The organism is Frigoribacterium sp. PvP054 (assembly GCF_040547465.1).
Classification (GTDB): domain Bacteria; phylum Actinomycetota; class Actinomycetes; order Actinomycetales; family Microbacteriaceae; genus Frigoribacterium.
Genome location: NZ_JBEPPU010000014.1, coordinates 1 through 55,285 on the forward strand (window position 1 = coordinate 1; position 55,285 = coordinate 55,285).

A 55,285-nucleotide genomic window follows, 5' to 3' on the forward strand; every position below is an offset into this window, starting at 1 on the left:
AACGGCGGGACGGGGGCGGTTGGGGGGGGGGGGGGGGGGGTTGGGGGGGGGGGCGGGGGGGCCGCCGGGGGGGGGGGGGGGGGGGGGGGGGGCCCCCCCCCCGGGGGGGGGGGGGCCCACCGCGGGGTGGGTCAGGCGGCGTCGAGTCGCTGGATCTCGTCGGCCGAGAGCTTGATCGACGTGGCGGTCGCGGAGTTCATGATCGTCTGCGGCCGGGTCGACCCCGGGATGGGGATCACGAGTTCGGACTTCGCCAGCTCCCAGGCGAGGGTCAGCACCTGCGGGGTCACCCGCCGGGCGTTGGCGATCTCGGCGAAGACCGCGTGCTTGGCGCCCAGCTCACCGGCGTTCGTGATGCCGCCGAGCGGACTCCACGGCAAGAACGCGATGCCCATCTCGTCGCACAGCACGAGCTCGGCCTCGCTCGTCCGGAAGGCCGGCGAGTACTGGTTCTGCACCGAGACGAGCCGGTCGTCGAGGACGTCGTTCGCCTCGCGGATCTGGTCGGGCGTCGCGTTCGAGATGCCCGCCATGCGGATCACGCCTTCGTCGAGCAGCTCGGCGAGTGCGCCGATCGAGTCGGCGTAGGGGACGGCGGGGTCCGGTCGGTGGAACTGGTACAGCCCGATCGTCTCGACGCCGAGGCGCTTGGCCGAGGCCTTCGCGGCCTCCTTGAGGTACGACGGGTCGCCGTTCTGGGCCCATGCTCCGGCCTCGGGGCGCAGGTGACCGCCCTTGGTCGCCACGAGCACCTGGTCGGTGTCGGCGTGGTAGCTCTTGAGCGCCTTCGCGATGAGCAACTCGTTGTGCCCGATCTCGTCCTTGCCGGCCTGATGGTAGGCGTCGGCCGTGTCGATCAGGGTGATGCCCTGTTCGAGAGCGGCGTGGATCGTCGCGATGCCCTGTTTCTCGTCGGGTCGGCCCTCGATCGACAGGGGCATGCCGCCCAGGCCGATGGCACTGACCGTCACGTCTCCGATTGTCCTGGTCTTCATGTCGTCCTCCGGTTCACCACGCGTAGTCCTCGGGCGACGTGTCGTGCCCGGGGAAGATCTCGTCCAGCCGCGCCAGCGCGGCCTCGTCCAGCTCGACGTCGACGGCGGCAACCGCCGACTCCAGTTGTGCCATGGTCCGCGGGCCGGTGATCGGCCCGGTGACGCCCGGCTGGTGCAGCAGCCACGCGAGGGCGACCTCGCCCGGAGCGTGCCCGAGTTCGCGGGCGAAGCCCTCGTAGGCCTCGAGCTGGTCCCGGTGGGCGGCCACGTAGTCCGCGCTGCGGCCCTCGAGACGACGCGAGCCCTCCTCGGTCTTCTCGATGACTCCACCCAGCAGTCCGCCGTTGAGCGGCGACCACGGGATCATGCCCAGTCCGTAGTGACGGGCGGCGGGAAGGGTCTCCCGCTCGACGTCGCGCACGATGAGGTTGTAGATCGACTGTTCGCTCACCAGGCCCGTGAAGTGTCGGGCCTTCGCGGCCTCCTGGGCCTGGGCGATGTGCCACCCGGCGAAGTTGCTGCTGCCGACGTACAAGACCTTGCCCTGCTGCACGGCGACCTCCATCGCCTGCCAGATCTCGTCCCACGGCGTCTCACGGTCGACGTGGTGGAACTGGTAGAGGTCGACGTGGTCCGTCTGCAGGCGCGAGAGGCTCGCGTCGAGGGCGCGACGGATGTTCAGCGCGCTGAGCTTGCCGTCGTTCGGCCAGTCGCCCATGTCGCCGTAGAGCTTGGTGGCGAGGACGGTCTTCTCGCGTCGCCCACCGCCGCGGGCGAACCACCGGCCGATGATCTGCTCGGTGATGCCTTCGCCCTTCTCCCAGCCGTAGACGTTCGCCGTGTCGAAGAAGTTGACGCCGAGCTCGTGGGCTCGGTCCATGATCGCGTGGGAGTCGTCCTCCGTCGTCTGCGGCCCGAAGTTCATCGTGCCGAGCACGGCCCGTGAGACGGACAACCCTGTGCGTCCGAGGTGTGTGTAGTCCATGTTCCCTGGCTACCCCCTCCACCGCCGTGCTGCTCACAGGAACGCCCCCTAGCGTCGCCGTCATGACCGAGCAGCCCGAGAGCCCGGACGGCGTCCCACCGGTGACCCCGCACGACCACGCCCCGCGTCGGGGACGACGGCGGCAGGCCTGGCGCGACGGCCACGCCCGCATGCGCCTGCGACTCGACTCGCGGCCTCGGCTCCGCCTGCTCTACAAGGTCGGGGTCGGGGTGGTCGGGGGCCTCGTGGTCGTGGCGGGGCTGATCCTCGTGCCGCTGCCCGGGCCGGGCTGGCTCGTCGTCTTCCTCGGGGTCGCCCTGCTGGGCACCGAGTTCCCGGCGGCGCACCGCATCACGCAGTGGGTCCGACGCCTCGTCCGACGGGCGCGCCTGCGGTGGCGCGCCTGGCGGGTCGCCCGGTCCGTCCGCCGGGCCACCTCCGCGCGACCGGCGGCCAGCCCGACGCGGTGAACCACCGGTCCGTCCGGCGCCCGGGCGTCGACCGGTCGTCCAGCGGGCGTTCGGTAAGGTCGCCGTCGTGACGCCCAGCCCCGCCTCCGCCACGCCCTACGAGGTGCTCGGCGTGCCGTCGACGGCGTCGACCGACGACCTGCGCCGGGCCTACCGGCGCCTGGCCCGCCAGACCCACCCCGACCTCGGCGGCACGGCCCAGGCGTTCCGAGACCTGCAGCACGCCTGGCAACAGGTCGGTACGCCCGAGGCCCGAGCCGCCTACGACCGGGGGTCGGGCTCGCGCAGCACCTCGGCGACGGGCAGCGCGCGCTCGGCGGGGTCGAGCGCCCCCGGGTGGTCGCCGCCACCCCGCGAGACGGCCCGCACCGACTCCAAGCCCAGGGCCCGGGTCCACGGGCACCCGGGTGGGGCGAACCGCGAGCGGTACCTCGGCCTCATGCGCGAGTGGGTCGGTCGTGGCGTGCCCCTCGACGACCCGTACGACGAGCGCCTCGTCCGCAGCGCGCCTCCCGAGATCCGTCACGTCCTGGCCGACGCGATGGCCGAGGAGGCTACCGTGGCCGCCGTCACCGAGCTCGGCATCGGGTTCACCATCTGGAGCGACGTCGACGCGGGCGCCGAGGGCAAGCTCGACCACGTCGTGCTCGGCCCGTCGGGGCTGTTCGCGATCCAGTCCTCCGACTGGGGCAGCGAGGTGCAGGTGTCCCGGGGCGAGCTCGTCGGACGGGGCATCCCCGACGACGAGGAGCCCGTCCGCGACCTCACCCGTCAGGCGCGTGCCGTCCGCCGGGAGACCCGCGTCTCGTTCACGGCGCAGTTGATCGTCGTGCCCGACGACGACTTCGGGCCCGCCCTCGAGAAGGTCGGACGCCGGGCCGGGGGCACCTGGGTGCTCCGCCGCTCGTTGCTGCCGCAGGTGCTCCGCCACGGTCCGGAGCTCGGCGACCGGACGAGCATCTCCGACGTCTTCGAGGTCCGGGCCCGGCTGCAGCAGGCCATCCGCTTCGTCTGACGGGGGCTGGTGTGCGAGCCGCGCAGGGTGCACGCTGGGCGTGACGTCGGCGTCGGTCGGCCGTCCCCGTCCGAGAGAGGGGCACCCGTGTTCCGTCCGCAGTCCGGCTACTCCGGCTTCAGCGTCGACGACGTGGCCGCGGCCGTCTCGTTCTACCGTGACGTCCTCGGTCTCGAGACCGAGACCGTCGTCGAGGATCAGATGGTCCGCCTCCGTCTGCCGGGAGGCGCGGCGTGGGTGTTCGTCTACGGCAAGCCGGATCACGTGCCCGCGTCGTACACCGTGCTGAACCTCGTCGTCGACGACCTCGACGCGGCCCTCGACGACCTGGCCGGGCTCGGCCTCGAGCCCGAGCACCACGGTGGCCACTCCGACGAACGGGGCGTGATGCGTGGGCGGAACGTCGGCATGGGGCCCGACATCGCCTGGTTCACCGACCCGGCCGGCAACGTCTTCTCCGTCCAGCAGCCCTAGGTCCCGTCGGGGCGGACCCGGGAGGCGCGGTGTCGGTCACGGACGGGTCCCCGGCCCCGGAGAGGTGCAGGACCGGCCCGGCATCGGGTTCCGGGCCGGTCCCAGGTGTTCCTTCGGAGCGCGCCGGTGCATCGGTTGGGTCGGGTCACGCCCGTCGGACCGCCCGACGGGACCGGCGCCGTCTCTCGCGAGCACCGCCTCCTGGTCGCTGTGGCAAGCTCGACCGTGTGAACACGCACGAGCCCGCTGACGGCTGGGTCGAGGCCCCCGACGGGCGACGGTTCTGGGGTCGCGCCGGAGCGGCGGGCCTGCTCGTCGTCGACGCCGACGGCCGGGTGCTGCTGCAGCACCGGGCCGACTGGAGCCACTTCGGCGGCACCTGGGGCCTGCCGGGCGGCGCGCGTCACCACGATGAGACCGCCGTCGAGGGGGCCCTCCGCGAGAGCGGTGAAGAGGCCGCCGTCCCGGGCGACGCCCTCCGTCTGCTCTTCTCGTCCGAGCTCGACCTCGGATTCTGGTCGTACACCACCGTGGTCGCCCGGGCACTCCGGTCCTTCGAGCCCGTGGTCTCGGACCCCGAGAGCATCGCCCTCGGCTGGGTGCCCACCGACGACGTCGCCGGCCTTCCGTTGCACCCGGGGTTCGCGGCGTCCTGGCCGAGGTTGCGTGAGGAACTCGCGAGCGAGGTCCACGTGGTCGTGGACGTCGCCAACGTCCTGGGCTCCCGGCCCGACGGGTGGTGGCGCGATCGCGTCGGCGCCACCGAACGCCTGCTCGCCGCCCTGTCCCGCAGCGCCGCGGCCGGGTTCGCCGCGTCCTCGTTGAGCCCGGACGGTGACGGTCTTCCCGTGGCCGGCACGACCGCACCGGCGACGATCGCTCCCGGCGACGTCGGGGCCTTCGCGGACGACTCGGCCACCGAGCCCCCGGGGGCGCCGACCTGGCGATGGCCGACGGTGACCGCCGTCGTCGAGGGTGAGGCCCGCGCCGTCGCCGACGCGTTCGAGGCCCTGACCGTCGTCCGTGCCGAGACGGACGGCGACTCGGCCGTCGTGGCCCGGGTGCGAGGACTCCGGTCGGTCGAGGGCTCCGCTGTCCGCGTCGTCGTCGTGACCGCGGACCGCGCACTGGCCGACTCGGTCCGCGCCGAGGGAGCGGTCGTCCTGCGCCCCGGGGCGTTCCGCCGCACCGTCGGCCTGGACTGACACGCCTGACGGCCCGCTCCGCCGGGGGCGGAGCGGGCCGTCGTGGGCTCACGGTCGCGGGGTCAGGCGGCGGGGCCGTCGCCCAGCGTCACGGTCGCGGAGTGCGAGGCTCCGGCGGCGTCGGTCCAGGTCACCGAGACCTGGTCGCCCGACTCGTGTGCCGTGATCGCCGCCGTGAGGGCGGACGCGTCGGCGACGGAGGTCCCGTCGACCGCCGTGATGACGTCGCCCGCGACGAGGCCGGCCGACGCCGCCGCGCTTCCCTCGACGGTGCCCGCGATCGTGACGCCGCCCGAGGTGCCGCCGGCCGTGCTCGAGATCTGCGCGCCGAGGAAGGCGGGCAGGCCGATCTGGACGGTCGAGCTGCCCGTGCCCGACTCGATCTGCTTGGCGATCGCCAGGGCGTGGTCGATCGGGATGGCGTACCCGGTGATGGTCGACGAGCCCTGGGACGCCGCGGTCACGATGCCCACGACGTCGCCGTCGGCGTCGCGCAGCGGACCACCCGAGTCGCCCGAGACCACGTCCGCGTCGACCTCGATCAGGCCCGAGAGCGACTCGGTGCCCGAGCCGGACTCGCTCTGCACGGTGATCGCCTGGTCCGTCGCCAGCACGGTGCCCTCGGCGGTCACCAGCTCACCCGTGCCCTCGGCGTTGCCCGTCGAGTGGACGGCGTCCCCCGTGGCCACGTCGCCCGACGAGTCGAAGCTCACCGGGTCGAGGCCCGACGCGTCCTGCAGCTTCAGCACGGCCACGTCGTTGGTCGCGTCGGTGCCCACGACGTCGGCCGTGTAGGTCTTCCCCGTCGACTCGACGGTCACCTGGATGCTGGTGGCGCCCTGGACCACGTGGTTGTTGGTCAGGACGAGTCCACCGGAGGTCAGGATCATGCCCGTGCCCGCCGACTTGTACGAGGCGTCGTAGTTCAGGGTCGAGACGATGGTCACGACGCCGGCCTTCTCGTCGTCGGTCGCGGCGGTGGCGCTGGTCTGGGCGGACGAGCCCTGGGAGGACGAACCGCCCTGCGACGAACCGCCCTGCTGCGTCGATCCGCCGAACGGCGAGGTCGAGCCGTCCGACCCGCTGCCCGGCTGCGTGAGCTGGGGCAGCAGTTCGAGGGCCTGGCGTTCGCTCGCCGCCTGGGCCGCGGCGACACCGGCCGTCCGGCCCGCGGCGTAGGCACCGCCGCCGGCCGCACCCGCGACGATGACGACCGCGGCGGCGGCCCCGGTCAGTGCGAGCCACTTCTTCGACCGGCGTGGTCGGGTCGGGCCGCCGAATGCCGGGGGCACCGTGCCGTCCGCGCCGGCGCCGGCCGACGGCGGCGTGGGGCGCGCCGCGTCGTAGGCCTGGTGGGAGTCGTCGCCCGCCATCCAGGTCGGCGCGGCCGACACGTATCGTGCGTCGGACGAGCCGGAGACGTGGGGGAGCGTCCGCGCCTCGGCGGGCTGCTCGGGGGTCGACGCCGCGGGGGTCGCGGGCGTCGCGTCGTTCGGGGTGCCGGTCGTGGCGTCGCCGTCTCGGTCGTTCATGGTGTGCCTCCTGTGGCGGTGGTGGTGACGATGGGTCAATGGAACGAGGTCACCCCAAGAGATCCCTATGACGCGGCCTCGAAGCGGTCGGGAGTCGCATGTGGAGGCGCGGTGAGAGAAGCCGAGACTCCCTCGCCTCCTGGCGCACCAGGGTCGGGCGGTCGGATCGCGAAATCCGTTCCCGACGAGCCTCGGAGTTCCGATACGCTGGGACGCCAAAGGAGGTCCACGATGGCACAGCCCGCCAACCCGGCACCCGGCGAGCAGGACCGCGCTCCCGGCGCCCCTCGCGAGGTCGACACGACCCTCAGCTTCAACGAAGAGTTCCAGGCGCAACTGGCCGCTCTCGAGGGCGGCGTGTCCACCGACGAGCGTGACGCCGTCGCCGCACTGCCCTCGGGCTCCGCGCTGCTCGTGGTCCGTCGTGGTCCGAACATCGGGGCGCGTTTCCTCCTCGACTCCGACGTCACCGTCGCCGGTCGTCACCCGGACGCCGGCATCTTCCTCGACGACGTCACGGTCAGCCGCAAGCACGCCGAGTTCCGACGCGAGGGCACCTCCTTCAGCGTGCGCGACCTCGGGTCGCTCAACGGCACCTACTTCGACGGCGTCCGCATCGACGAGGCCCGTCTCGCCGACGGGGCCGAGGTCCAGGTCGGCAAGTTCCGCCTGACGTTCTACGCATCGCGGGTCGACCTCGCGAACCTGGCGATCAAGTAGTCGTGCCCCGCACCGCCGTCGCCCGGTCGTCGCAGACCGGGCCGTCCGACCTGTTGACGATCGGGCAGGTCCTCTCGCGGCTCAAGCCCGAGTTCCCCGACCTGTCGAACAGCAAGCTGCGCTTCCTCGAAGAGCGTGAACTGGTCACCCCGGTGCGCACCCCGTCGGGCTACCGTAAGTTCTCCCCGGCCGACGTCGAACGTCTCCGCTTCATCCTGGGCCTGCAGCGCGACCACTACCTGCCCCTCAAGGTGATCCGTCAGCACCTGGCCGACCTCGACGCCGGCCGCCCGTCGTCGCTGCCGTCCGGTGCCGCACCCGTCTCGATCGTCACGCACGGCCGGCGCCTGGGCCGCGACGACCTCCTGCGCGAGGCCGGCGCCTCGGCCGGCCTGCTCGACGAGGCCGTGTCGGCCTCGCTGCTCCCGGCCACCGACCGGTACGGCGACGACTCGGTCGCGGTCCTCTCGGCCCTGGTCGAGCTCGCCAAGTCGGGCATCGAGCCGCGGCACCTGCGCCCGGTCCGCGCGTCCGTCGATCGCGAGCTCGGGCTCATCGAGACGGCCCTCGCTCCGCTCGCGCGCAGACACGACGCCGCCTCGCGCGCCCGGGTCGCCGAGCTCTCGCGAGAGCTGGCGGCGCAGGTGGACGTGGTCCGATCGGGGCTCGTCCGGTCGGCGCTGGGCCGCCTCGACGCCTAGACGGCCGCGCTCCGGGCGAATATCCTCGACACGCCGACCCGTCGGAGCGGATGTCGCCCAGGCAGCTCCCCGTTGTGGGTACCGTGAGTCGTGTACAACCATCAACCCGATGTTGAACGTTGAGCTCCGGAAGAAGAACGTGGAAGGCAACAGCATGAGTGAGTCAGGTTCCCCCGAGGAATCCCGCTACGAGCTGGGCCTGCTCTTCACCGACGGCCTGCCCGAACACGACGCCGACAGCGGCTACCGCGGCACCGTCGCGGCCAAGGCCGCCGGCATCAGTTACCGCCAGCTCGACTACTGGGCCCGCACCGAACTGGTCGAGCCGACCATCCGCGGCGCTGCCGGTTCGGGCTCGCAGCGTCTGTACGGATTCCGCGACATCCTCGTCCTCAAACTGGTCAAGCGCCTCCTCGACACAGGCATCTCGTTGCAGCAGATCCGCACGGCGGTCAACCAGTTGCGCGAGGCCGGCGTCAACGACCTCGCCCAGACGACGCTGATGAGCGACGGAGCCAGCGTGTACCTCTGCACCTCGGACGACGAGGTCATCGACCTCGTGAGTCGCGGCCAGGGCGTCTTCGGCATCGCCGTCGGCAAGGTCCTCCGTGAGGTCGAGTCGAGCCTCGTCGAGATCGACAGCACGCCGGCCGCCGACCCCTCCGACGAACTCGCCGCCCGCCGCGGCACGCGCGCCAGCTGACCCCTCGGGCACCGCTCCTCGCGGTCCCCACGACGAAGGCCCCGCACGAGATCGTGCGGGGCCTTCGTCGTGGGGCCCTGGGGGCCCGCACTCAGCGTGTGGCGGGTTCGGCGTAGTCGCCGATCTTCGCCGTCCGCATGATGCGCTCGAGCAGTTGGTCGAAGTTGCGAGCCATCTCTTGTGCGCTCTCGCCCGGCCAGGCGTGCAACGGCTTGGCTGCTCCCTGGGCCTGCTGCAGCGACGTGCGCTCGGGCAGCTGGGGCGACAGCACGAGGGGGCCGAACATGTCGCGGAGTTCCTTGATGCGGAACTGGTGCTCGAGCGACTGCACCCGAGCGCGGTTGACGATGATGCCGAGGGGTTGGAGGCGCGGTGACAGTCCCCGACGGATCTCCTCGATCGCCCGCAGGGCCCGGTCGGCCGCGGCCACGCTGAACAGGCCCGGCTCGGTGACGACCGTGACGCGGTCGGACGCGGCCCAGGCCGTGCGGGTGAGGGCGTTGAGCGACGGGGCACAGTCGATCAGCACGAGGTCGTAGTCGGCCTCGACGTTCGCGAGGGCCTCCTCGAGCTTCCAGATGTCGCGGATCGAGGGGTGCGGGCCGTCGAAGTTGATGGCCGACGGGCTGCCGATCATGACGTCGACCGTGCCCTGGCGGCCCTTCGTCCAGCCGCTCGGGGCGATGGCGGCCCGGACCGTCTTCTCTTTCGGCGATGCCAGGACGTCGGCGACGTTGAGGTGACCGGAGACCGTGATGTCGAGTCCGGTCGAGACGTCGGATTGCGGGTCGAGGTCGACGACGAGGGTCCGCAGACCTTTGGCGAAGGCGGCCGACGTGAGTCCGAGCGTCACCGTCGTCTTGCCGACGCCCCCTTTGAGAGAGCTGACGCTGAGTACATGCACGACACAGACGATACCTTCACTACTGTTGAATCACCCAACAGCCACGTCGACGCGGCGTGCGACGAACCCCGACTCGTCGCCCCGCGCTCGATCCTGCGGCCGCGCCACCACGCACCCACCCCCGAGCCGCCACCACCGTCCACCACCAGACACACCCCAGGAGGCGCGCCGTGAGCGTGAGACCCATCCGCCTGTTCGGCGATCCCGTCCTTCGATCGGCATCCGACCCGGTCACCGTCGGCGATCCGCGTCTCGCGTCCCTCGTCGAGGACCTGCTCGACACGGTGCGTGAACCCGGCCGCGCGGGCGTGGCCGCCGCGCAGATCGGGGTGTCCCTGCGCGCCTTCAGCTACAACGTCGACGGACAGGTGGGGTACGTGTTGAACCCCGTGGTGGTCGAGGTGTCCGGTGCGAGGACGCTCGTCGACGAGGGGTGCCTCTCGGTGCCCGGGTTCTGGTTCCCCACCCCGCGGTACGAGTACGCCCGGGTCGAAGGCGTCGACCTCGAGGGGCGGAAGGTCGTGCTCGAGGGCACGGGGCTCATGGCCCAGGCCCTGCAGCACGAGACCGACCACCTCGACGGCACGCTCTACGTGCTCACCCTCGAGCCCGAGACGAAGCGTGAGGCCATGCGCGAGATCCGTGCCGCCGACTGGTGGAAGGCGTGATCAGCGTCCCCTGGTCGTGACCGTGCGGACGGACTCCGTGTCGGGGTTCGCCGTGTAGATGTCCGCGACCTGCTGGGCGAAGTCCTCGAGCACCACGGCACGCTTGACGCTCATCTTGGGCGTCAGGTGGCCACCGGCCTCGGTGAGCTCGACGGGCAGGATCTCGAACTTGCGGATGGACTCGGCCCGTGAGACCGAGGCGTTGGCCGCGTCGACGGCCCGCTGGATCTCGGCGCGCACCTTCGGGTGCGAGGCGGCCTCGGCCAGCGGCATGTCGGCCGCCTCACCCGCGTTGTTCAACCACACCGGCAACATCTCGGTGTCGAGGGTGACGAGGGCCGCGACGAACGGCCGCTGGTCACCCACCACGACGACCTGTCCCACCAGCGGGTTGGCCCGGATGGGGTCCTCGAGGGCGGCGGGGGCGACGTTCTTGCCGCCGGCCGTGACGATGATCTCCTTCTTGCGACCGGTGATGGTGAGGTAGCCGTCGGCGTCCAGCGCGCCGAGGTCGCCCGTGCGGAACCACCCGTCGTCCATGACCTCGGCGGTGGCCTCGTCGGCCTTCCAGTAGCCGGCGAAGACGTTGACGCCCTTGACGAGGACTTCTCCGTCGTCGGCGATCCTGATGCCCACGCCGGGGAGGGCCGGGCCGACGGTGCCGATCTTGAACTTCGAGACCAGGTTGACCGATGCGGGTGCCGTGGTCTCGGTGAGCCCGTACCCCTCGAGGATGCGGATGTCGAGGCTGCGGAAGAAGTGGCCGAGCCGTGTGCCGAGCGGGGCCGAGCCCGAGACGGCGTACCGGATGTTGCCGCCCATGGCCTTCTTGAGCTTGGAGTACACGAGTCGGTCGAACAGGGCGAAGCGCAGCCTGAGCCCGAGGGGCACGGACCCCTCGTCGAGGGCGCGACTGTGCGCGATGGCCACGGCGACGGCCTGACGGAAGATGCCGCCCTTGCCCCCGGCCTCGGCCTTCTGCTCGGCCGAGTTGTAGACCTTCTCGAACACGCGGGGGACCGCGAGCAGGAAGCTTGGCTTGAACGACGCCAGTGACGGCAGCAACTGCTTCGTGTCGGCCTGGTGGCCGACCTTGACGCCGGCGTGGACCGACATGACCGCGATGAAGCGGGCGAAGACGTGCGCGGTCGTGACGAACAGGAGGGTCGACGACCCGGGTGCGACGACGTCACCCATGGCGACGGCGGCGTTGCGGCTGGTCTCGACGAAGTTGGCGTGGGTCAGGAGGCAGCCCTTGGGTCGCCCGGTGGTCCCGGAGGTGTAGATGATGGTGGCCACGTCGTCACCGACCGCGAGGCTGCGACGGCGTTCGAGCTCGGCGTCCGACACGTCGACCCCCGAGGCGGAGAGCTTGTCGAGGTCACCGAGGTCGACCTGCCAGACACGCGTCACGCCGGGCAGTTCGGGGTGCACCTCGTCGAACCGCGAGAAGTGGTCCGCGGTCTCGACGATGACGGCGACGGCCCCGGAGTCGCTGAGGTTCCACTGCACCTGCGCGGGGGAGGAGGTCTCGTAGACGGGGACCAGCAGGGCGCCGGCGAACCAGGCCGCGAAGTCGATCAGGGTCCATTCGTACCGGGTGCGGCACATGAGGCCGATCTTGTCGCCGGGTTCGACGCCCGCAGCGACGAACCCCTTGGCCAGCGCGCGCACCTGCGTGAGGAACCCGGCGGCCGTGATGTCGCGCCATCCGCCCGTGCCGTCGGGCACCGAGAAGAGCGGCTCGTCGGGCGTGGCCGCGGCCCGCGCGAGCAACAGGTCGGTCGCGTTGGCGGTCGGGTCGGCGGGGACGGCGGGTGGGACGGTGTGTTCGTTCACGGCAGCTCCTTCGGTACCGAACGATGGTCCGTCAACCCTAACGTGACCTCGCCGGAGGCGCTGCCGGAGGTGGAGGGTCGTCGAGGATAGACTCGCTCCTCGTGCAGGCAATCGGAATCGACATCGGCGGGACGAAGATCGCGGGCGGAGTGGTCACCGAGTTCGGCGAGATCGTCGACGAGGAGCGCGTCGCGACCCCGGCCGGCGACGCCGGAGGCATCGTCGACGCCGTCGTCGACATGATCACCTCGCTGCAGGCGCGCCATCCCGACGTCGTCGCCGCGGGCGTCGCCGCCCCCGGCTTCATCGACGCCGCCCAGTCCACGGTCTACTACACCCCGAACATCGCGTGGCGGAACGAGCCGCTCCGGACGCGGCTCTCCGAGCGCCTCGACCTGCACATCACGATCGACAACGACGCGAACGCCGCCGGATGGGCCGAGTTCCGCTTCGGGGCGGGTCGCCTCGCGAGCGACATGACCATGCTCACGATCGGCACCGGCGTCGGGGGTGCGATCGTGGCCCAGGACCGCCTCCTGCGCGGGGGCTTCGGCACGGGCGGAGAGCTCGGCCACATGCGGATCGTCCCCGACGGCCTGCCCTGTGGATGCGGCGCCCGAGGCTGCATCGAGCAGTACGGGTCGGGCCGCGCCCTGTTGCGCATCGCGGGCGAGGTCGCCGACGAGGGCGGTCCCGGCCGAGCCCTCGCCGACCTCAGGGCCGAGGCCGGTCAGCTCTCGGGGCACGACGTGAGCCTCCTGCTCCAGTCCGGCGACCCGGGCGCCGTCGAGGCGCTCCGGCGCCTCGGCACCTGGCTGGGCCAGGCCGCCGCCTCGCTGAGCGCGATCCTCGATCCGCAGGTGTTCGTCTTCGGTGGGGGTGTGGCCCAATCGGGCGAGCTGCTCCTGGCCCCGGTCCGCGCGGCGTACCTGGCGCACCTCCCGGCACGGGGCTACCACCCCGAGCCCGAGTTCGTCATCGCCGAACTCGTGAACGACGCGGGGGTCGTCGGGGCGGCCGACCTCGCCCGTCTGCACGCGTCCGACCGCTAGACTCCCGACGCCCCGACGAGAGGAGCACCGATGCTCTACTGGTTCCTGAAGACGATGGTCGCGAGTCCGCTCGTCCTGTCGATCTTCCGCCCGTGGGTCAGCGGTCGCGAGCACGTGCCCGAGACCGGGGCCGTGATCTTCGCGAGCAACCACCTGTCGTTCGTCGACTCGATCTTCCTGCCGCTCGCGCTCGACCGACGCATCTCCTTCCTGGCCAAGAGCGACTACTTCACCGGCAAGGGACTGAAGGGTTGGGCCATCCGTCTCTTCTTCACGGCCACCGGCCAGCTCTCGATCGACCGCTCGGGCGGCAAGGCGTCCGAGGCGTCGTTGGCGACGGGCCTGTCGGTGCTCCGTCGAGGCGAACAGCTGGGCATCTACCCCGAGGGCACCCGCAGTCCCGACGGCAAGTTGTACCGAGGGCGGACGGGCGTGGCCCGGATGATCCTCGAGGGGCACGTCCCCGTCGTCCCCGTGGCCATGATCGGCACCGAGAAGGTCATGAAGACCGGCACCAAGATCCCCCGTCTGCACCGGGTGGGAATCGTCTTCGGAGAGCCGCTCGACTTCAGTCGGTTCGAGGGCATGGAGGGCGACCGGTTCATCCTGCGGTCCATCACCGACGAGATCATGTACGAGCTCAACGCCCTCAGCGGCCAGCAGTACAGCGACGTCTACGCGACCAGCGTCAAGGAGAAGCGCCCCACCCATTCACGGTAGGCTCGCCTGTCGAGGTCGTTCGGCCTCGAGACCGTCAAGTGGCAAGGAAGACCGTGGCCCAGCTCACCGAACCGTTCGTCGTCACCGATCCCGACGTGATCGACGGTCTCGACCATTGGCGCACGCTCCCCATCAAGCAACAGCCGACCTGGCACGACGGCGCAGCCGTCGAGGCCGCCTCGGCAGAGCTGTCCACCTTGCCGCCGCTCGTCTTCGCGGGCGAGGTCGACACCCTGCGCGAGCGGCTCGCCTCGGCGGCCCGGGGCGAGGCGTTCCTGCTCCAGGGCGGTGACTGCGCCGAGACCTTCGCCGGTGCGACCGCCGACCAGATCCGCGACCGGGTCAAGACCATCCTGCAGATGGCGGTGGTCCTGACCTACGGTGCGTCCGTCCCCGTCATCAAGATGGGTCGCATGGCGGGCCAGTTCGCCAAGCCGCGCTCCAGCGACACCGAGACCCGCGACGGGGTCACGCTGCCCGCGTACCGCGGCGACATCGTGAACGGCTACGACTTCACACCCGAGTCCCGTCGTGCGGACGCCTCGCGGCTCGTGAAGGGCTACCACACCTCGGCTTCGACCATCAACCTGATCCGCGCCTTCACGCAGGGCGGCTTCGCCGACCTCCGCCAGGTCCACAGCTGGAACAAGGGCTTCGCGAGCAATCCGGCCAACGCGCAGTACGAGCACCTCGCCCGTGAGATCGACAAGGCCATCCGCTTCATGGAGGCGGCCGGCGCCGATTTCGACGAGCTCAAGCGCGTCGAGTTCTACACGAGCCACGAGGGCCTGCTCATGGACTACGAGCGCCCCCTCACCCGCATCGACTCGCGGACGGGCACGCCGTACGTGCTCTCGTCGCACTTCGTCTGGATCGGCGAGCGCACGCGCGACCTCGACGGCGCCCACGTCGACTTCCTGTCCCGGGTGCGCAACCCGATCGGCGTCAAGCTCGGACCGAGCACGACACCCGACGACATGCTGCGCCTCATCGACAAGCTCGACCCCGAGCGCGAGCCCGGACGCCTCACCTTCATCACGCGCATGGGTGCCGGCAAGATCCGCGACGCCCTGCCTCCCCTGCTCGAAGCCATCAAGGGCGCGGACGCCACGCCCCTGTGGGTCAGCGACCCCATGCACGGCAACGGCCTGACGACGCCGACCGGGTACAAGACCCGCCGCTTCGAAGAAATCATGGACGAGGTGAAGGGCTTCTTCGAGGCCCACCGTGCCGCGGGCACGCACCCCGGCGGCATCCACATCGAACTGACCGGGGACGACGTCACCGAGTGCCTGGGCGGCTCCGAACACATCGACGAGGCGACGCTCGCCACGCGGTACGAGTCGCTCTGCGACCCGCGTCTGAACCACATGCAGTCCCTCGAGCTCGCCTTCCTCGTGGCGGAAGAACTCGCCGCCGACTAGTCGTCGTCGTGACGAGGGCCCCGTGACCGACGGTCACGGGGCCCTCGTCACGACCGACACCCGGGGTGGCCGGGCGAGGGGTGGCGTCACTCGACCCGGTAGGTGAGGCCGATCGTCGCGCCCTTGGTGGCCGTCAGGCCGGCCGCGGGGTCGCTGGCGGTGACGGGGAGGCGCGCCTCCCAGTCGTAGAAGGCGCACGTGAACGCGGTGCACCGCGGGTAGCTCACCCGGAACCCGAGTCCCTGGAGCTGCGCCGTCGCGGCATCGATCGTCTTGCCCCGGACGTCGGGGATCTCGATGGGCGGCGGTCCCTTCGACACGACGAGGTCCACGGTGTCGCCCTGGTGCAAAGGCCCCTCGGCCTGCTGCTCGTAGCGGATGACCTCACCGGAGGCCACTCCGTCGCTGAACTCGGTGCCGCTCTCGACGCCCGTCAGCTGGACCTCGGTGAGGGCGCTCTGGGCATCCGCGACCGAGAGGCCCGCGACGTCCGGGACGGGGCCGAGCGAGACCGTGAGGGTCACCGGCTGCTGCTCGCCGTACTGGGCGGCCGAACCGAGGTCGACCGCGGCGCCGGAGCCGTCGACGCCGCTGACGGCGAGGACCGTGCCGGCCGCCGCCTCGTCGAACTGGCTCGAGCTCGGTTCGAGCGTGAAGTCCGAGAGCGCGTCGGAGGCGGCGGACTCGGTCTCGCCGACCACGGTCGGCACCGTCAGCTGACGCGGCCCCTGCGACACGACCAGGGTGATCGTCGATCCCTTCTGCACCCGGGTGGAGGCGTCGGGGTCGGTGCGGGCGACCTGGCCGGAGGGCACCACCGGCGAGAAGTCCGCCTGCGGCTCGGACGCGACCACGAACCCCGCCGACGTCAGGGCGGCCGAGGCCGCCGAGGGGTCCTGGCCCGACACGTCCGGGACGGCGGCCTGGGCCCCGGGACCCGAACCGAACCACCAGCCGACCCCACCGGCGAGGAGCGCGACGACGACGACCAGGGCCATGAGGACGCGACCGCGCCGACGCCGCCGGTCGGAGAGGTCGCCGAGGGTCGTCGCCGCGTCCACGGCCTCGGCCTGGACGGGACCGGTGCGGTGACGAGCCTTCGGCAGGACCTGCGTCTCACCCGTCGGGCCGGTGGGGAGCGTCGTCATCGTCGCCGCCGGCAGCACCATCGTGCGGTTGACCGGCGGCCCCGACGGGTCGGCCAGGACGCGCTGCACGTCGACGAGCTGGTCCAGCAGGGCCCTGGCGTCGCGTGGTCGCTGCTCGGGGTCTCGTGCCGTGGCCCAGAGCACCAGTTCGTCCAGCTCGACCGGCACGCGGGGGTTGGCGGTGCTCGGCGTCGGGACGGTGTCGTTCGCGTGCTGGTACGCGATCTGCATCGGCTGGTCGCCCTTGTACGGCTGCTCGCCCGTGAGCATCTCGTACATCATGATGCCGAGCGCGTAGATGTCGCTGCGGGTGTCGGCGATGCCCCTGGTCACGAGCTCGGGGGAGAGGTACGCGATGGTCCCGAGCAGGGCGGCACCCGTGGCCGTGTTGGCCGTGGCGGCGCGCGCCAGGCCGAAGTCGCCGATCTTGATCCGCCCGTCGTCGGCGAGCAGGACGTTCTCGGGTTTCAGGTCCCGGTGCACGATGCCCGCCCGGTGGGCCGCGGCCAGGCCCGCGAGCACGGCCTCGAGGATGTCCATGGCCTGCTCGGGCGTCAGCACCTTGTGGTCCTGCAGCAACTCGCGCAGCGTGATCCCCGGCAGGTACTCCATGACCAGGTAGGCCGAGTCGTCGTCCTGGCCCTGGTCGAAGACGTTGACGACGTTCGGGTGGGCCAGCCGCGCGGCGGACCGTGCCTCCTGGATGAAGCGTTCCTTGAACGAGGCGTCGTCGGCGAGGTGGCCGTGCATGATCTTGATGGCCACGCGGCGCTCGAGCCGCAGGTCGGTCGCCAGGTACACGGTGGCCATGCCACCCCGGGCGATGCGTGAACGGACCTCGTAGCGGCCCTCGATGAGACGGCCGATCATCGGGTCAGTCTGGTTCACGCTCACCCACGTGATTTTACGGACCCCGCGCCTCCCCGGGGTCTCAACTCACCGCACGGCGGCAAACCGCACCCCCGCGTCTCGTCGCCGGGTCAGCCGAGGGTCGCGAGCCACGTGGTGGCCGGGGCCTCCCACTTGGCGTAGGCGTCCGGGAAGGCCGAGTACTGCACGGCCTGGGCCGCCGCGGTGAGCGACATCGACTGCCAGCCCCGCACGTCGAGCAGGCCCCGGGTCTTGCCGGGGTTGGGGTTGGTCGCCCCGCCGAAGAAGAGCTTGGTGGCGTGGACCGGATCACGCAGCTGGGCGGGAGTGCCCCAGCCGGTGCTGGGCCGCTGCTGGAACAGGCCGAGGGAGTCCCGGTCACCGTGGTCCAGGTTGCGGAGGCTGCTCTCTTGGGCGGCCGCCGCCAGCGCGACGACGATCGCGCGGTCGCCGACGCCGAGTTGCCGGCCCACCGAGATGATGGTGCGGGCGTTCCCGGCCTGTTCGGCGGTCAACGTCGCGCTCACGGCGAGGGGGGCCGCCGACGTCGACGCGACGACGGTCGTGGCCGTGGTGGCCGACGCGCCCGGCAGGGTGAGGGTCTTCCCGGCGTAGATGGTGCTCGTGAACGACAGGCCGTTCGCGGCGAGGAGCGCCTTGACGCTCGCCCCCGACTTGGCCGCGATCGACGCGATGGTGTCGCCGCGTTGGATGACGTAGCTGCCGACGGCCGGACCGGCGGCGGGGGCGGGAGTCGCGGAGGCCGCGGCCGACGCCCCGGAGGGGACGCTGAGCGACTGGCCCGGGTAGATGATGCTCGACAGCCCCAGCCCGTTCGCCTGGAGCAACGCGCTGGTCGTGACGCCGTGGGCTCGGGCGATCGAGCTCAGCGTGTCGCCCCGGACGATCACGTAGCGGCCACCGGTGGCCTTGGTCGGGGCCGGGGCGGACGACGCCTTGCCGGCGCTGCCCGCCGCGGCGCTGAGGCTGAGGGTCTGACCCGGGAAGATCGTGGACTTCCAGCTGAGCCCGTTGAGCGCGAGGACCGAGGCGGTGCTCAGGCCGAACGAGCCGGCGATGCTCGCCACCGTGTCGCCCGACCGCACCGTGTAGGTCGCCGGTGCGGCGGCGAACACGGTCGCCGAGCTGCTCGCGGTCTCGACCGTCGTGGCCGACCTCTGCTCGGGGGCCGACAGGCGGGGCGGCAGCACGGGGCGCGGCGAGACGTCGGGCTTCCCGGCCGGCGCGTGCTGGAGGGCGAAGACGGGGCCCGTGACCCCCATGCTGAGTGCCATCGACCCGGCCACGACGATCGGGACCGTGTTCAGCATCGAGCGGGCGACGCGGGAGAGCGGCGCGCGCTCGTCGGGGCTGCGCAGGGTGCCGAAGGCGCTGGGCGACGAGACGCCGTCGGCCGTCGTGTTCTCGGGTTCGGGGCGGACGGAAGTGACGTCGTTCATGGGCTGATCCTCGGTTCGGGGGCGGGGACACGGTCGCTGGGTGATCGTTGAGCCGCGGTGCCACGTCGTCCCAAAGTGGCACAGGACCACATCCAAGTCAATCAACGGGGCCCATGTTGCGGATGTGACTCGGACTGGGGGAGCAGCCGGGGAGGCGCGACGAGGCTCGCGAACCCGTGGCAAGGTTGTCGCGTGACCGATCTCTCCCAACGCCCCTGGTTCGCCGACACCGAATGGCTCACCGTGCCCGACCTCGTCGAGCGACTCGGCCTCGGGGTCAGCCGCGTCCGCCGACTGCTCGAGGAGCACGTCCTCGTCGGCACCCGGGTCGACGGCGTCACGAAGGTGCCCGCCGTCTTCCTCGACGGCTCCGAGCCGCGACACGACCTGCGGGGCACCCTCACCGTCCTCGCCGACAACGGCTTCGACGACGACGAGGCACTCGACTGGCTCCTGTCGCACGACGACGCGCTCGGCACGAGCCCGGTCGCCGCCCTCCAGGCGGGACGGAAGGCCGAGGTCCGCCGGATCGCGCAGAGCCTCCTCTAGCAGAGCCTCCTCCAGCAGCCTCCTCTGAGCAGAGCCTCCTTCGCGCAGAGCCCCCTCCGGGAGGTCGCGCCCCCTCGGTGGTGAGCGCCGTTCCCCGCGAGGGAAGCGCCGCCTAGGAGGTGCGGCGCGTGACGGTCTCGGCCAGTCGCGTCAACTGCGTCCGTGCCGACGGAGCCAGCCCCGACCGCTCGAGGGCGTGGACCGCCCGCTCGACCTGGTCGCTGATGGTCTGCTCGACGGCGTCGACCGCCCCGCTGTCGCGGAGCGTCGCCTGGAGCATGCTGATCTGGTCGTCGTCGAGCTCGGGGTCGCCGAGCAGTTCGTCGAGCAGTCGGACGGCCCCGGGGGGCAGGGCGCGCCGGGCCGTCGCCACGAGGACCGTGCGCTTGCCCTCGCGGAGGTCGTCTCCGGCGGGCTTGCCCGTGACGGACGGATCGCCGAAGACGCCAAGGAGGTCGTCGCGCAGCTGGTAGGCGATGCCGAGGGGCAGCCCGAAGTGACGGAGCGAGTCGAGGGCGGACCGGTCGCCGCCGGCCATGGCCGCACCGACCGTCAGCGGGGCCTCGACGCTGTACTTGGCCGACTTGTAGACGATCACCCGTTGTGCCCTCGGCAGCAGTTGACCCTCGTCGACGGTCCGCCAGGCGTTCTCTTCGAGGATGTCGAGGTACTGGCCCACGGTCACCTCGGTGCGCATGCGGTTCAGTTCGGCCCTGGCAGTCCGGGCTGCGTCACGTGAGGGGAGCGCGTCGAGCGCGTCGCTGAGCAGCTCGTCGCTCCACGCCAGGAGCAGGTCGCCCATCAGGAGGGCGCCCGAGCGGCCGAACGCCTCGGGCGAGCCGAGCCAGCCGCCCTCGCGGTGCAGCCCCTCGAAGCGCCGGTGGGCCGCGGGCAGTCCACGACGGGTGTCGGAGTTGTCCATGATGTCGTCGTGCACGAGTGCCGCGGCGTGGAAGAACTCGAGGCCGGCGGAAGCCGTCATGACGGCCTCGATCTCGCGCTCGTCGCGGGCCTCGCCGAGGGGGTCGAACCCGGTGTCGACCCCGGCGACCGACTGCCAGCCCCAGTAGCAGAAGAGCGCTCGGAACCGCTTGCCGCCCCGGAGCAGATCGCTCGGGTAGAGGGCGAACGGATCGAGGTCGGGAGCGATGCCCGCCAGGGCCGGTCGCTGCCGGTCGAGGAAGCGATCGATGCGCTCTTGAACGACGTCCACTAACCGCGTACTCTCAGCCACGCTGCCTAGCCTAGCGACAGCTGTCCGGCATACACTCGCAGCTACTCATCGCGTCGATCCCGAGGCTCCCGCCTCGCGCTTGAGAGCCCGTGCTCGAAGGGAACACCAAGATGCCACTTTCCGAACAGGAGCAGCGGCTCCTCGAAGAGATGGAGCGGAGTCTCTACAACAACGACTCCGACTTCGTGGCGACGGTCGGCAACCACGGTGGCCGACCCAACTACACGCTCGTCGTCGTCGGAGTCCTCGGCGCGCTCGTGGGCATCGCGGTCATCGTCGCCGGTGTGATCTTCCGTCAGCCCCTCCTCGGCGTGGCCGGTTTCGTCGTCATGCTGGCCGGGGCCCTCTTCGCCATCGCCCCGCCCAAGCGCAAGGGTTCGGCGTCGTCGATGCCGTCCGCTCCCCGTTCCTCCACCTCGCGTCCCGCGAACCCCGCCAAGGGCGGCCTCATGGACCGACTCAACGACCGGTGGGACCGCCGTCAGGACGGCGACGGCCGCGACTCGTAGCGGGACGGCAGCACCACGACCTCAGGGGTCGGCCTTCGGGCCGGCCCCTTTTCTGCGTCACCGGTGACCGGGGCCGGCGGCCCCGACACGCTGTGCGCGCCTCCCGGGTGGTCGTGGTCTCCACGATCCTCCACCCCTGTGACCCCCGAACTGGAGCCGAAGCCGGGGCACCTGTCGTGCTCCGGGCGCCGTGTTTCGTTGATCGGTGGTGGGTTGTGGAGTAAAGTGGAGGTACGGGCCACAGAGGGGCGCGGGGGCGAGGGGAGACGGGCGCATGTTCCTCGGCACCTATTCGCCCAAGCTGGACGAGAAAGGGCGCATCATCCTCCCCGCGAAATTCCGTGACGAACTGGCCTCCGGCCTCGTCATGACCCGCGGGCAAGAACGCTGCGTCTACGTCTTCAGCCAGCACGAGTTCGCCGACATGCACGCACGCATCCGCCAGGCCCCGGTCACGAGCAAGCAGGCACGCGACTACATGCGCCTGTTCCTCTCGGGTGCCAGTGACGAGGTCCCCGACAAGCAGCACCGCGTGACCATCCCGGCCACCCTCCGCGAGTACGCGGGCCTCGGTCGCGACCTGACCGTGATCGGCGCGGGAAACCGTGCCGAGATCTGGGCCACCGACGCGTGGAACACCTACTACGAGGCCCAGGAGGCCGAGTTCGCCAACACCACCGAGGAGGTGATCCCCGGGCTCTTCTAGTCCGTGGGCCCCGACCCTCAGCCGTCAGCCCTGGCGCACCTTCCCCGGTGCCAGGTCCCGACGGATGGGGATCAGGGCCGACGGGCGCAGCCCGAGTCGTCATGGCCGAACAGATCCACACCCCCGTCCTCCTCGAGCGCACCCTCGAGCTGCTCTCCCCGGCGATCTCGCGTCCCGGCGCCGTGGTCATCGACTGCACGCTCGGCATGGGCGGGCACAGCGAGGCCATGCTCGAGGCCTTCCCCGACCTGACCGTCGTCGGGCTCGACCGTGACACCGAGGCCCTGGCCCTGGCCGGTGCACGGCTCGCACCGTTCGGCGACCGGGCACGTCTCGTGCACACCACGTACGACGGCATCGCCGAGGCCCTGGACGGGCTGGGCCTCGACAGCGTCGACGGGGTGCTGTTCGACCTCGGCGTGTCGTCGCTCCAGCTCGACCGCGTCGAGCGCGGGTTCTCGTACTCCAAGGACGCGCCGCTCGACATGCGCATGGACCCGACCTCGCCCGTCACCGCCGAACGCGTGCTGGCCGAGTACCCCGAGTCCGAACTGCGACGCATCTTCTACCAGTACGGCGAAGAGAAGTTGGCACCGCGGTACGCCCGTCGCATCGTCGAGCACCGGGTCGACGCTCCGCTCACCCGCAGCGGTGAGCTCGTCGACCTGTTGATCGCGGCGACGCCGATGGCCCTGCAACGTGCCGGCCATCCCGCCAAGCGGGTGTTCCAGGCGCTGCGCATCGAGGTCAACGGCGAACTCGCCTCCCTCGAGGCAGCCGTCCCCGTGGCCCTCGACCGACTCGCCGTCGACGGCCGCATCGTCGTGCTGGCCTACCAGTCCCTCGAGGACCGCTTCGTCAAGCGCGAACTCGCGGCCCGGACGACGTCCACCGCGCCGCAGGGACTGCCGGTCGAACTGCCCGAGCACCGTCCCGACTTCCGCCTCCTGGTGCGGGGGGCCGAGCTGGCCTCCGACGCCGAACGCGACCTCAACCCCCGAGCCAAGCCCGTGCGACTGCGAGCCGCCGAACGAATCCGGAGAACAGCATGAGCAGCAACCTGGCCATCGCGACCCCGTCGACCCGTCCGCAGCCCTCCACCTCGCCCGCGGCGCGGCCGGTCGAGATCGTCACGAGCCGCGAGCAGCGACGCGCACGGCCGAAGATCGCCTACGCGCTGATCGCCACGGCGGCCCTCTTCGTCCTGCTGCTCGCGCAGCTCGCCATCAGCATCGCCCTGAGCGACGGCGCCTACAAGATCTCCGACCTGCAGGCCGCCAAGACCGAGCTCGTCCGCGACCAGCAGAAGTACAGCGAGCAGCGCGACGTCCTGTCGTCGCCGCAGAACCTCGCCGCCAACGCCGACGAGCTCGGCATGGTGCGCAACTCGAACCCGGTGTACCTCGACCTCACCACCGGTGCCGTGCACGGGTCCCCGGCTCCGGCAGCGGGTGCCGACGAGGCGACGTCCGGCAACCTGATCCCCAACACCCTGCTCGACGGCGTCCCGTTGACGACCAAGGCACCCAGCACGGCCGACGGCTCCGCAGCCGACGGCTCTGCCGCGACCGACGCGGCGGGTGACGCCACGACCTCGATCGGCGCCCCGACGACCGCGGGGGCGGCGGCCGTTCCGTCCGGCGCAGGCGCGGCGGACGCAGGATCGGCCGACGAGTCGGTAGCGTCAGCCCCGAACGAGCTGGCGGCTCCGCAGACCCGCTAGCGGCGTGCCGTCACCGGTACATCGATCGACGACAGCGGGTCGGGCACGAGCCCGTCCGCGGTGAGGAACCTCTCGTGAAAGCAGCCCCCCGTAGCCGACGGCTCCGCGTGACGCTCGCGATGGCGCTCATCATCGCCCTCGTCGGCGTGTTCGTCGTGCGCCTGGCCGACATCCAGCTCGTGCAGGCCGCCGAGCTGAACTCGCAGTCCCAGAACAAGCGCGAGATCGTCCAGACGACCTACGGCGACCGGGGCGACATCACCGACGTCGACGGCACGGTGCTCGCGGGCAGCGTCACGCGGTACAACATCACGGCGGCGCCGGCGTTCGCGACGACGGCCAAGGTGAAGGACGACGACGGCACGACCGTCGAGATGACCGTCGACCAGGTCGTCGACCGGATCGCCGAGATCACCGGGGGCGACGCCGCGGCCATGACGAAGGCGCTCACCGCCGATCCCGAGGCCAACTTCGCCTACCTGGTCAAGGGCGTCGACGTCGACGCCTTCCGCGCGGTCCGTGAGATGAAGGTGTCGTGGGTGTACTTCCAGCGGCAGGCCGCCCGCACGTATCCCAACGGCGCGGTCGCGGGCAACCTGACCGGCTTCATCGGCACCGACGGCCCCCAGGCGGGTCTCGAGCTCAGCCAGGACTCCTGCCTCGCCGGCACCGACGGCTCCGAGACCTACGAACGCGGTGCCGACGGGGTGCAGCTCCCGGGCAGCACCGTGACGACGAAGGAGGCCGTGGCGGGCGGCACCCTCCGCCTCACGATCGACGGCGACCTCCAGTACATGACGCAGCAGGCCCTCGGCGAACAGGCCGAGGCCATCGGAGCCGAGTCCGCCACGGCCGTCGTGATGAAGGCGAGCGACGCCTCGCTGCTCGCCGTCGCGGACTACCCGGCGGTCGACCCCAACGACGTCAACGGCACCGCCGTCGACGACCTCGGCAGCAAGGCCTTCACCTACTCGTACGAGCCGGGCTCGACGTTCAAGGCCATGACCGCCGCCATGCTCCTCGACTCGGGCAAGGCCGACCCGGCCACGCGGGCCACCGTGCCGTACTCGCGGAGCTTCCCGTGGGGCGGCGAGATCCACGACGCCACGTTCCATCCGACCGAGAACCTCACCCTGACCGGCATCCTCCGCGACTCGTCCAACGTGGGCATCTCGCTCCTCGGCCAGTCGCTCACGGCCCAGCAGCGCCACGACTACATGGTGAAGTTCGGCCTGAACGACCCCACCGGCGTGAACTTCCTCGGCGAGCCGACGACCGGCATCCGGCCCGCGTCGCAGTGGGACCAGCAGACGAGCATCAACACCATGTTCGGCCAGGGCGTCTCGACGACCGCCGTCCACATCGCCAGCATCTACCAGACGCTGGCCAACCACGGCGTCCGGCTGCCCGTCAACCTCGTGGCCGGCTGCACGGCCCCCGACGGCACCGTGACCGAGACGCCGTCGACCGAGGGCACCACCGTCGTGTCGCCGTGGGCCGCCGACACCACCGTGAACATGCTCGAGAAGGTCGTCAGCGACGGTGACCTCAAGGACGTCCTGAGCATCCCGGGCTACCGCGTGGCGGCGAAGACCGGCACCGCCGAGGTCGCGCGGTCCGACGGAACCGGCTACGGTTCTGACCGCATCGTGTCGGTGGCGGGCATCGCCCCGGCCGAGAACCCCCAGTACGTCGTCGTCGTGACCTTCACCAAGCCCAGTACCATCAAGACGTCGGCCGCCGCGGCACCGACCTTCAACAAGATCATGTCCCAGGTCCTCGAGATGTATCGGGTCCCTCCGTCGACGGAGCCGGCACCCAGCCTGCCCGAGACCTGGTGAGAGAAGAGGATTCTTTGAGCGCCCGGATCCCCCCGGTCCTTCGACCGGAACATCCGTCGGCGAGGTCACTCGCCCAACTGGTCAGCGAGTTCGGACTCGAGCACGAGGGTTCCCTCGACGGCATCGAGATCACCGGCATCACGCTGAGCACGGCGGACCTCCACCCCGGCGACCTGTACGTCGGCGTGCCCGGCGCGCACCGACACGGGGCCGAGTTCGCCGAGCAGGCACGTGACGGCGGTGCCGTCGCCCTGTTGACCGACGCGGCCGGTGCCGAGCTGGCGCGCCCGAGCGGTCTGCCGGTGGTGCTGGTCGACTCGCCCCGGGCCGCCCTCGGCGAGCTCTCGGCCTGGATCTACCGCACCGACAGCGACGACGCGCCGCTGCTCTTCGCGGTCACGGGCACCAACGGCAAGACCAGCACCTCGTACCTGCTCGAGGGCGTCCTGCGCCAGCTGGGACTCGTGACCGGCCTGAGCAGCACGGCCGAGCGGCACATCGGCGACCTGACCGTCGTCAGCCGCCTGACGACGCCCGAGGCGAGCGAGATGCACGCCCTCCTGGCCCGCATGCGCGAGAGCGAGGTGCGTGCCGTCGCCGTCGAGGTGAGCGCCCAGGCCCTCAGCCGCAACCGCGTCGACGGTCTCGTCTTCGACGTGGCCGCCTTCACGAACCTCAGCCACGACCACCTCGACGACTACGCCGACATGGAGGAGTACTTCCACGCGAAGCTCCCGCTCTTCCAGCCGGACCGGGCGCGTCGTGCCGTCGTCTCGCTCGACTCACCGTACGGACAGCGCGTCGTCGACAACGCCCGCATCCCGCTGACGACGATCACGATCCTCCCCGACGTCGAGGCGGACTGGACGATCGAGATCCTCGACGAGCAGGCCGCCTACACCGAGTTCCGCCTGTCCGGTCCCGAACAGCGGTCGCTCGTGACGCGCGTGCCGTTGATCGGCTGGCACATGGTCGCGAACGCCGGACTGGCGATCGTCATGCTGGTCGAGGCGGGCTTCGAGCTCGAGGCCATCGGCCAGGCGCTCGACGCCGACGGCGGCATCGTGGCCTACCTGCCGGGTCGCACCGAGCGCGTCTCGGGCGACACGGGCCCCAGCGTCTACGTGGACTTCGGGCACAGCCCCGACGCGTTCCTCACCACGCTCGCGGCCGTGCGCACCTTCACCCCGGGCAAGGTCATCATGTTGTTCGGTGCCGACGGCGACCGCGACACCACCAAGCGGGCCGAGATGGCCCGGGTGGCCGCCGCCGGGTCCGACATCCTGGTGGTCACCGACCACCACCCTCGCTTCGAGGACCCCGCGTCGATCCGCACGACCCTGGTCGACGCGGCCCGCGAGGCCTACCCGGACCACGAGATCCACGAGGTCAGTCCGCCCGAGGCCGCCATCCGCGCGGCCGTGGCGCTGGCCGGCGAGGGCGACTCGATCCTCTGGGCGGGGCCCGGCCACCAGGACTACCGCGACATCCGCGGCGAGCGGACGCCGTACTCGGCGCGTGACGAGGCCCGTGCGGCCCTGCGCGAAGCCGGGTGGTCCGAGTGATCGCGCTCACCCCCGCCCGCATCGCCGAGATCACGGGCGGGCGTCTCATCCGTCCCGAGGAGGCGCGGGCCGAGACCCCGGTTGACGGCACGGTCGAGACCGACTCGCGTCTCGTCACCCCGGGGTCGATCTTCTTCGCCCTGCGTGGCGAGGTCACCGACGGCCACCTCTTCGTCGAGGCCGCGACGGCCGCCGGAGCGGCCCTCGTCGTCGCCGAGCACGAGGTCGACACGACCGTGCCCCTGGTGGTCGTCGACGACGGCGTCGTCGCGCTCTCCCGCCTCGCCGCCGCCGTCGTCGAGCACGTCCGTCGTCTCGGGCGGCTCAAGGTGGTCGGCGTCACCGGCTCCAACGGCAAGACCAGCACGAAGAACATGCTCCGCGCCGTCCTGAGCGACGTCGCGCCCACCGTCGCCCCCGAGGGTTCGTTCAACAACCACGTCGGGGCTCCGATCTCGATGCTGCGCATCGACGAGGCGACCGAGTACCTCGTGGTCGAGATGGGTGCGAGCGGGCCGGGCGAGATCGCCCGCCTCGTCGAGATCGCCCGACCCGACACGGGCGTGGTGCTCAAGGTCGGCCTCGCCCACGCCGGCGGGTTCGGCGGCATCGAGGGCACGCGCGCGGCGAAGTCCGAGATGGTGACCGACCTGCCCGCCACGGGCACGGCCGTCCTGAACGCCGACGACGACCGCGTCGCGGGCATGGCGTCGGTCACCGCGGCGCGGGTCGTGACCTTCGGGCTGGGGCCCACGGCCGACTACCGCGCCTCGGACGTCGACGTCTCGGCGTCCGGCACCTCGTTCACCTTCGAGCACGCCGGCACGAGCCGGCCCGTCTCGCTGCGCATCCTCGGCGAGCACCACGTGATGAACGCTCTGGCGACCCTCACTGTCGTCGGCGAGTGGGGCGTCGACCTCGACCGTGCCGTGTCGGTGCTCGAGGGCGTGACCCGCGCCGAGCGCTGGCGCATGGAGGTCCTCGACGCACCCGGCGGCGTGACCGTCGTGAACGACGCCTACAACGCGAGCCCCGATTCCGTGGCCGCGGCGCTCAAGACGCTGGCGCAGATCACCGGTCCCGACCGTCGTTCCGTGGCGGTGCTCGGCGAGATGGCCGAACTGGGCGAGTACGCCCGCGACGAGCACGACCGTGTCGGGCGCCTCGTCGTCCGGCTCAACGTCCGTCAGCTCGTCGTCGTCGGCCACGAGGCGCGGCACATCCACATGGCGGCGGGCCTCGAGGGCTCGTGGGACGGAGAGAGCGTGTTGGTCGACACGATCGACGAGGCGTACGACCTCTTGCAGGGCAGCCTGCGAGCGGGGGACGTCGTCCTGGTGAAGTCGTCCAAGTCGGCCGGCCTGCGCCTCCTCGGCGACCGGTTGGCCGGGGTGACCGGATGATCGCGCTGCTCATCGGCGGCGGGTTCTCGCTCGCCTTCACGCTCTTGATGACCCCGGCGTTCATCAAGCTCTTCCACCGTCTCGGCTGGGGTCAGTTCATCCGCGACGACGGTCCGCAGTCGCACCACACCAAGCGGGGCACGGCCACGATGGGCGGCATCGTCCTGATCATCGGCACGGTGCTCGGCTACTTCGTCGGCCACCTGGTCGGCCGGGACGAGTTCACGCTGAGCGGCCTGCTCGTGCTGTTCATGATGGTGGGCCTCGGCGTCGTGGGGTTCCTCGACGACTTCCTCAAGGTGCGCAACCAACGCAGCCTCGGGCTCGGCGGCTGGGCGAAGATCGCCGGTCAGGTCGTCGTCGGCGCGGTGTTCGCCGTGCTCGCGCTGTCCTTCACGAACGATCGCGGCCTGGCGCCGGCGTCGACGATGATCTCAGGCCTGCGCGACATCCCGTGGCTCGACTTCATGTTCTTCGGCACGATCGTCGGCGGAGGACTGTTCCTCGTCTGGGTCGTCCTCATCACCGTGAGCACGTCGAACGGCGTCAACGTCGCCGACGGCCTCGACGGTCTCGCGACGGGTGCGTCGATCCTGGCGATCGCGTCGTACATCTTCATCGGGTTCTGGCAGAACAACCAGCTCTGCACGAGCGTCCGGCTCGACGAGGCGACCCGTGCCGCCTGCTACCAGGTGGCCGACCCCCTCGACCTGGCCGTCGTCGCCGCCTGCATCTGCGGTGGCCTCATCGGGTTCCTGTGGTGGAACACCTCGCCCGCACAGATCTTCCTCGGTGACACGGGTTCGCTCGGGCTCGGCGGGGCCCTGGCCGCGCTGGCCATCCTCAGCCGCACCGAGCTGCTGCTCGTGCTGATCGGCGGGCTGTTCATCGTCGTGACCGGGTCGGTGATCCTGCAGCGCGCCTACTTCAAGATCACCAAGGGCAAGCGGATCTTCCTGATGAGCCCGCTGCACCACCACTTCGAGCTCAAGGGCTGGGCCGAGGTCACCGTCGTGGTCCGCTTCTGGATCATCGCCGGGCTCTTCGTGGCGGCCGGCGTCGGCACCTTCTACCTCGAATGGATCCTCCGCACCTCATGAGCGACGGCAGCACCGACTCCCTCCTCGCCGAGCGCCTGGCGGGGCTCGACAGCTGGCACGCCGACTGGGCGGGCCTGCGCGTGGCCGTCCTCGGCCTCGGCTCGACCGGGTTCGCCGTGGCGGACACGCTCGCCGAACTGGGCGCCGACGTCCTGGTCGTCGCCCCGGGCGTCGACCCCGACAAGGCCGAGCTGCTGCAGCTCGTCGGGGCCCGTCTCGACGAGGTCGAGTCCACGGACGCCCCGTCGCCGGTGCTGACGGACTTCGACGCCGAGCTCGTCGTCGCCAGCCCCGGCTTCGCGCCGCACCACCCGCTCATCCGGTGGGCCGTCGACGGGGGCCTGGCCGTGTGGGGCGACGTCGAGTTGGCCTGGCGGGTGCGGGACAAGGTCGACCGCGTGGCCGAGTGGGTGCTCGTCACGGGCACCAACGGGAAGACGACGACCACGCAGCTGGCGGCGGCGATGGCGTCGGCCGACGGTCGACGCGTCGCCCCCTGCGGCAACATCGGCGTCCCCGTCCTCGACGCGGTGCGCGACCCCGACGGCTTCGACCTCTTCGTCGTCGAACTCTCGAGCCACCAGCTGCACTACCTGCCCACCGAGGGGCCCGGCGCCCTGCGTCCCCGCGCCTCCGTGTGCCTCAACCTCGAGGCGGACCACCTCGAGTGGCACGGCGGTGCCGACGCCTACCGCGGGGCCAAGGCCAAGGTGTACGAGAACACCGTCGTCGCCTGCGTCTACAACAAGGCCGACGAGGCCACCCGACGCATGGTCGAGGAGGCCGACGTCGAAGAGGGCTGCCGCGCCGTGGGCTTCGGCCTCGACGCGCCGGGCCCGAGCGAGGTCGGCATCGTGACCGGTGACGGCGTCGCCGTGCTCGCCGATCGTGCCTTCCTGGCCGAGCGCCGGACGCAGGCACTCGAACTCACCACCCGGGAGGCGCTCCAGGGTGTCGGTCTCGGGGCCGACCACCTCGTCGAGGACGTGCTCGCCGCCGCCGCGCTCGTCCGTGCGGTGGGCGTCGCCCCCGTCTCGATCCGCGACGCCCTCGCCGGCTTCGCGGTCGACCACCACCGCACCGAGGTCGTGGCCGAGTCCGGCGGCGTGGCCTGGGTGGACGACTCCAAGGCGACCAACCCCCATGCCGCGCGCGCCTCCCTGACGGCCTTCCCGTCCGTCGTGTGGATCGTGGGCGGCCTGTTCAAGGGCGTCGACGTCGAGCCGCTGGTGCGCGACTCGACGGGTGCCGTCCGGGCGGCCGTGTTCGTCGGGGTCGACCGCGAGCCCCTGCGGCGGGCCTTCTCCCGACACGCGCCCGGCATCCCAGTCTTCGAGGTGGACGCCCTCGACACTGGGCAGGTGATGCCGACGGCCGTCCGTCTCGCCGCGAGCGTGGCCCGGCCCGGAGACACCGTTCTCCTCGCCCCGGCGGCGGCGTCCATGGACCAGTTCACCGACTACACGGCTCGCGGGCGATCGTTCGCCCGGGCCGTCCACGAACACTTGAGGGGTGACGTCGATGGCCAACCCGCCGTCCAGCCTCCCGCGTCGCCGACCGACTGAGTCGAGTCGTCCGAGCCGCGGGCACGCCGAACCGACCCACGACGCGTCGTCCCGCCTCGGGGCCTCGAGGCGCACCTCGGGCGCCGTCGTCCGGGTGAAGAAGCTCTTCGCCGCCGAGACCGGTTCGTACTTCGTCATCCTCGGGACGACCTTGTTCATGGTCGTCCTGGGCCTGGTGATGGTGCTGTCGTCCTCGTCCGTCGAGCAGTACATCGCCTCGCGGCACACGTCGTTCTTCGGGGCGTTCATCCGACAGGGCACCTACGCCGCGGTGGGCATCCCTCTCATGCTCATCGTGTCGCGCCTGCCGGTGTCGTTCTTCAAGCGGTGGGCATGGCACATCCTGGGCGCGACGATCGTGCTGCAACTGCTGGTCTTCACCCCGCTGGGCTACGAGATCGGCGGCAACCGCAACTGGATCGACCTCGGCTCCTTCACCGCGCAGCCGTCCGAGGCCGTCAAGCTGGCCCTCGCCGTCTGGCTGGGCATGATCCTGGCGGTCAAGCGCGACCTGCTCGACGACTGGAAGCACCTGGCGATCCCGCTCGTGCCCGTGGTCGGCCTCGCCGTCGGCCTCGTCGTCCTCGGTGGCGACCTCGGCACGACCATGATCATGCTGCTGCTGGTCTTCGCGGCCGTCTGGTTCGCCGGGGTGCGCCTCCGGTACCTGCTCGCCCCGCTCGCGTTCCTCGCGGTGGTCGTGCCGCTCATCGCTCAGGGCTCCAGCTCGCGCAACTCGCGCATCGCCGCGTGGCTGTCGGGGTGCACCGACTCGAGCGCGTACCAGGCCGAGTGCTGGCAGACCCTGCACGGCACGTGGGCCCTGGCGTCCGGTGGTCTGTTCGGCGTCGGTCTCGGCAACTCGAAGTCGAAGTGGTCGTGGCTGCCCGAGGCCGACAACGACTTCATCTTCGCCATCGTCGGTGAAGAACTGGGGCTGATCGGCGCGGTCGTCGTGCTCGCCCTCTTCATCGTGCTCGCCGTGGGATTCGTCAAGATCATCCGTCGGACGAACGACCCGTTCGTCCGGGTGACGACCGGGGCGATCACGGCGTGGATCGTCGGCCAGGCGCTGGTCAACATCGCGGTCGTGCTGGGGCTGCTGCCCGTCCTGGGCGTGCCCCTGCCGCTCATCTCGGCCGGTGGGTCGGCCCTGATCGTGACGCTCGTCGCCATCGGCGTCGTCCTGTCGTTCGCGCGGGTGCCCGAGGACGCCGGTGCGCCCGAGGTGCTGCCGCGACAGCGGGTAGGGTCTCTGCGGTGACGACGTATCTCCTCGCCGGCGGTGGCACCGCCGGGCACGTGAACCCCCTGCTCGCCGTGGCCGACCGACTGCGTCGGCGCGAGCCCGACGCCACCGTCCTGGTGCTCGGCACGGCCGAGGGCCTCGAGGCCCGACTCGTGCCGCAGCGCGGCTACGAGCTGCTCACGGTGCCCCGCCTGCCCTTCCCGCGTCGGCCCTCGGCCGACGCCCTGCGGTTCCCCGGACGCCTCGCCGGGGCGATCTCCGGCATCCGCGCCCTCCTCGCCCAGCACGACGTCGACGTCGTCGTCGGCTTCGGCGGGTACGCCGCCGCCCCGGCCTACGTCGCGGCGTGGCGGTCGAAGGTGCCGGTGGTCGTGCACGAGGCCAACGCCAAGCCCGGCATGGCGAACGTGCTCGGCTCGTTCCTGTCCTCGCACGTCGGTGTCGTCTTCCGGTCCACGCGACTCCGCGGCGGCCGTCAGGTGGGCATGCCCCTGCGCGACGAGATCGAGACGCTCGACCGCCGCGCCCACCGGGACGAGGCCGTGGCCGCGTTCGACCTCGATCCCGCGCGACCGACCCTGCTCGTCACGGGCGGCTCCACCGGGGCCCGGCGACTCAACGAGACGATGGCGCGCGCCGCCGTCGCGGTGCTCGGAGCAGGCTGGCAGATCCTGCACATCACGGGCGAGAAGTCCGACCTCACCTCGACCGACCTCGACGGGCACCACCTGTTGCGCTACTGCGACCGCATGGACCTCGCCCTCTCGGCGGCCGACTTCGTCGTGTCTCGCGCCGGGTCGGCGACGGTCAGCGAGCTCACCGCCCTCGGCCTGCCGTCGGTGCTCGTGCCCTACCCGGTGGGCAACGGAGAACAGCGGCACAACGCCACCGACGTCGTCGGGGCCGGGGGAGCCGTGCTCGTCGCCGACGCCGAATTCACCCCCTCGTGGGTCGAACGGACGCTCGTGCCGTTGTTGCTCGACCGCGCCGTGGTCGCCGACATGGCCGTGCGTGCGGCCTCGGTCGGGGTGCGCGACGGGACCGACCGCACGGTCGAGCTCGTTCTCGACGCCGTCGGCCGCGCCTCCTGGTCCGGCGCCGCCACCCGGGCCGCCGACGCGGTCCCCGGGGCCACCACCCGCACGAACACCGACCTCAGCGAGACATCATGATCAAGCCCGACCTCGACCAGCCGATCCCCGCCGAGCTGGGCGCCGTCCACTTCGTCGGCATCGGCGGCTCCGGCATGAGCGGGATCGCGCGGGTCTTCCTGGCCGCCGGCCACCGCGTCACCGGATCGGACGCCCGCGACAGCGCGGCCGTCGAGTCGCTCCAGGCGTTGGGCGCCCGGATCACGATCGGGCACGACGCGGCCAACGTCGGCGATGCCGACACGCTCGTCGTGACCGGGGCCCTCTGGCAGGACAACCCCGAGTACCAGCTCGCCCTGGCGAAGGGGCTGCCCGTCCTGCACCGCTCGCAGGCCCTGGCCTGGCTCATCGGTCAGCAGCGGCTCGTCTCGGTCGCCGGTGCGCACGGCAAGACGACGTCGACCGGCATGATCGTCACGGCGCTGCTGGCGGCCGGGCGCGACCCGAGCTTCGTCAACGGCGGGGTGATCCAGACGCTCGGCGTGAGCGCTCGTGGGGGAGGGGACGAGCTCTTCGTGGTCGAGGCCGACGAGTCGGACGGTTCGTTCCTGCTCTACGACACCTCGGTCGCCCTCATCACGAACGTCGACGCGGACCACCTCGACCACTACGGCTCGCACGAGGCGTTCGACGACGCGTTCGTCCGGTTCGCCTCCGCGGCGCGTGAGTTCGTCGTGGTCTCGAGCGACGACGCCGGAGCCGTCCGGGTCACGCAGCGCCTCGACCACCCGCGGGTCGTCACCTTCGGCGAGGCCGCCGACGCCGACGTGCGCCTGAGCGACGTCGCGCAGGCCGGTCCGGTCTCGTTCACCCTGCACGCCGAGGGCCGGTCGTGGCCCGTCCAGCTGCGGGTGCCCGGGCGGCACAACGCGGTCAACGCCGCCGGGGCCTTCGCCGTGCTCGTCGGCCTGGGCCTCGACGCCGAGTCCGCCATCGCGGGGCTCGAGACGTTCGGCGGCACCGAGCGCCGTTTCGAGCTGCACGGCGTCGTCCGCGGCGTCAGCGTGTACGACGACTACGCGCACCACCCGACCGAGGTGGCCGCCGCCCTTCAGGCCGCCCGATCGGTGGTCGGCGAGGGACGCCTGATCGCCGTCCACCAACCGCACCTGTACAGCCGCACGCGCATGATGGCCGGTGAGTTCGCCGAGACCTACGAGCGCCTCGCCGACCACACGATCGTGCTCGACGTCTACGGTGCGCGCGAGGACCCCGAACCCGGGGTGACGGGTGCCCTGGTGTCCGAACGGTTCACCGACCAGAGTCGGGTCGACTACGTGGCCGACTGGCAGGCGGCGTCCGACCGCACCGCCGAGGTCGCCCGTGAGGGCGACTTCGTCATCACCCTGGGGTGTGGTGACGTGTACCGCATCGTGCCCCAGCTGCTCGGCTCGCTCGACGCGGCCCACGAGCCGGTCGTCGCCGTGGCGGAGGAGTCCGCGGAGTGACCCGCGTCACCAGGTCCGTGACGTCCAGGGCCCACCGGTGAGGCGGCCGGAGGGGTTCGACGAGCCCGAGCCCACCGACGACACCCCGGCGACCCCGCCTGGTCGCCGCCGACGTCGCGACGCCGACGCGACGGGACCGGTCCCCGTCATGGGCGGCGCGCGCCCCCCGCGCCCGTCGATCGGCGGCGCCCGTGACGAGGCCGAAGAGAGGCCGTCGTCCCTGCGCGACCGCCTCGCCGGCGTCGCCGGAGCCTCGACCTCCCTGCGCGACCGCCTGGCCGGGGGCACCCGGGCGGGCGCTGCCGACGCCGACCCGACCGACACCACCCGGGGCGTCGAGCCCCCGCGGATCACGGCCCCGGACGGCACGGCGGCCGAGGCGAAGGCCCGGGTCGTGGCGGCGCGCAAGCAGGCCCGCCGCGCCTCGAGCGAACGGAGGCGCGTCGAGCGCGTCGAGGTCCGTCGCTTCACGCGTCGCAGCCGGCACCGTCGGGCGACCCTGATCTCCGTCGGGGCCGTCGTGCTCCTCCTCGTCGCGTCCGTCGCGGTCGCGGTGTTCTCGCCGTTGCTGTCGCTGAGGACCATCCGCGTCGAGGGGACGGAGCGCGTCGACGCGTCGGCCGTGCAGGCGGCGCTCGACGGCCAGCTGGGCACGCCCCTCGCCCTGATCGACTTCGACGAGGTGACCCGCGAGCTCAAGGCGTTCCCGTTGATCGCGAGCTACGTGACCGAGACCGCTCCGCCGCACACGCTCGTCGTCCGCATCCAGGAGCGCCAGCCCGTCGCCACCGTCGCGGCCGGTGACGGCTTCGAGCTCGTCGATCCGGCCGGTGTCGTCGTGCAGTCGCTCGACGCCCGTCAAGAGGGCGTCCCGCTCGTCGACGTCGGGGGAGCGGCCCTCGACGGGCCCGCCTACCGGTCGGTGGCCGAGGTGCTGCTGGCCCTGCCGGTGACCCTCCGCTCGACGGTCGACACGGTCACCGCCTCGACGACGGACGACGTGACGCTCGAGCTCACCTCGGGCGAGCGCGTCGTGTGGGGCAGTGCGGACGAGTCCGCCAAGAAGGCCCAGGTCCTCGCGGGCCTCATCGCCGACCAGGCTCGGCGCGACCCGGGGGCGAGCGTCGAGTACGACGTCTCGGCGCCCGACAACGGGATCATCAGGACGAGATGAGAGGGTGTGTTCGCGACACGCTGGTCACCCTGGCGACAGGGCCTGCGGCGCACCCATACCTTGTGACTGCAGAACTTGCATACCATGTACAACTTTAACCTTCAACTGCAGAGTTAAGGTTCAAGCGGAGGCCCGGACGTGACAACGAACCATAACTACCTAGCCGTGATCAAGGTCGTCGGTGTCGGCGGCGGTGGCGTCAACGCCGTCAACCGCATGATCGAACTGGGGCTCCGCGGGGTGGAGTTCATCGCCATCAACACCGACGCCCAGGCGCTGCTGCTGAGCGACGCCGACGTCAAGCTGGACGTCGGTCGCGAGCTCACGCGCGGCCTCGGTGCCGGCGCTGACCCCGAGGTCGGGCGTCGAGCCGCCGAGGACCACGCCGAAGAGATCGAGGAGGCCCTCGCGGGTGCCGACATGGTCTTCGTCACGGCCGGCGAGGGCGGTGGTACCGGCACCGGTGGCGCACCGGTCGTCGCCCGCATCGCCAAGTCCATCGGCGCATTGACCATCGGCGTCGTGACGAAGCCCTTCGGTTTCGAGGGCAAGCGCCGTCAGGCCCAGGCCGAGGCCGGCGTCGCCGCGCTGAAGGACGAGGTCGACACCCTCATCGTCGTCCCCAACGACCGTCTCCTCGAGATCAGCGAGCGCGGCATCAGCATGGTCGAGGCCTTCGGCACGGCCGACCAGGTGCTCCTCGCCGGCGTCCAGGGCATCACCGACCTCATCACCACGCCCGGTCTCATCAACCTCGACTTCGCCGACGTCAAGTCGGTCATGCAGGGGGCCGGCTCCGCCCTCATGGGCATCGGTTCGTCCCGCGGGGCCGACCGGGCGATCAAGGCGGCCGAGCTGGCCGTCGCCTCCCCCCTGCTCGAGGCGAGCATCGACGGGGCGCACGGGGTGCTGCTGTCCATCCAGGGCGGGTCGAACCTCGGCATCTTCGAGATCAACGACGCCGCGCGCCTGGTGCAAGAGGCGGTCCACGCCGAGGCCAACATCATCTTCGGTGCCGTCATCGACGACACCCTGGGCGACGAGGTCCGCGTCACGGTCATCGCGGCCGGATTCGACGGCGGCGAGCCCTCGACCAAGGTGAAGGACCGTCGCTCGAGCTTCGTCGACTCCGAGGGGCCGACGGCGACGTCGGTGTCGGGCGTCTCGGCCATCGCCGACAGCGGTGCCACGCACGAGCCCGCCGCCTGGAAGCGTCCCGACGAACCGGCGACCCAGGCCGTCGACCCCGCCTTCGACGACGGTGACGACGACCTCGACGTCCCGGACTTCCTCAAGTAACGACGGGTGACCGATCCGACGGCTGTGGGCGGCGACCTGGGCGAGCGACTCGCCCGGGTCGCCGCCTCCGTCGACGACGCCTGCCGCGCGGCCGGGCGGTCCCCGGGCGAACTCACGACGATCGTCGTGACGAAGTTCCACCCGGTCGCGCTCGTCCGGGCGCTCTACGACCTGGGGGTGCGCGACGTCGGCGAGAACCGACATCAAGAGGCGCAGTCCAAGGCGGCCGAGGTCGCCGACCTCGACGGGTTGCGCTGGCACTTCGTGGGTCAGCTGCAGTCGAAGAAGGCCAGACAGGCCCGGCGGTACGCGAGTGCCGTGCACTCCCTCGACCGCGACTCGGTCGTGGACGCCCTCTCCGACGACTCCGGGTCGACGGTCGACGGCTTCGTCCAGGTCAACCTGACCGACGACCCCGGCCGCGGGGGAGTCGCTGAGCGCGACGTCGAGCGGCTCGCCGAACGCGTGCTCGCCACCCCGGGTCTGCGGCTGCGCGGCGTGATGGCGGTCGCCCCCCTGGACGAGGAGGCGCGCCCCGCCTTCGCGCGCCTCCGTGCGGTCTCCGAGCGGGTGCGGTCCCTCGAGCCCGCGGCCACGGCCGTCTCGGCCGGCATGTCGCAGGACTTCGCCGCAGCCGTCGCCGAGGGCGCGACACACCTACGGATCGGCACGGCAATCACGGGTTCTCGCCCCGAAGCTCGTTAATGTCGACCTGACGATCCACTGACTCGGAGGAACACCATGGCCAACCCGCTGCGCAAGACGATGGTCTACCTGGGCCTCGCCGACGAAGAGCTCGAGTACGACGAACAGCCCCACGAGCGGGCGCAGCCCCAGCAGTCGTCGCGACCGCAGGCGGCCACGCAGGCTCCGGCGCCCGTCGCCCCGGTCCACTCGGCCCCCGTGGCCGCTCCCGCGCCCACGCGCGCCCCCGTGACGCCCCTGCGTCGCTCCTCGCCCCCGAAGAACACGGTGCCCCACGACATGAACGAGATCCTGACCGTCCACCCCCGCGAGTACAAGGACGCCCAGGCCATCGCCGAGAGCTTCCGCGACGGCATCCCGGTCATCATCAACCTGTCGCAGATGACCGAGGCCGACGCCCGTCGCCTGGTGGACTTCGCCAGCGGGCTCTCCCAGGGTCTGTACGGCAAGATCGAGCGCGTCACCAACAAGGTGTTCCTGCTCTCACCGGCCCACATCGCGGTGAGCGGCGAGCAGGCTGAGGTAGAGTCCGACATCGAAGCGTCGTTCTTCGCCCAGTCGTGACGCGTCCGCCGTCGTGACCCTCCAGCGACGACGTGACGACCTGCCCGACCGCGAGCCCGCTCGCGCCGACTCGTGTGAGCTGATGACCCCCCGATGATCGTCTCCCTGATCGCCACGATCGCGTACTACCTGCTCCTGATCTTCTTCCTGCTGATGTGGGCGCGCTTCGTCCTCGACCTCGCCCAGTCCTTCAGTCGCGGCTGGCGGCCCAAGGGGCCGGTGCTGCTGCTCGCCGAGGCGGCGTACACCGTGACCGATCCGCCCATCCGTCGGGTGCGCAAGATCCTGCCCCCGGTCCGACTCGGGTCGGTCGCACTCGACTTCGGCTGGAGCATCGTCATGCTGGCCGTCATCATCCTCATGAGCGTCGCCGGCAACCTGCGGGCGTTCGGCTGACGACGATGCAGGCGACCGACAGGGTAGGCTCACTCCAGCGCCCGTACGGCACGACCCCGGCCCGACCGGGCCTCGCTCCTCTACGGTGTAGAAGAACGACCCAGACCACGATCACACGATCCAACAGATTCACGAGGTGACGGCAATGGCTTTGACGCCGGAAGACGTAGTCAACAAGCGGTTCCAGCCGACGAAGTTCCGTGAGGGGTACGACCAAGACGAGGTCGACGACTTCCTCGACGAGGTCGTCGCCGAGCTGCGACGTCTGAACCAGGAGAACGACGAGCTGCGCCAGCGCCTCTCGTCGGGCGAATCGGCTCCCGCCGCCCAGGCCGCCCAGGCCGCCCCCGCGTCGGCCCCGGTCGCCAGCGTTCCGGCGCCGGCCTCGGCGCCCGCGCCGGCTTCCGCCCCGCAGGCGGCCGAGCCCGAGGCCGTCGAGCCCGAGCCCGTGGCAGCTCCCGCCGCCGTCGCGTCGGCTCCGGCGTACGCCGCACCGGCGGTCTCCGAGGACGACGAGACCAGCAGCACCAACAGCCTCCTGCAGCTCGCCCGTCGCCTGCACGAAGAGCACGTTCGTGAGGGCATCGAGAAGCGTGACGCCCTCATCGCCGAGGGGCACGCGACCGCCGCCCGCCTCGTCTCCGAGGGTGAGGCCAGGCAGCGCGAGGTCGTCGCCGAGGCCGAGACCAAGTCGCGCGACATCGTGGGTGCCGCCGAGACGCAGCAGCGCGAGATCCTCGACCGCCTCAACACCGAGCGCTCGAGCGTCGAGCGTCGCATCGACGACCTGCGGTCGTTCGAGCGCGACTACCGCGCCAAGCTCAAGAGCTACATCGAAGGCCAGCTGCACGAGCTCGACGGCGACGGCACGGGCGAGGCCGCCCGGCCCACGCCGGCCAGCGCCCAGGGCTTCGGCTCGAACTAGGTCTTGTCGAACGACGAGCCCACCTCGAAGGCCAGCGTCCGCGTTCTCGCGACGCTGGCCTTCGTCGCGGTCGTGGCCTACGGCCTCGACCAGGGCACCAAACTGCTCGTCACCCGCACGCTCGTCGAAGGCGGTTCCGTCGACGTGATCGGCGAGTTCTTCCAACTGCACTTCGTCAAGAACCCGGGCGCCGCTTTCTCGTTCGCGAGCGGTTCCACCTGGATCTTCTCCCTCGCCGCCGCCGCGGTCGCCGTCGCGATCGTCGTCGTGGCCCGACGCATCCGGTCGCTGGCCTGGGCCGTCATGCTCGGCATGCTGCTCGGCGGCACCCTGGGCAACCTGACCGACCGGCTGCTGCGAGAGCCCTCGTTCGGCCAGGGGCACGTCGTCGACTTCATCTACTTCCCGTCGCTGCTGCCCGCCATCTTCAACGTGGCCGACGTCTTCATCGTCTCGAGCATGGGGCTGCTGCTGTTGCTGACCCTCCTCGGCATCGGGCTCGACGGCACGCGGGCCCCGAGCGCTAAGAAGTCCCGGGCCGCGGTGGCCGACGAGCCGTACAGAGCCGAGCCGCCCCGGGGCGACGCGGCACCTCCTGCCGACGCCGCGCCGACCGGCGACGGCACGCGGGCGACCGACACCGCGCCTCCTGCCGACCGCCGGAGCGCCTCGTGAGCGAGACCCGGGCGCTGCCGGTCCCCGACGGGCTCGCCGGCGAACGCGTCGACGCCGCCCTGGCCAAGCTGCTCGGCTTCAGCCGCACCTTCGCCGCCGAGGTCGCGGCCGCCGGGGGCGTGACCGTCGACGGTCGTACCGTCGGCAAGTCCGACCGGCTCGAGGCCGGCGCCTGGCTCGACGTCACGTGGTCGCCTCGTGAGGCACCCGCCGTCGTCGCGGTCGAGGTCCCCGGCATGGCCGTCGTGCACGACGACGACGAGATCGTGGTCGTCGACAAACCGGTGGGCGTGGCGGCCCATCCGTCGGTGGGGTGGACGGGGCCGACCGTGCTCGGCGGCCTGGCCGCGGCCGGCTTCACCGTGTCGACGTCCGGCGCCTCCGAACGTGCGGGCATCGTGCACCGCCTCGACGTGGGCACGAGCGGTCTGATGGTCGTCGCCAAGACCGAGCGGGCGTACACCTCGCTGAAGCAGGCCTTCCGCGAGCGGACCGTCGAGAAGATCTACAACGCCGTCGTCCAGGGGCATCCCGACCCCCTCACCGGCACCGTCGACGCCCCCATCGGACGTCATCCCTCCTCCGACTGGAAGTTCGCCGTCGTCGTCGACGGCAAACCCTCGGTCACGCACTACGAGACGGTCGAGGCGTTCCCCGCGGCGTCGCTGCTCGAGATCCACCTCGAGACCGGCCGCACGCACCAGATCCGGGTCCACATGGCGGCGCAGCGGCACCCCTGCGTCGGCGACACGACCTACGGGGCCGACCCGACCCTGTCGTCCACCCTCGGGCTGACGCGCCAGTGGCTGCACGCCGTCCAGCTCGGTTTCCGGCACCCCGGCACGGGTGAACCCGTCGTCTACCGGTCGACGTACCCGGCCGACCTGCAGCACGCCCTCGATGTCCTCCGTCGGAGTTAGGCTGTTCCCCCAGCTGTCGGATCCACCACCAGACGAGGAGCCCCGTGGCCTCGAGCAAAGACTCGTTCGTCCATCTGCACGTGCACAGCGAGTACTCGATGCTCGACGGTGCGGCCCGGGTCAAACCGTTGGTCACCGAGGCGGCGGCGCAGGGCATGCCCGCGGTGGCGGTGACCGACCACGGCAACGTGTTCGGCGCCTACGACTTCTGGAAGACCGCGACCGACGCGGGCGTCAAGCCGATCATCGGCACCGAGGCCTACGTCACCCCGGGCACCCACCGCGGTGACAAGACGCGCGTGCGCTGGGGTGACGGCGGACGAGACGACGTGTCGGGTTCGGGTGCCTACACGCACATGACCCTGTTGTCCGAGAACACCGCCGGCATGCACAACCTGTTCCGGCTGTCGTCACGGGCCTCGCTCGAGGGGTACTACTTCAAGCCGCGCATGGACCGCGAGCTCCTCTCGCAGTACTCGGACGGGCTCATCGCGACGACCGGGTGCCCGAGCGGCGAGGTCCAGACGCGGCTGCGGCTCGGTCAGTACGACGAGGCGGTCAAGGCCGCGTCCGACTTCCGAGACATCTTCGGACGCGAGAACTACTTCGCCGAGATCATGGACCACGGGCTGGGCATCGAACGCCAGATCATGGGCGACCTCCTGCGTCTCGCGAAAGACCTCGACCTGCCGCTCGTGGCGACCAACGACCTGCACTACACCCACGAGCACGACGCCACCAGCCACGCGGCACTGCTCTGCGTGCAGTCGGGGTCGACGCTGAACGACCCGAACCGCTTCAAGTTCGACGCCGACGAGTTCTACCTCAAGTCCGCACAGCAGATGCGTCACCTGTTCCGTGACCACCCCGAGGCCTGCGACAACACCCTGCTCATCGCCGAACGGTGCGACGTGCAGTTCAACACCTCGGCCAACTACATGCCTCGCTACCCGGTGCCGGAGGGCGAGACCGAAGAGACCTGGTTCATCAAAGAGGTCGAGAAGGGGCTCGTCTTCCGCTACCCGGACGGCATCCCCGACGACGTCCGCAAGCAGGCCGAGTACGAGATCGGCGTCATCACGGGCATGGGGTTCCCCGGGTACTTCCTCGTGGTCGCCGACTTCATCAACTGGTCGAAGGAGAACGGCATCCGGGTCGGTCCGGGGCGTGGCTCGGGCGCCGGGTCGATGGCCGCGTACGCGATGCGCATCACCGACCTCGACCCGCTCCGCCACGGCCTGATCTTCGAGCGGTTCCTCAACCCCGACCGCGTCTCGATGCCCGACTTCGACGTCGACTTCGACGACCGTCGCCGCGGTGAGGTGATCCAGTACGTCACCGAGAAGTACGGCGACGAGCGCGTCGCGCAGATCGTCACCTACGGCACCATCAAGGCCAAGCAGGCCCTGAAGGACAGTTCACGGGTGCTGGGGTTCCCGTTCGGCATGGGCGAGAAGCTGACGAAGGCCATGCCGCCGGCCGTCATGGGCAAGGACATCCCGCTCACGGGCATCTTCGACAAACAGCACGACCGGTACAAAGAGGCCGGCGACATCCGCACCGTGGTCGAGTCCGACCCCGAGGCCAAGACGGTCTTCGACACCGCCCTCGGACTCGAGGGTCTGAAGCGTCAATGGGGCGTGCACGCTGCCGGCGTCATCATGTCGAGCGATCCGCTGATCGACATCATCCCCATCATGAAACGCGAGCAGGACGGCCAGATCGTCACGCAGTTCGACTACCCGGCCTGCGAGTCGCTCGGACTGATCAAGATGGACTTCCTGGGGCTGCGCAACCTCACGATCATCAACGACGCACTCGACAACATCCGGACGAACCGCGGTTTCGACCTCGTGCTCGAAGACCTCGAGCTCGACGACCGGGGGGCCTACGAACTGCTGGGTCGCGGTGACACCCTCGGGGTGTTCCAGCTCGACGGTGGCCCGATGCGCGGCCTCCTCCGACTGATGAAGCCCGACAACTTCGAAGACATCTCGGCCGTCATCGCGTTGTACCGACCGGGTCCGATGGGGGCCAACTCCCACACCAACTACGCACTGCGCAAGAACGGTGCGCAAGAGATCACCCCGATCCACCCCGAGCTCGAAGAGCCGCTGAAAGAGATCCTCTCGACCAGCTACGGCCTGATCATCTACCAAGAGCAGGTCATGGCGATCGCGCAGAAGGTCGCCGGCTTCTCGCTCGGACAGGCCGACATCCTGCGGCGTGCCATGGGCAAGAAGAAGAAGTCCGAGCTCGACAAGCAGTACGCCGGCTTCGAGCAGGGCATGTTCGACAACGGCTTCTCTCCCGACGCCGTCAAGATGCTCTGGGACATCCTGCTGCCGTTCTCCGACTACGCCTTCAACAAGGCGCACTCGGCCGCCTACGGCGTGGTCTCGTACTGGACGGCCTACCTCAAGGCCCACTACCCGGCCGAGTACATGGCGGCGCTGCTCACCAGCACGGGCGACTCCCGCGACAAGCTCGGTCTCTACCTCAACGAGTGCCGCCGGATGGGCATCAAGGTGCTGCCGCCCGACGTCAACGAGTCGATCGGCTTCTTCGCCGCCGTCGGCGACGACATCCGCTTCGGCATGGGTGCCGTGCGCAACGTCGGCTTCAACGTGGTCGACCACGTGATCGCCGCCCGTCAGAAAGAGGGCGCGTTCACCTCGTTCCACGACTTCCTGCGCAAGGTCCCGCTGCCGGTCGCGAACAAGCGCACCGTCGAGTCGCTGGTGAAGGCCGGCGCGTTCGACTCGCTCGGCTCCACCCGACGGGCGCTGGTCGAGATCCACGAGTCCGCCGTCGAGGCGGCGGTGGGTGAGAAACGGGCCGAGGCCAACGGCCAGGTCGGCTTCGACTTCGACTCCCTGTGGGACGAACCCCAGGACGTCCAGCACGTGCCCGAGCGTCCCGAGTGGTCCAAGCGCGACAAGCTGGCCTTCGAGCGCGACATGCTGGGCCTCTACGTCTCCGACCACCCGCTCGCGGGGCTCGAGTTGCCGTTGGCCAAGCACGCCCAGACGACGGTCACCGACATCCTGGCGAGCGATCCGGCGACCATCGACGGCGAGACGGTCACCATCGCCGGCCTCATCACCAGCGTGCAACACCGCGTCGCCCGGAACTCCGGCAACCCCTACGGCATCATCACCGTCGAGGACTTCGGGGGCGAGATCTCGGCCATGTTCCTGGGCAAGACCTACCAAGAGTTCGGGCCGTCGCTCGTGGGTGACTCGATCATCGTGCTCAAGGGCCGGGTCAGCGTGCGCGACGACGGCATGAACATGCACGCCGCGAGCATGTTCATGCCCGACCTGGGCGTCGGCGTCACCCACGGGCCGCTGCTGCTGCAGATGCCCGAGCACCGGGCGACGCACGACACGGTCACCGAACTGGCCGCGGTCCTCGGTCGTCATGCCGGGGCGACCGAGGTGCGCCTGCGTCTGGTGAAGGGCGAGGCCGCCCGGGTGTTCGAGATCCCCATGCCCGTCGACGTGACGGCCGACCTCTTCGGCGAGCTGAAGAGCCTGCTGGGCCCCGGCTGCCTCGTCTGAGGCACCGGGCCGTCCGGGCCGTGGCCGATCCTCAGTCGTCGAGGTGGACGGGGCGCAGGTAGTGCCGGTCGTGGTAGAGCAGGGCGTCGTCGTCCTCGCCGACGCTACCCGTGCCGACGCGGACCACGACGACCGCGCTGCCGTGCACGGGCACGCGCTCGACGACGGTGCCCGTCATCCAGGCGGTGACGCCGTCGAGCAGCGGGACGCCGTTCGGCCCGTCCGTCCAGTGGTCGCCGTCGAACCGGAGGGCTGCGGGCCCCGCCATGCGCCGGGCGAGGTCTCGGTTGCGCAGGCCGAGCAGGTGGACGATGACGTCGTCCGTCTCGGCGACGGCGGGCCACGAGCTCGCCGTGCGGGCCATGTTGAAGGTCGCGAGGGGCGGGACGGCGGCCAACGACGCGAGCGACGTGGCCGTGAAGCCGACCGGCGTGCCCGAGGCGTCGCGGGCGGTCACGACCGCGACACCGGCGGCGTGCCGTCGGAACGCCTCCTTGAAGACCTCGAGCGGGTCGCGGGAGGTGGTGGCAGCCAGGTCGTCGTCCGTCATGCTCCCGACCCTACTGACTAGGCTGGGCGGGCCATGATCCAGACCACAGATCTGCGCGGTATCACGCCGACGCACGCCCAACTGCTCGACCTCGTCCCGCGATCGCACGCCGACGTCGGTGCCGCGACGGACGCCGCCCGGCGCCTCGTCGACGACGTGCGCGAGCGAGGTGCCGCCGCGTTGCGCGATCAGGCGGCTCGCTTCGACGGCGTCCGTCCCGAGGTGCTACGGGTGGCCCGGCAGACCGTCGACGACGCCGTCGTCGCCCTCGACCCCCTGGTCAAGGAGGCGCTGGTCGAGTCGATCGCGCGCGTCACGCAGGCCAGCCGGGCCCAGGTGCCCGCGCCGACCACGACCCGCCCCGCGCCCGGCGCGGTCATCGAGCAACGCTGGCAGCCCGTCACCCGGGCCGGGGTCTACGTCCCGGGGGGCAAGGCCGTCTACCCGTCCAGCGTCGTGATGAACGTCGTCCCGGCCCAGGTGGCAGGCGTCTCGTCCATCGCGCTCGTCTCACCGGCGCAGCGTGAGCACGCCGGGGGAGTCCACCCCGTCATCCTCGGTGCCGCAGGGCTGCTCGGCATCGACGAGGTCTACGCGATCGGAGGCGCGGGCGCGATCGGTGCCCTGGCCTACGGCGTGCCCGAGCTCGAACTCGAACCGGTGCAGGTCATCACCGGTCCGGGCAACAACTTCGTCGCGGCCGCGAAGCAGCTCGTCCGCGGTCGCGTGGGCATCGACTCGGTCGCCGGCGCGACCGAGATCCTGGTCATCGCCGACGACTCGGCCGACGCCACGTTGGTGGCCGTCGACCTGATCAGCCAGGCCGAACACGACGAAGAGGCCTCGGCCGTGCTCGTGACCGACTCCGCGGCGTTCGGCGAAGCCGTCGTGGCGGAGCTCATCCGCCTCGTGCCCCGGACCCTCAGTGCGGCGCGGGTCCGGACGGCGCTCTCGGGGCGCCAGTCCGCCGTCGTCCTGGTCGACGACCTCCGGCAGGCGGCCGCCTTCAGCAACGCCTACGGGCCCGAGCACCTCGAGATCCAGACCCGCGACGACGATGCCGTCCTGGCCGACATCACCGACGCCGGGGCGATCTTCGTCGGGCCCGACACCCCCGTCAGCCTGGGCGACTACCTCGCGGGCTCCAACCACGTGTTGCCGACGAGCGGACAGTCACGGTTCTCGTCGGGGCTCGGGGCGTTCACGTTCCTCCGGCCCCAACAGGTCGTGCGGTACGACGCCGACGCCCTGGGGGTCGTGGCCGACCGTCTCGTCGCCCTGTCGAACGCCGAGCTGCTGCCCGCCCACGGCGAGGCCGTCGCCGCCCGGCTCGCGCGTCCGTGATCGGGGCCGCCGAGCGACCCGCTCCTCGCGCGTCCGTCGGCGGGCCGTGGGTCCGATAATCTGGCCGGACCATGTTCTGCCCCTTCTGCCGTCACCCCGACTCCCGCGTCGTCGACTCCCGCACCAGTGACGACGGCACGTCGATCCGACGCCGTCGGCAGTGCCCGAACTGCGGCCGTCGGTTCAGCACCACCGAGACCGCGAGTCTCAACGTGGTGAAGCGCAACGGCGTCCTCGAGCCGTTCAGCCGCGACAAGATCATCTCGGGGGTGCGCAAGGCGTGCCAGGGGCGACCGGTCACCGACGGCGACCTCGCCGTCCTGGCCCAGAAGGTCGAGGAGGCCGTCCGCGCGAGCGGGGCCTCGCAGATCGAGGCCAACGACATCGGCCTGGCCATCCTCCCCCCGTTGCGTGACCTCGACGAGGTCGCCTACCTGCGTTTCGCCAGCGTCTACCAGGCGTTCGACTCGCTCGAGGACTTCGAGGCCTCGATCGGTCAGCTGCGCGAAGAGCACGCCTCGCGTCCGCGTCCGACCCGGTCGGTCGACGAGTGACCACCCCGTACCGCGTCCTGTTCGACGCCGTCTTCGCGAAGATGGACCCCGAAGACGCCCACCACCTGGCGTTCCGGGTGATCAGGGCCATCCCGAAGCTGGGGCTGGCAGGGCTCGTCGGGCGGTTCACGGCGCCGGCCCCGTCGCTCGCGGTGGACGCCCTGGGGCTGCACTTCGCCTCGCCGTTCGGCGTCGCCGCCGGGTTCGACAAGGACGCCAAGGGCGTCGCCGGTCTCGGGGCGCTGGGCTTCGGCCACGTCGAGGTGGGCACCATCACGGCCAGGGCCCAGCCCGGCAACGAGCGCCCGCGCCTCTTCCGTCTCGTCCCCGACCTCGCCGTCGTCAACCGGATGGGTTTCAACAACGCGGGCTCCCACGCGGCGGCACTCGAGCTCAGCAGGGCGCGCTCGGCGTCGTCCCGACCGGTCATCGGCGTCAACATCGGCAAGAGCCGCGTCGTGGCCGTCGACGACGCGATCGACGACTACCTGGCCAGCACGCGCCTCCTGGCACCCTTGGCGGACTACCTGGCGGTCAACGTGAGTTCGCCGAACACCCCGGGGCTGCGGGGGCTGCAAGAGCTCGACAAGCTCGCCCCGCTGCTCGAGGCCGTCCGCGACGCCGCGGGTCGGACGCCCGTCCTGGTCAAGATCGCGCCCGACCTCGACGACGACGGAGTCCGTCGCATCGGCGCCCTGGTGACGGACCTGGGCCTGGCCGGCGTCATCGCGACGAACACGACCCTCTCGAGGGACGGCCTCGACACCGACGCCGCCGTGGTCGAGGCCGCGGGGGCGGGCGGCCTGTCGGGCGCCCCGTTGGCCGCCCGGTCGCTCGAGGTGCTGAAGCTCGTGCGCGAGTCCGTCCCCGCCGAGACCTGCGTCATCTCGGTGGGCGGCGTCTCCAGCGCGGTCGACGTCGACGAACGGCTCCGGGCCGGAGCGACGCTGGTGCAGGGCTACACCGCGTTCCTCTACCGAGGACCGCTCTGGGCCCGGCAGGTCAACCGAGGCCTGCTGGCCCTGCGGCGCCGTCGCGCCGGGGCCTGATCGGACGGACGGGGTCCGACCCGACGGGTCGGTCGCTCCGGCCCCACCACGCACGGACGGCGTCACCCTCAGAGGGTGACGCCGTCCGGCGGTGGGGGAGCGCCGTCGCTCAGGCGGTCGGGTACTCGCCCCGCTTGACCTGCGGCTTCGGCAGGCGCATGGGCTTGAGCTGCATCGCGCGCATGGCGGCGTACCAACGGTTGCCCTTGCGGACGTTCTCGGCGCCGTACTTCGCCGCGAGCTTGCGGTTCACGCTGCGACCGACGATCAGGCAGTCGACCACGGCGAGGGCGAAGAAGCCCCAGAGAACGAGCAGGGTGACGGACTGGATCGCGGCCGACTGGACGAGGGTCAGGGCGATGACGACGACCATGATGGGGATCATGGCCTCGCCCACGCTGAACCGGGCGTCGACGTGGTCGCGGATGAACCGTCGCTGAGGCCCCTTGTCGCGGTCGGGCAGGAACTTCTCCTCGCCGTTGGCGAGCCCGATGCGGGCACGGTCGCGCTGCTCGGCGAGGCGGGCGCGCTGGGCCTTCTGGGCTTCTTTGCCCGAGGCGACGAGGGGGCGCTGGTTGGCGGCTTCCCGTTCGCGTCGCGTGGGGGTCGGTCGACCCTTGCCGACCGCGGTCGACTCGGGTTCGGCGACGGTGGTCGTCTGGGTCGTCTTGCTGTCTGGCTTGGCCACGGGAGGTCCTCAGGGTTGTCCGAGTTCCTAAGATTAGCTGCATGAGCGACTCGCAGCATCCCGTCCGACCGACCGATCCCCGTACTGTCAGCGAACTCGCGGAGGCCGTGCACGCGGGTCTGCCGGCGACGATCGCCGACCTCGGCGCCCTCGTGCGCATCCCCTCGGTGTCGTGGGACGCCTTCGACCCCGAGCACGTCCGGCGCAGCGCGGACGCCGTGGCCGCACTCGTCGAGGGGACGGGCCTCTTCGACCAGGTGTCCGTCAGCAGGGCACCGATCGGCGACGGTGACGCCCTCGGGCAGCCTGCCGTCCTCGCCCGACGCGCGGCCCGCGACGGTCGACCGACGATCCTGCTCTACGCGCACCACGACGTCCAGCCCCAGGGCGACGACGCCGACTGGGACACCCCTCCGTTCGAGCCCACGGTCAAGGGCGACCGGCTGTACGGGCGGGGTGCCTCCGACGACAAGGCCGGCGTGATGACCCACGTGGCCGCCCTGCGAGCGGTGCACGACGTCCTGGGTGACGACCTCCGCGTCGGCGTCTCGCTCTTCGTCGAGGGCGAGGAGGAGTTCGGCTCGAGGTCGTTCGCCGAGTTCCTCGTGCAGCACCAGGACGACCTGCGCGCGGACGTCATCGTCGTGGCCGACTCCGACAACTGGAGCACGACGGTGCCCGCCATCACCGTGGGCCTTCGCGGCAACGTGACCTTCCGTCTGACCGTCCGCACCCTCGCTCACGCGTCCCACTCCGGGATGCTGGGCGGCGCCGTCCCGGACGCCATGATGGCCATGGTGAGGCTGCTCGCGACCCTGCACGACGACGCGGGCAGCGTGGCGGTCGCCGGCCTCACGAGCCGCGACGCCGACCACCCGGAACAGAGCGAGCAGCAACTCCGCGACGACAGCGGGCTGCTCGAGGGGGTCACGCCGATCGGGCGGGGCCCGATCCTCAGCCGCGTCTGGTCGCAGCCGTCGATCACGGTGACGGGGATCGACGCCCCCTCGGTCGCGAACGCGTCCAACACGCTGAGCCCCGAGGTCTCGGTCCGCATCAGCGCCCGGATCGCTCCCGGACAGACCGCGGACGACGCCTACCTCGCGCTTGAGGAGCACATCCGGGCGAACGCGCCGTTCGGTGCGCACGTCCGGATCGACGACGTGGACAAGGGCGACCCCTTCCTGGTCGACACGTCGGGCTCGGCGATCGCCGACGCGACCGTCGCCATGACCGAGGGCTGGGGCGAGGCCCCGGTGCAGACCGGCATCGGCGGTTCGATCCCGTTCATCGCCGACCTGGTCCGCACCTTCCCCGAGGCGCAGATCCTCGTGACCGGCGTGGAAGACCCCGACACCCGCGCCCACAGCCCCAACGAGTCGCAGCACCTGGGCGTGCTGCACCGGGCGATCCTGAGCGAGGCGATCCTGCTGGCGCGCCTGGACGCGAGGGGCTGACCGGCGCGACCCGCGCCTCCTCGTCGTCGAGGACGAACCGGAGGAGGCGCGGGTCCGGAACAAAACCGGCCCGCCGCTGCTTACACTGGTCGACGACGAGTGCCCCGCACTCGACCCGGCCCGAAGGAGGCACCATGACCGACATCGCAACCGCTCCCGTCGACGCGAAGGCGCACGGCGTGACCATCACGTCCACCGCCGCGGACAAGGTGAAGAGCCTGCTCACGCAAGAAGGCCGTGACGACCTGCGCCTGCGCGTCGCCGTCCAGCCCGGTGGCTGCTCGGGGCTCATCTACCAGCTCTACTTCGACGAGCGCATGCTCGACGGTGACGCCACCGTCGACTTCGACGGCGTCGAGGTCATCGTCGACAAGATGAGCGTCCCCTACCTCGACGGCGCCGCCATCGACTTCGAGGACACCATCCAGAAGCAGGGGTTCACCATCGACAACCCGAACGCCCAGGGCAGCTGCGCCTGCGGCGACAGCTTCCACTGATCGCACGCGCCGGCTCGCCCGGCACGTCGAGGGGGTCATCCGGACGGATGGCCCCCTCCGTCGTCTGCAGCCGGTTCTCGCTCGACGTCGAGACGCTTTGGGCGCGCGCCGTGCGTTGGGCGCCCGATCCTGCGAGTAAGCTAGGCAAGTCCCCGTCAACACTGGGAACACCCCCACTGTCGTGTCATCCGAGAGGTCACAGTGCGCTCTAACCGCCGTCTTCGTTGGGCTGCCGCCCCCATGGCAGTCGTCCTGGCTCTCGTGCTTGCGGGGTGTACCACCGACCAGCTCCAGGGCTGGCTGCCCACCACCGCGGGCACGACCAACCACGTCGACCGCGTCATCGGCCTCTGGGTCACCTCGTGGATCGTGCTGCTGATCGTCGGCGTCATCGTGTGGGGCCTGATCATCTGGGTGTGCGTGGCCTACCGCCGTCGCAAGGGCCAGACCGGCCTGCCCGTCCAGCTGCGCTACAACATGCCGATCGAGATCTTCTACACGGTCGTGCCGCTCATCCTCGTCCTCGGCTTCTTCGCCTTCACGGCCCGCGACCAGGCGGCGATCGAAGAACCGACGGCCAGCCCCGACGTCAAGATCGACGTCTACGCCAAGCGCTGGGCCTGGGACTTCAACTACATCGACCAGCAGAACGAAGACGAGAGCGTCTATTACCAGGGCATCCAGGCCCAAGAGCTGGGTGACGGCACCATCGACGAGAGCCAGCTCCCCGAGCTGTACCTTCCCGTGGGCAAGACGGTCCAGATCGACCTCAAGTCGCGCGACGTCGCCCACTCCTTCTGGATCATCGACTTCCTCTATAAGAAGGACACGATCCCCGGCAAGACGAACTCGATGTACTTCACGCCCGAGAAAGAGGGCACCTTCAGCGGCAAATGCGCCGAACTGTGCGGTGAGTACCACTCGCTGATGCTGTTCAACGTCAAGGTCGTGTCGCAGTCCGAATACGACCAGTACCTGCAGACCCTCGACGCCGAAGGCAACACCGGCCTCCTGGGCGACCAGTACAACACCAACACCAACCAGCCCGGCACCGAGGCCCCCGCCAACGCCGCCGGCACCGAAGACTCCGAGAAGTAAGGCACAGGTTCGATGAGCTCAGCCACCGCCACCCGTCCCACCACCGGCGGGACGTCCTCCGGTCAGAACTTCGGCGCCTCGAAGGTCGGCCGCAAGGGCAACGTCGTCGTCAACTGGATCACGTCGACGGACCACAAGACGATCGGGTACATGTACCTGATCACGTCGTTCCTCTTCTTCTGCCTCGGCGGGGTCATGGCGCTGATCATCCGCGCCCAGCTCTTCGCGCCGGGCCTCGAGATCGTCGCCACGAAAGAGCAGTACAACCAGCTCTTCACCATGCACGGCACGATCATGTTGCTCATGTTCGCCACGCCCCTCTTCTCGGGCTTCGCGAACGTGCTCATGCCCTTGCAGATCGGTGCACCCGACGTCGCCTTCCCGCGGCTCAACGGCTTCGCCTTCTGGCTCTACTCGTTCGGCTCGATCATCGCCGTGGCCGGCTTCCTCACCCCGCAGGGTGCGGCGTCCTTCGGTTGGTTCGCCTACGCGCCGTTGAGCGACACGACCTTCTCGCCGGGACTCGGCGGCAACCTCTGGGTGTTCGGACTCGGCTTGACCGGGTTCAGCACCATCCTGGGCTCGGTGAACTTCATCACCACCATCGTGTCGATGCGCGCCCCCGGCATGACCATGTGGCGCATGCCGATCTTCACCTGGAACACCCTGATCACGTCGATCCTCGTCATCATGGCGTTCCCGGTCCTCGCCGCCGCCCTCTTCGGCCTCGGCTTCGACCGCGTGTTCGACGCCCAGGTGTTCAACCCGGCCAACGGCGGCGCGATCCTCTGGCAGCACCTGTTCTGGTTCTTCGGCCACCCCGAGGTCTACATCATCGCCCTGCCGTTCTTCGGCATCGTGTCCGAGGTGTTCCCGGTGTTCAGCCGCAAGCCGATCTTCGGGTACAAGACGCTCGTCTACGCGACCATCTCGATCGCGGCCCTGTCGGTGACCGTCTGGGCACACCACATGTACGTCACCGGTTCGGTGCTGCTGCCCTTCTTCTCGCTGATGACGATGCTCATCGCCGTCCCCACCGGCGTGAAGATCTTCAACTGGATCGGCACGATGTGGCGCGGGTCGGTCACCTTCGAGACCCCCATGCTCTGGGCGATCGGCTTCCTCATCACCTTCACCTTCGGTGGTCTGACGGGCGTCATCCTCGCCTCGCCTCCGCTCGACTTCCACGTGTCCGACACCTACTTCGTCGTGGCCCACTTCCACTACGTCGTGTTCGGCACCGTCGTGTTCGCCATGTTCTCCGGCTTCTACTTCTGGTGGCCGAAGTGGACGGGCAAGATGCTCAACGAGCGGCTCGGCAAGATCCACTTCTGGATGCTCTTCGTCGGATTCCACACGACGTTCCTCGTCCAACACTGGCTCGGCGTCATGGGCATGCCCCGTCGGTACGCCACGTACCAGCCCGAGGACCACTTCACCTGGATGAACCAGCTCTCGACCATCGGAGCCATGCTGCTCGGCATCTCGATCCTGCCGTTCCTCTACAACGTGTACATCACTGCGCGTCGTGCGCCCAAGGTCGAGGTCAACGACCCGTGGGGTTACTCCCGCTCGCTCGAGTGGGCCACGTCCTGCCCGCCGCCGCGCCACAACTTCACATCGATCCCGCGCATCCGTTCCGAGTCGCCTGCGTTCGACCTGAACCACCCCGAGGCGGGCCTGCCCGTGGGCATCGGCCCCGTCAAGGACGCGCCTGACGCGCCGACCTACGACGCGTCCAGCGAGAAAGTGAAGTAGCCCCGATGAAGACCAACGCGACGCTGTTCTGGATCCTCGCGATCTTCTTCTTCCTGATGTGCGCGGTCTACGTGCTCTGGAGCCTGCTCGACACGGGCAAGGTCGAATGGGCCGGCACGCTCGGCATCGGTCTGGCCGGCATGTTGGGTGCCTTCCTGGCTTTCTACATGGGTCGCTCCCACGCCACCCAGGGTGGCGAGCTGCCTGAGGACCGTCTGGACGCCAACATCGACGACGGCGACCCCGAGATGGGTTTCTTCAGCCCGTGGTCCTGGTGGCCCATCATCCTGGCCGCCGGCTGCAGCCTGATCTTCCTGGCCCTCGCTGTGGGCATGTGGATCATCTACATCGGTGCGGCCCTCACGGCTGTGGCACTGGTCGGCTGGGTCTACGAGTACTACCGAGGCAACTTCGCCCACTAGGGCGACAGAGCCATTCGACAGGGCGTCGATCTCCGGATCGGCGCCCTTCGTCGTGCGCCCGGGGTTCGTGGACCGGGCGTATCGGCAGACGATCGCCGAGCAGCGCCTGGCATCCGTCCGTCGCTGCGACGGGGGAGTGTCCGCTAGAGACGTGACGAGGCTCACGCCGCGTTGTTCTGGCCGATCATCCCTGACCGACCGGCGGCGCGGAACCACTACGCCCTGTAACTCGTGCGACCTGACCGCCGCCCGACGCCAGGATGCAGCGTGACGGGAATTCGAACGTCGCTCTCATCGACGGGACCGACCCGACCTCCGGCGCGGGACCAGGACGTCCCGGGCCCCCTACTGCGAGCCGCTCACTCAGGACCCCGTGCCTCTGGCCCTTCATCCCCGGCCCCTGGTCGCCGTTGCCGGTTCTCGAGTGGTCCCTCGGTGATCGCGTTTCGGCGCGCACGTGCGCACGAGTTCGGTTGACGCCGCCCATGCGCAGCAGTGTGGCGCGGCTCCCATCGTCGATCTCTCGCTCGCCCCACGCTGTGGTCCTGCGGGGGATCTGGGAGAACACACCTCGCCTGCAGGGAGCGAAGCGAGTTCGCGGGGTCGAGCCGAGCCCGCGCGGGACGAGCCGAGCCCGCGCGGGACGAGCCGAGCCCGCGCGGGACGAGCCGAGCCCGCGCGGGACGAGCCGAGCCCGCGCGGGACGAGCCGAGCCCGCG

General features: G+C 70.8%; 51 protein-coding genes. 41 read left to right on the plus strand and 10 right to left on the minus strand.

Translation table 11 applies throughout. The annotated features are described in order from the left end of the window. Window positions 1-131 precede the first annotated feature (131 nt). Window positions 132-995, minus strand: coding sequence for an aldo/keto reductase (locus ABID81_RS13990; protein WP_354595395.1), 864 nt, complete (start codon window positions 993-995; stop codon window positions 132-134). A 13-nt stretch (window positions 996-1,008) separates the two neighbouring features. After that, entirely contained in the window at window positions 1,009-1,980 is a 972-nt protein-coding gene (locus tag ABID81_RS13995; RefSeq protein WP_354595396.1) for an aldo/keto reductase, read from the minus strand. 62 nt (window positions 1,981-2,042) lie between these two features. Between ABID81_RS13995 and ABID81_RS14000 the strand changes: the two genes are divergently transcribed. From ABID81_RS14000 to ABID81_RS14015, 4 genes are all read left to right on the plus strand, one after another. Continuing rightward, on the plus strand, window positions 2,043-2,450 hold the full coding sequence (locus ABID81_RS14000) for a TIGR02611 family protein (protein WP_354595397.1): 408 nt from the start codon (window positions 2,043-2,045) through the stop codon (window positions 2,448-2,450). 67 nt (window positions 2,451-2,517) lie between these two features. Continuing rightward, window positions 2,518-3,465, plus strand: coding sequence for a DnaJ domain-containing protein (locus tag ABID81_RS14005; RefSeq protein ID WP_354595398.1), 948 nt, complete (start codon window positions 2,518-2,520; stop codon window positions 3,463-3,465). 87 nt (window positions 3,466-3,552) lie between these two features. Further along, window positions 3,553-3,939: a VOC family protein gene (locus tag ABID81_RS14010; RefSeq protein ID WP_354595399.1), complete on the plus strand. Its 387-nt coding sequence runs from the start codon at window positions 3,553-3,555 to the stop codon at window positions 3,937-3,939. Between the two features lie 227 nt (window positions 3,940-4,166). Beyond that, window positions 4,167-5,144: an NUDIX domain-containing protein gene (locus ABID81_RS14015; RefSeq protein ID WP_354595400.1), complete on the plus strand. Its 978-nt coding sequence runs from the start codon at window positions 4,167-4,169 to the stop codon at window positions 5,142-5,144. A gap of 62 nt (window positions 5,145-5,206) precedes the next feature. On the opposite strand, the gene ABID81_RS14020 is transcribed toward ABID81_RS14015, so the two are convergent. Continuing rightward, entirely contained in the window at window positions 5,207-6,676 is a 1,470-nt protein-coding gene (locus ABID81_RS14020) for a S1C family serine protease (protein ID WP_354595401.1), read from the minus strand. Between the two features lie 231 nt (window positions 6,677-6,907). On the opposite strand from ABID81_RS14020, the gene ABID81_RS14025 reads away from it, so the two are divergent. From ABID81_RS14025 to ABID81_RS14035, 3 genes are all read left to right on the plus strand, one after another. Beyond that, window positions 6,908-7,396 (plus strand): FHA domain-containing protein, encoded by a 489-nt coding sequence (locus ABID81_RS14025; RefSeq protein ID WP_354595402.1) that lies wholly within the window; start codon window positions 6,908-6,910, stop codon window positions 7,394-7,396. A 2-nt stretch (window positions 7,397-7,398) separates the two neighbouring features. After that, a complete protein-coding gene (ftsR, locus tag ABID81_RS14030) occupies window positions 7,399-8,097 on the plus strand; it encodes a transcriptional regulator FtsR (protein WP_354595403.1) in 699 nt (232 codons plus the stop codon). Between the two features lie 154 nt (window positions 8,098-8,251). Then, window positions 8,252-8,800: a MerR family transcriptional regulator gene (locus tag ABID81_RS14035; protein ID WP_043595057.1), complete on the plus strand. Its 549-nt coding sequence runs from the start codon at window positions 8,252-8,254 to the stop codon at window positions 8,798-8,800. A gap of 91 nt (window positions 8,801-8,891) precedes the next feature. Here the strand turns inward: ABID81_RS14035 and ABID81_RS14040 are convergent, their stop codons facing one another. Next, window positions 8,892-9,704, minus strand: coding sequence for a ParA family protein (locus ABID81_RS14040; protein ID WP_354595404.1), 813 nt, complete (start codon window positions 9,702-9,704; stop codon window positions 8,892-8,894). Window positions 9,705-9,874: 170 nt separating this feature from the next. On the opposite strand from ABID81_RS14040, the gene ABID81_RS14045 reads away from it, so the two are divergent. Further along, a complete protein-coding gene (locus ABID81_RS14045) occupies window positions 9,875-10,372 on the plus strand; it encodes a peptide deformylase (protein ID WP_354595405.1) in 498 nt (165 codons plus the stop codon). Here the strand turns inward: ABID81_RS14045 and ABID81_RS14050 are convergent, their stop codons facing one another. Further along, entirely contained in the window at window positions 10,373-12,211 is a 1,839-nt protein-coding gene (locus ABID81_RS14050) for an AMP-dependent synthetase/ligase (protein WP_354595406.1), read from the minus strand. 101 nt (window positions 12,212-12,312) lie between these two features. Between ABID81_RS14050 and ABID81_RS14055 the strand changes: the two genes are divergently transcribed. From ABID81_RS14055 to ABID81_RS14065, 3 genes are all read left to right on the plus strand, one after another. Continuing rightward, window positions 12,313-13,263, plus strand: coding sequence for an ROK family glucokinase (locus ABID81_RS14055; protein WP_354595407.1), 951 nt, complete (start codon window positions 12,313-12,315; stop codon window positions 13,261-13,263). Between the two features lie 30 nt (window positions 13,264-13,293). After that, window positions 13,294-13,983 (plus strand): lysophospholipid acyltransferase family protein, encoded by a 690-nt coding sequence (locus ABID81_RS14060; RefSeq protein WP_354595408.1) that lies wholly within the window; start codon window positions 13,294-13,296, stop codon window positions 13,981-13,983. 95 nt (window positions 13,984-14,078) lie between these two features. After that, the gene (locus tag ABID81_RS14065; RefSeq protein WP_354595441.1) at window positions 14,079-15,407 is read left to right on the plus strand and encodes a class II 3-deoxy-7-phosphoheptulonate synthase; all 1,329 of its coding nucleotides are present in this window, start codon (window positions 14,079-14,081) and stop codon (window positions 15,405-15,407) included. An 86-nt stretch (window positions 15,408-15,493) separates the two neighbouring features. On the opposite strand, the gene pknB is transcribed toward ABID81_RS14065, so the two are convergent. Both pknB and ABID81_RS14075 read right to left on the minus strand, forming a co-directional pair. Further along, complete coding sequence (gene pknB / locus ABID81_RS14070; protein ID WP_488628706.1) at window positions 15,494-17,425, minus strand: Stk1 family PASTA domain-containing Ser/Thr kinase; 1,932 nt, start codon at window positions 17,423-17,425, stop codon at window positions 15,494-15,496. A 110-nt stretch (window positions 17,426-17,535) separates the two neighbouring features. Then, entirely contained in the window at window positions 17,536-18,885 is a 1,350-nt protein-coding gene (locus ABID81_RS14075; RefSeq protein ID WP_354595410.1) for a muramidase family protein, read from the minus strand. 192 nt (window positions 18,886-19,077) lie between these two features. Here ABID81_RS14075 and ABID81_RS14080 point away from each other — a divergent pair, with 192 nt between their 5' ends. Then, window positions 19,078-19,434 (plus strand): Rv2175c family DNA-binding protein, encoded by a 357-nt coding sequence (locus ABID81_RS14080; RefSeq protein ID WP_354595411.1) that lies wholly within the window; start codon window positions 19,078-19,080, stop codon window positions 19,432-19,434. Window positions 19,435-19,546: 112 nt separating this feature from the next. Here the strand turns inward: ABID81_RS14080 and ABID81_RS14085 are convergent, their stop codons facing one another. Continuing rightward, on the minus strand, window positions 19,547-20,668 hold the full coding sequence (locus ABID81_RS14085; protein ID WP_354595412.1) for a polyprenyl synthetase family protein: 1,122 nt from the start codon (window positions 20,666-20,668) through the stop codon (window positions 19,547-19,549). Window positions 20,669-20,778: 110 nt separating this feature from the next. Between ABID81_RS14085 and ABID81_RS14090 the strand changes: the two genes are divergently transcribed. The 21 genes from ABID81_RS14090 (at window position 20,779) to dnaE (ending at window position 45,149) form a co-directional block, all read left to right on the plus strand. Further along, complete coding sequence (locus ABID81_RS14090; protein WP_354595413.1) at window positions 20,779-21,177, plus strand: SCO2097 family morphological protein; 399 nt, start codon at window positions 20,779-20,781, stop codon at window positions 21,175-21,177. Between the two features lie 274 nt (window positions 21,178-21,451). Then, window positions 21,452-21,883 (plus strand): division/cell wall cluster transcriptional repressor MraZ, encoded by a 432-nt coding sequence (gene mraZ, locus ABID81_RS14095; protein WP_354595414.1) that lies wholly within the window; start codon window positions 21,452-21,454, stop codon window positions 21,881-21,883. Between the two features lie 101 nt (window positions 21,884-21,984). Continuing rightward, window positions 21,985-22,935, plus strand: a complete 951-nt coding sequence (gene rsmH / locus ABID81_RS14100; protein WP_354595415.1) for a 16S rRNA (cytosine(1402)-N(4))-methyltransferase RsmH — start codon at window positions 21,985-21,987, stop codon at window positions 22,933-22,935. Then, entirely contained in the window at window positions 22,932-23,606 is a 675-nt protein-coding gene (gene ftsL / locus ABID81_RS14105) for a cell division protein FtsL (RefSeq protein ID WP_354595416.1), read from the plus strand. The genes rsmH and ftsL overlap by 4 nt, the downstream gene beginning before the upstream one ends. Window positions 23,607-23,680: 74 nt before the next feature. After that, window positions 23,681-25,447: a peptidoglycan D,D-transpeptidase FtsI family protein gene (locus ABID81_RS14110; protein ID WP_354595417.1), complete on the plus strand. Its 1,767-nt coding sequence runs from the start codon at window positions 23,681-23,683 to the stop codon at window positions 25,445-25,447. A 14-nt stretch (window positions 25,448-25,461) separates the two neighbouring features. Beyond that, window positions 25,462-27,012, plus strand: a complete 1,551-nt coding sequence (locus tag ABID81_RS14115) for a Mur ligase family protein (protein ID WP_354595418.1) — start codon at window positions 25,462-25,464, stop codon at window positions 27,010-27,012. Further along, window positions 27,009-28,415, plus strand: coding sequence for a UDP-N-acetylmuramoyl-tripeptide--D-alanyl-D-alanine ligase (locus ABID81_RS14120; protein ID WP_354595419.1), 1,407 nt, complete (start codon window positions 27,009-27,011; stop codon window positions 28,413-28,415). Before ABID81_RS14115 ends, ABID81_RS14120 begins: the two co-directional genes overlap by 4 nt. Further along, window positions 28,412-29,515, plus strand: coding sequence for a phospho-N-acetylmuramoyl-pentapeptide-transferase (gene mraY / locus ABID81_RS14125; protein ID WP_354595420.1), 1,104 nt, complete (start codon window positions 28,412-28,414; stop codon window positions 29,513-29,515). Before ABID81_RS14120 ends, mraY begins: the two co-directional genes overlap by 4 nt. Further along, the gene (murD, locus tag ABID81_RS14130; protein WP_354595421.1) at window positions 29,512-31,080 is read left to right on the plus strand and encodes a UDP-N-acetylmuramoyl-L-alanine--D-glutamate ligase; all 1,569 of its coding nucleotides are present in this window, start codon (window positions 29,512-29,514) and stop codon (window positions 31,078-31,080) included. The genes mraY and murD overlap by 4 nt, the downstream gene beginning before the upstream one ends. Then, the gene (gene ftsW, locus ABID81_RS14135) at window positions 31,037-32,344 is read left to right on the plus strand and encodes a putative lipid II flippase FtsW (protein ID WP_502915236.1); all 1,308 of its coding nucleotides are present in this window, start codon (window positions 31,037-31,039) and stop codon (window positions 32,342-32,344) included. The genes murD and ftsW overlap by 44 nt, the downstream gene beginning before the upstream one ends. Beyond that, the gene (locus ABID81_RS14140) at window positions 32,341-33,501 is read left to right on the plus strand and encodes a UDP-N-acetylglucosamine--N-acetylmuramyl-(pentapeptide) pyrophosphoryl-undecaprenol N-acetylglucosamine transferase (protein ID WP_354595423.1); all 1,161 of its coding nucleotides are present in this window, start codon (window positions 32,341-32,343) and stop codon (window positions 33,499-33,501) included. The genes ftsW and ABID81_RS14140 overlap by 4 nt, the downstream gene beginning before the upstream one ends. After that, on the plus strand, window positions 33,498-34,928 hold the full coding sequence (gene murC / locus ABID81_RS14145; protein WP_354595424.1) for a UDP-N-acetylmuramate--L-alanine ligase: 1,431 nt from the start codon (window positions 33,498-33,500) through the stop codon (window positions 34,926-34,928). Before ABID81_RS14140 ends, murC begins: the two co-directional genes overlap by 4 nt. Before the next feature lie 37 nt (window positions 34,929-34,965). Further along, complete coding sequence (locus ABID81_RS14150) at window positions 34,966-36,102, plus strand: cell division protein FtsQ/DivIB (RefSeq protein WP_354595425.1); 1,137 nt, start codon at window positions 34,966-34,968, stop codon at window positions 36,100-36,102. 138 nt (window positions 36,103-36,240) lie between these two features. Continuing rightward, the gene (ftsZ, locus tag ABID81_RS14155) at window positions 36,241-37,401 is read left to right on the plus strand and encodes a cell division protein FtsZ (RefSeq protein ID WP_354595426.1); all 1,161 of its coding nucleotides are present in this window, start codon (window positions 36,241-36,243) and stop codon (window positions 37,399-37,401) included. A gap of 6 nt (window positions 37,402-37,407) precedes the next feature. After that, on the plus strand, window positions 37,408-38,106 hold the full coding sequence (locus tag ABID81_RS14160; protein ID WP_354595427.1) for a YggS family pyridoxal phosphate-dependent enzyme: 699 nt from the start codon (window positions 37,408-37,410) through the stop codon (window positions 38,104-38,106). 36 nt (window positions 38,107-38,142) lie between these two features. After that, entirely contained in the window at window positions 38,143-38,670 is a 528-nt protein-coding gene (locus ABID81_RS14165) for a cell division protein SepF (protein WP_354595428.1), read from the plus strand. A gap of 93 nt (window positions 38,671-38,763) precedes the next feature. Beyond that, on the plus strand, window positions 38,764-39,066 hold the full coding sequence (locus tag ABID81_RS14170; RefSeq protein ID WP_354595429.1) for a YggT family protein: 303 nt from the start codon (window positions 38,764-38,766) through the stop codon (window positions 39,064-39,066). Between the two features lie 145 nt (window positions 39,067-39,211). Further along, entirely contained in the window at window positions 39,212-39,991 is a 780-nt protein-coding gene (locus ABID81_RS14175) for a DivIVA domain-containing protein (RefSeq protein WP_354595430.1), read from the plus strand. 3 nt (window positions 39,992-39,994) lie between these two features. Further along, window positions 39,995-40,666, plus strand: a complete 672-nt coding sequence (gene lspA / locus ABID81_RS14180; RefSeq protein WP_354595431.1) for a signal peptidase II — start codon at window positions 39,995-39,997, stop codon at window positions 40,664-40,666. Continuing rightward, window positions 40,663-41,586 carry an RluA family pseudouridine synthase gene (locus tag ABID81_RS14185; RefSeq protein ID WP_354595432.1) on the plus strand — a complete coding sequence of 308 codons (924 nt, stop codon included), beginning with the start codon at window positions 40,663-40,665 and terminating at the stop codon, window positions 41,584-41,586. The genes lspA and ABID81_RS14185 overlap by 4 nt, the downstream gene beginning before the upstream one ends. Before the next feature lie 44 nt (window positions 41,587-41,630). Then, window positions 41,631-45,149 carry a DNA polymerase III subunit alpha gene (gene dnaE, locus ABID81_RS14190; RefSeq protein WP_354595433.1) on the plus strand — a complete coding sequence of 1,173 codons (3,519 nt, stop codon included), beginning with the start codon at window positions 41,631-41,633 and terminating at the stop codon, window positions 45,147-45,149. Between the two features lie 31 nt (window positions 45,150-45,180). Here dnaE and ABID81_RS14195 read toward each other — a convergent pair whose 3' ends face one another. After that, on the minus strand, window positions 45,181-45,699 hold the full coding sequence (locus ABID81_RS14195) for a flavin reductase family protein (RefSeq protein ID WP_354595434.1): 519 nt from the start codon (window positions 45,697-45,699) through the stop codon (window positions 45,181-45,183). Between the two features lie 33 nt (window positions 45,700-45,732). On the opposite strand from ABID81_RS14195, the gene hisD reads away from it, so the two are divergent. The 3 genes from hisD (at window position 45,733) to ABID81_RS14210 (ending at window position 48,646) form a co-directional block, all read left to right on the plus strand. Next, the gene (hisD, locus tag ABID81_RS14200) at window positions 45,733-47,043 is read left to right on the plus strand and encodes a histidinol dehydrogenase (RefSeq protein ID WP_354595435.1); all 1,311 of its coding nucleotides are present in this window, start codon (window positions 45,733-45,735) and stop codon (window positions 47,041-47,043) included. Between the two features lie 71 nt (window positions 47,044-47,114). Continuing rightward, a complete protein-coding gene (nrdR, locus tag ABID81_RS14205; RefSeq protein ID WP_194593762.1) occupies window positions 47,115-47,597 on the plus strand; it encodes a transcriptional regulator NrdR in 483 nt (160 codons plus the stop codon). Then, window positions 47,594-48,646, plus strand: a complete 1,053-nt coding sequence (locus ABID81_RS14210; RefSeq protein ID WP_354595436.1) for a quinone-dependent dihydroorotate dehydrogenase — start codon at window positions 47,594-47,596, stop codon at window positions 48,644-48,646. The genes nrdR and ABID81_RS14210 overlap by 4 nt, the downstream gene beginning before the upstream one ends. A 109-nt stretch (window positions 48,647-48,755) precedes the next feature. Here ABID81_RS14210 and ABID81_RS14215 read toward each other — a convergent pair whose 3' ends face one another. Continuing rightward, entirely contained in the window at window positions 48,756-49,334 is a 579-nt protein-coding gene (locus ABID81_RS14215) for a DUF3043 domain-containing protein (protein ID WP_354595437.1), read from the minus strand. A 41-nt stretch (window positions 49,335-49,375) separates the two neighbouring features. On the opposite strand from ABID81_RS14215, the gene ABID81_RS14220 reads away from it, so the two are divergent. The 5 genes from ABID81_RS14220 (at window position 49,376) to ABID81_RS14240 (ending at window position 54,566) form a co-directional block, all read left to right on the plus strand. After that, window positions 49,376-50,791, plus strand: coding sequence for a dipeptidase (locus ABID81_RS14220; protein ID WP_354595438.1), 1,416 nt, complete (start codon window positions 49,376-49,378; stop codon window positions 50,789-50,791). Window positions 50,792-50,925: 134 nt separating this feature from the next. Beyond that, window positions 50,926-51,288: an iron-sulfur cluster insertion protein ErpA gene (gene erpA / locus ABID81_RS14225; protein WP_043594936.1), complete on the plus strand. Its 363-nt coding sequence runs from the start codon at window positions 50,926-50,928 to the stop codon at window positions 51,286-51,288. A 201-nt stretch (window positions 51,289-51,489) separates the two neighbouring features. Then, a complete protein-coding gene (gene ctaC / locus ABID81_RS14230) occupies window positions 51,490-52,386 on the plus strand; it encodes an aa3-type cytochrome oxidase subunit II (RefSeq protein ID WP_056256102.1) in 897 nt (298 codons plus the stop codon). Between the two features lie 12 nt (window positions 52,387-52,398). After that, window positions 52,399-54,144, plus strand: a complete 1,746-nt coding sequence (ctaD, locus tag ABID81_RS14235; RefSeq protein WP_354595439.1) for an aa3-type cytochrome oxidase subunit I — start codon at window positions 52,399-52,401, stop codon at window positions 54,142-54,144. A gap of 5 nt (window positions 54,145-54,149) precedes the next feature. Further along, window positions 54,150-54,566 (plus strand): cytochrome c oxidase subunit 4, encoded by a 417-nt coding sequence (locus tag ABID81_RS14240; protein ID WP_354595440.1) that lies wholly within the window; start codon window positions 54,150-54,152, stop codon window positions 54,564-54,566. Window positions 54,567-55,285: the final 719 nt, after the last annotated feature.

Bases quoted from the DNA above. Each gene is read 5' to 3' on its own strand.
- ABID81_RS14240 (WP_354595440.1), top strand. From the start codon at position 54,150: ATGAAGACCAACGCGACGCTGTTCTGGATCCTCGCGATCTTCTTCTTC.
- ABID81_RS13990 (WP_354595395.1), bottom strand. From the start codon at position 995: ATGAAGACCAGGACAATCGGAGACGTGACGGTCAGTGCCATCGGCCTG.
- ABID81_RS14000 (WP_354595397.1), top strand. From the start codon at position 2,043: ATGACCGAGCAGCCCGAGAGCCCGGACGGCGTCCCACCGGTGACCCCG.
- erpA (WP_043594936.1), top strand. From the start codon at position 50,926: ATGACCGACATCGCAACCGCTCCCGTCGACGCGAAGGCGCACGGCGTG.
- ABID81_RS14165 (WP_354595428.1), top strand. From the start codon at position 38,143: ATGGCCAACCCGCTGCGCAAGACGATGGTCTACCTGGGCCTCGCCGAC.
- murC (WP_354595424.1), top strand. From the start codon at position 33,498: ATGATCAAGCCCGACCTCGACCAGCCGATCCCCGCCGAGCTGGGCGCC.
- ABID81_RS14175 (WP_354595430.1), top strand. From the start codon at position 39,212: ATGGCTTTGACGCCGGAAGACGTAGTCAACAAGCGGTTCCAGCCGACG.
- murD (WP_354595421.1), top strand. From the start codon at position 29,512: ATGAGCGACGGCAGCACCGACTCCCTCCTCGCCGAGCGCCTGGCGGGG.
- ABID81_RS14060 (WP_354595408.1), top strand. From the start codon at position 13,294: ATGCTCTACTGGTTCCTGAAGACGATGGTCGCGAGTCCGCTCGTCCTG.
- mraY (WP_354595420.1), top strand. From the start codon at position 28,412: ATGATCGCGCTGCTCATCGGCGGCGGGTTCTCGCTCGCCTTCACGCTC.
- mraZ (WP_354595414.1), top strand. From the start codon at position 21,452: ATGTTCCTCGGCACCTATTCGCCCAAGCTGGACGAGAAAGGGCGCATC.
- ABID81_RS14090 (WP_354595413.1), top strand. From the start codon at position 20,779: ATGCCACTTTCCGAACAGGAGCAGCGGCTCCTCGAAGAGATGGAGCGG.
- ftsW (WP_502915236.1), top strand. From the start codon at position 31,037: ATGGCCAACCCGCCGTCCAGCCTCCCGCGTCGCCGACCGACTGAGTCG.
- nrdR (WP_194593762.1), top strand. From the start codon at position 47,115: ATGTTCTGCCCCTTCTGCCGTCACCCCGACTCCCGCGTCGTCGACTCC.
- ABID81_RS14075 (WP_354595410.1), bottom strand. From the start codon at position 18,885: ATGAACGACGTCACTTCCGTCCGCCCCGAACCCGAGAACACGACGGCC.
- ABID81_RS14220 (WP_354595438.1), top strand. From the start codon at position 49,376: ATGAGCGACTCGCAGCATCCCGTCCGACCGACCGATCCCCGTACTGTC.
- ABID81_RS14025 (WP_354595402.1), top strand. From the start codon at position 6,908: ATGGCACAGCCCGCCAACCCGGCACCCGGCGAGCAGGACCGCGCTCCC.
- ctaD (WP_354595439.1), top strand. From the start codon at position 52,399: ATGAGCTCAGCCACCGCCACCCGTCCCACCACCGGCGGGACGTCCTCC.
- ABID81_RS13995 (WP_354595396.1), bottom strand. From the start codon at position 1,980: ATGGACTACACACACCTCGGACGCACAGGGTTGTCCGTCTCACGGGCC.
- ABID81_RS14035 (WP_043595057.1), top strand. From the start codon at position 8,252: ATGAGTGAGTCAGGTTCCCCCGAGGAATCCCGCTACGAGCTGGGCCTG.
- ftsL (WP_354595416.1), top strand. From the start codon at position 22,932: ATGAGCAGCAACCTGGCCATCGCGACCCCGTCGACCCGTCCGCAGCCC.
- pknB (WP_488628706.1), bottom strand. From the start codon at position 17,425: ATGATCGGCCGTCTCATCGAGGGCCGCTACGAGGTCCGTTCACGCATC.
- rsmH (WP_354595415.1), top strand. From the start codon at position 21,985: ATGGCCGAACAGATCCACACCCCCGTCCTCCTCGAGCGCACCCTCGAG.
- ABID81_RS14195 (WP_354595434.1), bottom strand. From the start codon at position 45,699: ATGACGGACGACGACCTGGCTGCCACCACCTCCCGCGACCCGCTCGAG.
- hisD (WP_354595435.1), top strand. From the start codon at position 45,733: ATGATCCAGACCACAGATCTGCGCGGTATCACGCCGACGCACGCCCAA.
- ABID81_RS14020 (WP_354595401.1), bottom strand. From the start codon at position 6,676: ATGAACGACCGAGACGGCGACGCCACGACCGGCACCCCGAACGACGCG.
- ABID81_RS14170 (WP_354595429.1), top strand. From the start codon at position 38,764: ATGATCGTCTCCCTGATCGCCACGATCGCGTACTACCTGCTCCTGATC.